The 57,041-nt window shown below is 61.7% G+C and carries 49 protein-coding genes and 3 pseudogenes (1 of these 52 cut by a window edge); 29 read left to right on the top strand and 23 right to left on the bottom strand.

Going from position 1 to position 57,041, the window contains the following annotated elements; translation table 11 throughout:
- The 7 genes from QMO82_RS11835 to QMO82_RS11805 all read left to right on the top strand — a co-directional run.
- On the top strand, positions 1-40 hold the final stretch of the coding sequence (locus QMO82_RS11835; protein WP_183607322.1) for a transporter substrate-binding domain-containing protein. Its footprint begins 992 nt before the window's first position; the window shows 40 of its 1,032 coding nt (coding positions 993-1,032); its start codon lies off the left edge, out of view; its stop codon occupies positions 38-40.
- A gap of 54 nt (positions 41-94) precedes the next feature.
- Positions 95-1,306, top strand: coding sequence for an ABC transporter permease subunit (locus QMO82_RS11830; protein WP_183607323.1), 1,212 nt, complete (start codon positions 95-97; stop codon positions 1,304-1,306).
- Entirely contained in the window at positions 1,303-2,427 is a 1,125-nt protein-coding gene (locus QMO82_RS11825) for an amino acid ABC transporter permease (RefSeq protein WP_183607324.1), read from the top strand. The genes QMO82_RS11830 and QMO82_RS11825 overlap by 4 nt, the downstream gene beginning before the upstream one ends.
- Before the next feature lie 25 nt (positions 2,428-2,452).
- Positions 2,453-3,211, top strand: a complete 759-nt coding sequence (locus QMO82_RS11820) for an amino acid ABC transporter ATP-binding protein (RefSeq protein WP_210305712.1) — start codon at positions 2,453-2,455, stop codon at positions 3,209-3,211.
- A gap of 46 nt (positions 3,212-3,257) precedes the next feature.
- Positions 3,258-4,580, top strand: coding sequence for a D-serine ammonia-lyase (locus QMO82_RS11815; RefSeq protein ID WP_183607325.1), 1,323 nt, complete (start codon positions 3,258-3,260; stop codon positions 4,578-4,580).
- Between the two features lie 277 nt (positions 4,581-4,857).
- On the top strand, positions 4,858-8,103 hold the full coding sequence (locus QMO82_RS11810) for an adenylate/guanylate cyclase domain-containing protein (RefSeq protein ID WP_183607326.1): 3,246 nt from the start codon (positions 4,858-4,860) through the stop codon (positions 8,101-8,103).
- Positions 8,104-8,176: 73 nt separating this feature from the next.
- On the top strand, positions 8,177-8,857 hold the full coding sequence (locus QMO82_RS11805; RefSeq protein ID WP_183607327.1) for a peroxiredoxin-like family protein: 681 nt from the start codon (positions 8,177-8,179) through the stop codon (positions 8,855-8,857).
- Between the two features lie 46 nt (positions 8,858-8,903).
- Here the strand turns inward: QMO82_RS11805 and QMO82_RS11800 are convergent.
- Positions 8,904-9,249 (bottom strand): annotated as a pseudogene (locus QMO82_RS11800) (adenylate cyclase); the annotation flags it as partial.
- 222 nt (positions 9,250-9,471) lie between these two features.
- Between QMO82_RS11800 and plsY the strand changes: the two are divergent.
- Positions 9,472-10,140 (top strand): annotated as a pseudogene (plsY, locus tag QMO82_RS11795) (glycerol-3-phosphate 1-O-acyltransferase PlsY).
- Between the two features lie 27 nt (positions 10,141-10,167).
- On the opposite strand, the gene QMO82_RS11790 reads toward plsY, so the two are convergent.
- The gene (locus QMO82_RS11790; protein ID WP_183607328.1) at positions 10,168-11,079 is read right to left on the bottom strand and encodes an agmatinase; all 912 of its coding nucleotides are present in this window, start codon (positions 11,077-11,079) and stop codon (positions 10,168-10,170) included.
- Between the two features lie 227 nt (positions 11,080-11,306).
- Positions 11,307-14,150 carry a pitrilysin family protein gene (locus QMO82_RS11785; protein WP_183607329.1) on the bottom strand — a complete coding sequence of 948 codons (2,844 nt, stop codon included), beginning with the start codon at positions 14,148-14,150 and terminating at the stop codon, positions 11,307-11,309.
- A gap of 204 nt (positions 14,151-14,354) precedes the next feature.
- Here QMO82_RS11785 and QMO82_RS11780 point away from each other — a divergent pair, with 204 nt between their 5' ends.
- The gene (locus QMO82_RS11780) at positions 14,355-15,323 is read left to right on the top strand and encodes a substrate-binding domain-containing protein (protein WP_183607330.1); all 969 of its coding nucleotides are present in this window, start codon (positions 14,355-14,357) and stop codon (positions 15,321-15,323) included.
- A gap of 71 nt (positions 15,324-15,394) precedes the next feature.
- Here QMO82_RS11780 and QMO82_RS11775 read toward each other — a convergent pair whose 3' ends face one another.
- The 6 genes from QMO82_RS11775 to QMO82_RS11750 form a co-directional block, all read right to left on the bottom strand.
- Positions 15,395-16,660 (bottom strand): ABC transporter substrate-binding protein, encoded by a 1,266-nt coding sequence (locus QMO82_RS11775; protein WP_183607331.1) that lies wholly within the window; start codon positions 16,658-16,660, stop codon positions 15,395-15,397.
- Positions 16,661-16,686: 26 nt separating this feature from the next.
- The gene (locus QMO82_RS11770; protein WP_183607332.1) at positions 16,687-17,520 is read right to left on the bottom strand and encodes a carbohydrate ABC transporter permease; all 834 of its coding nucleotides are present in this window, start codon (positions 17,518-17,520) and stop codon (positions 16,687-16,689) included.
- The gene (locus QMO82_RS11765) at positions 17,517-18,440 is read right to left on the bottom strand and encodes a carbohydrate ABC transporter permease (protein ID WP_183607702.1); all 924 of its coding nucleotides are present in this window, start codon (positions 18,438-18,440) and stop codon (positions 17,517-17,519) included. The genes QMO82_RS11770 and QMO82_RS11765 overlap by 4 nt, the downstream gene beginning before the upstream one ends.
- A complete protein-coding gene (locus tag QMO82_RS11760; protein WP_183607333.1) occupies positions 18,433-19,662 on the bottom strand; it encodes an ABC transporter ATP-binding protein in 1,230 nt (409 codons plus the stop codon). The genes QMO82_RS11765 and QMO82_RS11760 overlap by 8 nt, the downstream gene beginning before the upstream one ends.
- Complete coding sequence (locus QMO82_RS11755) at positions 19,659-20,489, bottom strand: metallophosphoesterase (RefSeq protein WP_183607334.1); 831 nt, start codon at positions 20,487-20,489, stop codon at positions 19,659-19,661. Before QMO82_RS11755 ends, QMO82_RS11760 begins: the two co-directional genes overlap by 4 nt.
- A gap of 218 nt (positions 20,490-20,707) precedes the next feature.
- On the bottom strand, positions 20,708-21,103 hold the full coding sequence (locus QMO82_RS11750; RefSeq protein ID WP_183607335.1) for a hypothetical protein: 396 nt from the start codon (positions 21,101-21,103) through the stop codon (positions 20,708-20,710).
- Between the two features lie 187 nt (positions 21,104-21,290).
- On the opposite strand from QMO82_RS11750, the gene QMO82_RS11745 reads away from it, so the two are divergent.
- Entirely contained in the window at positions 21,291-21,479 is a 189-nt protein-coding gene (locus QMO82_RS11745) for a hypothetical protein (RefSeq protein WP_183607336.1), read from the top strand.
- Positions 21,480-21,495: 16 nt separating this feature from the next.
- On the opposite strand, the pseudogene QMO82_RS33815 reads toward QMO82_RS11745, so the two are convergent.
- Positions 21,496-22,195, bottom strand: a pseudogene (locus QMO82_RS33815) (alpha amylase C-terminal domain-containing protein); the annotation flags it as partial.
- Positions 22,196-22,438: 243 nt separating this feature from the next.
- On the opposite strand from QMO82_RS33815, the gene QMO82_RS11730 reads away from it, so the two are divergent.
- The 5 genes from QMO82_RS11730 (at position 22,439) to QMO82_RS11710 (ending at position 27,314) form a co-directional block, all read left to right on the top strand.
- Positions 22,439-24,559, top strand: coding sequence for a calcium-binding protein (locus QMO82_RS11730; protein WP_183607337.1), 2,121 nt, complete (start codon positions 22,439-22,441; stop codon positions 24,557-24,559).
- A 117-nt stretch (positions 24,560-24,676) separates the two neighbouring features.
- A complete protein-coding gene (locus tag QMO82_RS11725) occupies positions 24,677-24,979 on the top strand; it encodes a hypothetical protein (RefSeq protein WP_183607338.1) in 303 nt (100 codons plus the stop codon).
- A gap of 41 nt (positions 24,980-25,020) precedes the next feature.
- A complete protein-coding gene (locus QMO82_RS11720) occupies positions 25,021-25,527 on the top strand; it encodes a helix-turn-helix domain-containing protein (RefSeq protein WP_183607339.1) in 507 nt (168 codons plus the stop codon).
- A 12-nt stretch (positions 25,528-25,539) separates the two neighbouring features.
- Positions 25,540-26,805 carry a beta-ketoacyl-ACP synthase II gene (gene fabF / locus QMO82_RS11715; RefSeq protein ID WP_183607340.1) on the top strand — a complete coding sequence of 422 codons (1,266 nt, stop codon included), beginning with the start codon at positions 25,540-25,542 and terminating at the stop codon, positions 26,803-26,805.
- Positions 26,806-26,885: 80 nt separating this feature from the next.
- A complete protein-coding gene (locus QMO82_RS11710; protein ID WP_097619750.1) occupies positions 26,886-27,314 on the top strand; it encodes a DUF4864 domain-containing protein in 429 nt (142 codons plus the stop codon).
- Positions 27,315-27,365: 51 nt separating this feature from the next.
- On the opposite strand, the gene tgt is transcribed toward QMO82_RS11710, so the two are convergent.
- From tgt to coaD, 5 genes are all read right to left on the bottom strand, one after another.
- Positions 27,366-28,496: a tRNA guanosine(34) transglycosylase Tgt gene (gene tgt, locus QMO82_RS11705; protein ID WP_183607341.1), complete on the bottom strand. Its 1,131-nt coding sequence runs from the start codon at positions 28,494-28,496 to the stop codon at positions 27,366-27,368.
- Complete coding sequence (gene queA, locus QMO82_RS11700) at positions 28,493-29,578, bottom strand: tRNA preQ1(34) S-adenosylmethionine ribosyltransferase-isomerase QueA (protein ID WP_183607342.1); 1,086 nt, start codon at positions 29,576-29,578, stop codon at positions 28,493-28,495. Before queA ends, tgt begins: the two co-directional genes overlap by 4 nt.
- Before the next feature lie 69 nt (positions 29,579-29,647).
- Positions 29,648-30,157: a peptidylprolyl isomerase gene (locus tag QMO82_RS11695; RefSeq protein ID WP_003573154.1), complete on the bottom strand. Its 510-nt coding sequence runs from the start codon at positions 30,155-30,157 to the stop codon at positions 29,648-29,650.
- Between the two features lie 28 nt (positions 30,158-30,185).
- The gene (locus tag QMO82_RS11690) at positions 30,186-30,758 is read right to left on the bottom strand and encodes a peptidylprolyl isomerase (protein ID WP_183607343.1); all 573 of its coding nucleotides are present in this window, start codon (positions 30,756-30,758) and stop codon (positions 30,186-30,188) included.
- 73 nt (positions 30,759-30,831) lie between these two features.
- The gene (gene coaD / locus QMO82_RS11685) at positions 30,832-31,326 is read right to left on the bottom strand and encodes a pantetheine-phosphate adenylyltransferase (protein WP_183607344.1); all 495 of its coding nucleotides are present in this window, start codon (positions 31,324-31,326) and stop codon (positions 30,832-30,834) included.
- Positions 31,327-31,416: 90 nt separating this feature from the next.
- Between coaD and QMO82_RS11680 the strand changes: the two genes are divergently transcribed.
- The 3 genes from QMO82_RS11680 to QMO82_RS11670 all read left to right on the top strand — a co-directional run bounded on the left by QMO82_RS11680 (position 31,417) and on the right by QMO82_RS11670 (position 32,162).
- Entirely contained in the window at positions 31,417-31,704 is a 288-nt protein-coding gene (locus tag QMO82_RS11680; RefSeq protein ID WP_183607345.1) for a hypothetical protein, read from the top strand.
- A gap of 131 nt (positions 31,705-31,835) precedes the next feature.
- Entirely contained in the window at positions 31,836-31,991 is a 156-nt protein-coding gene (locus QMO82_RS11675; protein ID WP_183607346.1) for a hypothetical protein, read from the top strand.
- A gap of 36 nt (positions 31,992-32,027) precedes the next feature.
- A complete protein-coding gene (locus QMO82_RS11670) occupies positions 32,028-32,162 on the top strand; it encodes a hypothetical protein (RefSeq protein WP_259671381.1) in 135 nt (44 codons plus the stop codon).
- 148 nt (positions 32,163-32,310) lie between these two features.
- Here the strand turns inward: QMO82_RS11670 and gyrA are convergent, their stop codons facing one another.
- A complete protein-coding gene (gyrA, locus tag QMO82_RS11665; protein WP_183607347.1) occupies positions 32,311-35,124 on the bottom strand; it encodes a DNA gyrase subunit A in 2,814 nt (937 codons plus the stop codon).
- 237 nt (positions 35,125-35,361) lie between these two features.
- On the opposite strand from gyrA, the gene QMO82_RS11660 reads away from it, so the two are divergent.
- Entirely contained in the window at positions 35,362-36,009 is a 648-nt protein-coding gene (locus tag QMO82_RS11660) for a MarC family protein (RefSeq protein WP_097619757.1), read from the top strand.
- A gap of 92 nt (positions 36,010-36,101) precedes the next feature.
- Here QMO82_RS11660 and QMO82_RS11655 read toward each other — a convergent pair whose 3' ends face one another.
- Positions 36,102-36,605 carry a single-stranded DNA-binding protein gene (locus tag QMO82_RS11655; protein WP_183607348.1) on the bottom strand — a complete coding sequence of 168 codons (504 nt, stop codon included), beginning with the start codon at positions 36,603-36,605 and terminating at the stop codon, positions 36,102-36,104.
- A gap of 284 nt (positions 36,606-36,889) precedes the next feature.
- Between QMO82_RS11655 and uvrA the strand changes: the two genes are divergently transcribed.
- From uvrA to QMO82_RS11640, 3 genes are read left to right on the top strand one after another with little or no spacing between them, the layout of a single operon-like run.
- Positions 36,890-39,811, top strand: coding sequence for an excinuclease ABC subunit UvrA (gene uvrA, locus QMO82_RS11650; RefSeq protein WP_183607349.1), 2,922 nt, complete (start codon positions 36,890-36,892; stop codon positions 39,809-39,811).
- Positions 39,808-40,269: a GNAT family N-acetyltransferase gene (locus tag QMO82_RS11645; protein ID WP_183607350.1), complete on the top strand. Its 462-nt coding sequence runs from the start codon at positions 39,808-39,810 to the stop codon at positions 40,267-40,269. The genes uvrA and QMO82_RS11645 overlap by 4 nt, the downstream gene beginning before the upstream one ends.
- A gap of 24 nt (positions 40,270-40,293) precedes the next feature.
- On the top strand, positions 40,294-41,100 hold the full coding sequence (locus QMO82_RS11640; RefSeq protein ID WP_183607351.1) for a DUF72 domain-containing protein: 807 nt from the start codon (positions 40,294-40,296) through the stop codon (positions 41,098-41,100).
- Between the two features lie 104 nt (positions 41,101-41,204).
- Here QMO82_RS11640 and QMO82_RS11635 read toward each other — a convergent pair whose 3' ends face one another.
- Positions 41,205-42,677 (bottom strand): NAD(P)H-hydrate dehydratase, encoded by a 1,473-nt coding sequence (locus tag QMO82_RS11635; RefSeq protein ID WP_183607352.1) that lies wholly within the window; start codon positions 42,675-42,677, stop codon positions 41,205-41,207.
- Between the two features lie 344 nt (positions 42,678-43,021).
- Between QMO82_RS11635 and QMO82_RS11630 the strand changes: the two genes are divergently transcribed.
- From QMO82_RS11630 to hspQ, 3 genes are all read left to right on the top strand, one after another.
- Positions 43,022-43,360, top strand: a complete 339-nt coding sequence (locus tag QMO82_RS11630) for a P-II family nitrogen regulator (RefSeq protein WP_003539626.1) — start codon at positions 43,022-43,024, stop codon at positions 43,358-43,360.
- Positions 43,361-43,439: 79 nt separating this feature from the next.
- Positions 43,440-44,849: a type I glutamate--ammonia ligase gene (gene glnA, locus QMO82_RS11625; protein WP_028756888.1), complete on the top strand. Its 1,410-nt coding sequence runs from the start codon at positions 43,440-43,442 to the stop codon at positions 44,847-44,849.
- Between the two features lie 159 nt (positions 44,850-45,008).
- Positions 45,009-45,338, top strand: coding sequence for a heat shock protein HspQ (gene hspQ / locus QMO82_RS11620; RefSeq protein ID WP_003559363.1), 330 nt, complete (start codon positions 45,009-45,011; stop codon positions 45,336-45,338).
- Between the two features lie 316 nt (positions 45,339-45,654).
- Here the strand turns inward: hspQ and QMO82_RS11615 are convergent, their stop codons facing one another.
- A complete protein-coding gene (locus QMO82_RS11615; protein ID WP_183607353.1) occupies positions 45,655-46,317 on the bottom strand; it encodes an invasion associated locus B family protein in 663 nt (220 codons plus the stop codon).
- Between the two features lie 287 nt (positions 46,318-46,604).
- Here QMO82_RS11615 and QMO82_RS11610 point away from each other — a divergent pair, with 287 nt between their 5' ends.
- From QMO82_RS11610 to QMO82_RS11600, 3 genes are all read left to right on the top strand, one after another.
- Positions 46,605-48,407, top strand: a complete 1,803-nt coding sequence (locus tag QMO82_RS11610) for an extracellular solute-binding protein (protein ID WP_183607354.1) — start codon at positions 46,605-46,607, stop codon at positions 48,405-48,407.
- A 64-nt stretch (positions 48,408-48,471) separates the two neighbouring features.
- Positions 48,472-49,143, top strand: a complete 672-nt coding sequence (locus QMO82_RS11605; protein ID WP_183607355.1) for a DsbA family oxidoreductase — start codon at positions 48,472-48,474, stop codon at positions 49,141-49,143.
- An 11-nt stretch (positions 49,144-49,154) separates the two neighbouring features.
- Positions 49,155-49,712, top strand: coding sequence for a GrpB family protein (locus QMO82_RS11600; protein WP_183607356.1), 558 nt, complete (start codon positions 49,155-49,157; stop codon positions 49,710-49,712).
- 13 nt (positions 49,713-49,725) lie between these two features.
- Here the strand turns inward: QMO82_RS11600 and QMO82_RS11595 are convergent, their stop codons facing one another.
- The 3 genes from QMO82_RS11595 to QMO82_RS11585 form a co-directional block, all read right to left on the bottom strand.
- Positions 49,726-50,193 carry an OsmC family protein gene (locus QMO82_RS11595; RefSeq protein ID WP_183607357.1) on the bottom strand — a complete coding sequence of 156 codons (468 nt, stop codon included), beginning with the start codon at positions 50,191-50,193 and terminating at the stop codon, positions 49,726-49,728.
- Positions 50,194-50,257: 64 nt separating this feature from the next.
- Complete coding sequence (gene mfd, locus QMO82_RS11590; protein ID WP_183607358.1) at positions 50,258-53,761, bottom strand: transcription-repair coupling factor; 3,504 nt, start codon at positions 53,759-53,761, stop codon at positions 50,258-50,260.
- Entirely contained in the window at positions 53,758-54,063 is a 306-nt protein-coding gene (locus QMO82_RS11585) for a succinate dehydrogenase assembly factor 2 (protein WP_183607359.1), read from the bottom strand. The genes mfd and QMO82_RS11585 overlap by 4 nt, the downstream gene beginning before the upstream one ends.
- Positions 54,064-54,155: 92 nt before the next feature.
- Here QMO82_RS11585 and recG point away from each other — a divergent pair, with 92 nt between their 5' ends.
- Positions 54,156-56,261: an ATP-dependent DNA helicase RecG gene (gene recG / locus QMO82_RS11580; RefSeq protein WP_183607360.1), complete on the top strand. Its 2,106-nt coding sequence runs from the start codon at positions 54,156-54,158 to the stop codon at positions 56,259-56,261.
- 49 nt (positions 56,262-56,310) lie between these two features.
- On the opposite strand, the gene QMO82_RS11575 is transcribed toward recG, so the two are convergent.
- The gene (locus tag QMO82_RS11575) at positions 56,311-57,018 is read right to left on the bottom strand and encodes a DUF502 domain-containing protein (protein WP_183607361.1); all 708 of its coding nucleotides are present in this window, start codon (positions 57,016-57,018) and stop codon (positions 56,311-56,313) included.
- Positions 57,019-57,041 lie beyond the last annotated feature (23 nt).

The raw sequence follows: 57,041 nt of genomic DNA, 5'->3' as shown, positions 1-57,041 counted from the left end.
GACGCAGGGTGGAGCAATCTACTCTCCGCTCTGGAACTGATGCGCGCCGAGGGTCGGAGCGTAGGCTTCGACCCTCCGGTAGTGGGAGTTGAAAATGACAATCCATGAAGCGAGTGCGGTCCACGGCATGGTAGACCATGATCACCTGAAGTCGCGGCGCTTGCGCAACCGCATACGGCACGAAGCAATCCAGTTCGGGATCATAGCCATCGTCGTCGCGCTCCTCGGACTGTTGGCATATGCGATCCAGTCCGGACTTGCCGAAAAGGGCATTCGGTTCAGCTTTTCTTTCCTTGCGAACACCGCGGGCTTTGATATCAGCGAAGGCTGGACGCTGACATCAGGCGAAGGCTTCCTTCCAAGTTTCACATTATTTTCGCCCGACATGACAGTTGCATCGGCCTTCGTCACGGGCATCTTCAATACTGCGAAGGTCGCTGTTCTGGCGATCATCCTCAGCACCATTCTCGGCACGATGCTGGGCGTCGGCCGCCTGTCGACCAACTGGGTCGTACGCAATCTCTGCTTCTGGATCGTCGAGTTCGTGCGCAACACGCCGCTGCTGATCCAGCTTGTGTTCTGGTACTTTGCGGTGGTGCTGCGCTTTCCGCCGATGGCATCTGCCGCGCATTTCTACGGTCTGATCGTCAGCCAGCAGGGCATCTACGTCCCTGCCCTCTCATGGGCCGGCGGCGATTCAATGCTTCCGATCGTTCTCGCCACGCTGACGTGTGTTGCCATTCTGGGCGCCATTTTCGATCCGATCCGAGGAATGCGGCGCGCCTGCATCGCCGCCGCTGTCGTCGGCATCGTGCTGCTTTTCGCGACGGGCGGCGTCTCGATGAACCTCCCTGTTGCCAACAAATTCAAGGCAAGTGGCGGCACCAGCATCAGTCCCGAGATGGCCGCCCTGCTGGTTGCGATCGTCGTCAACAGCGCTTCGTTTATTGCGGAGACCGTGCGCGGTGCTATCGACGCCCTTCCGAAGTCGCAATGGGAAGCGGCAGCGTCACTCAGTCTGAGCCGCCGCTACACGGTGAACGACATCGTGCTCCCCCAGGTTTTCCGTGTCGTCCTGCCATCGTTCGGCAATCAGTATATCAGCCTGACGAAGAACACCGCTCTCGGCATCGCCGTGGGGTATCCCGACCTGTTCAACATCTACGGGACGATCGCCAACCAGAAGGGTCATAGTCTTGAGGGCATCATCATCGTGATGGCGTCGTACCTGATCCTGAGCTGGGTCATTAGTACGATCGTCTACTGGGCTAACCGCCGACTTAACCCAACGGGAGTTCCGCAATGATCGCCACCTCAATCAAGTGGACGCGCCACAACCTCTTCGGCAAGCCGTTCGACATCGTCCTCTCTCTATTTGTTATCCCGGGCGTGCTGTGGCTAGCCTACTCCACCGCCGACTGGGCATTCCAGTCGGCAAAGTGGGACATCATCGTGCAGAGCCTGCGGGTGCTGATGATCGGTGTGTTTCCTGCAGATCAGGCTTGGCGGGCATGGACCGCCGCGGCGATCATCGGTGCGATCCTCGGAGCCGGGTTCGGCTGCGTGTTCTCGTTCAAGCCGCACCATTGCTTGGTCCTGTTGCTCGTTCCAGTCGCGCTGCTGCTTATAGATGGCGGCTTCGGCAACGCGCTGCCGGCCACGGGAATCGTGGCAGTGGCCACCCTTGCCTGGTCGCTGACCTCCTATGTTCCGCTGTCTAGGAAGGTCCTTCCTGCAGTCGCGTTCACGGGCTTCATCCTCATTGTGGCCGTCATGGCGCCTCCCGGCGTTGGTCTCTGGGGCGGGCTGCTGCTCAGCGTGTTGCTCACGCTGGTGACTTCGGTCCTTTCACTGCCGATTGGCATCCTTTTGGCCTTTGGCCGCCAGAGCCGCCTTTCCAGCCTACGTATCATCTGCACCTGGTACATTGAAGTGATGCGCTCCGTTCCGCTCATCCTCGTCGTCTACTGGATCTGGATCCTGATGCCCGTGCTGGCGCCCCAGTGGGGTTTGGCCGATGTGGCCCGCGGCATGATCGGCTTCACGATCTTCTATTCCGCCTATGTCGCAGAGTATGTTCGAAGCGGCCTGCAGGCTGTACCCCGCGCGCAGACCGAAGCGGCACGGTCGCTTGGGATGAGCGAGTTCGATATCAACCGCTCGATTGTCTTGCCGCAGGCGCTCCGGGTCGTCGTCGCGCCACTGGTCGGCAACGTGCTGGACATCTTCAACTCGGCGCCGCTCGTGTTCATCATTGGGCTCACTGACTTCCTCCGCGCCGGGCAGATGATCCTTGCGAACCCGCAGTATGGCGATCGGACGTTCGAAGTTCTTTCGTTCCTCCTCCTAACCTATTTCCTGATCGGCTCGATGATCACCTACGCCGCACGAAAACTCGAAGACCACATGGCTTTGGGCAGCCGCTGAGCCGATGAACAACGGAGACATCACGATGAACGCCATCGTCGAAATGAAGAGCATGAACAAGTTCTATGGCGCTCACCATGTGCTCAAGGACATTGATCTGGCCGTCACCCGAGGTGAGGTGATGGTCATCCTCGGAGCCAGCGGATCCGGCAAGTCGACCTTGATCCGTTGCGTCAACGGTCTTGAGATGTACCAGCACGGCAGCCTTGTCGTGGACGGGTACGGGATGCCAGCCGAGGCGGATCGAAAACTGGGTGGCGAGCGAGAGCTTGCGGCAATCCGCAAGGGTGTTGGCATGGTCTTCCAACAGTTCGGCCTCTTCCCGCACAAAACGGTGATGGAAAATATCACGATCGCGCCGATGCGGGTGCGCAAGAAATCGCGTGAGGAAGCCGAGGCGACCGCCATGAAGCTTCTCGACCGCGTCGGCCTGAGAGCTCATGCTCACAAGTATCCCGGTCAGCTTTCCGGCGGCCAGCAGCAGCGCGTCGCGATCGCACGTTCACTCGCCATGGAGCCCCACCTCATGCTGTTCGACGAGCCGACGAGCGCGCTGGATCCGGAAATGGTCGGCGAAGTGCTCGATGTCATGCGCGAACTGGCCTCGTCCGGCATGACGATGATGGTCGTGACGCACGAGATGGGGTTCGCGAGAGAAGTCGCGGACCGAGTCGTCTACATCGATCAGGGATACATCCTCGAAATTGGAAAGCCTGATGAATTTTTCGACAACCCGAAAAACGATCGCGCGCGCTCCTTCCTCGCGCGTGTCCTGAAGCACTGAGCGGAGAAAAGCCGCGTCTCTGACCCCACAAGCATCGGAAATTGACATGAACGCGATACTGCCTGCCGAGCCCGCTCGAGACGATGTCCTTGCAGCTCGCCCTACCCTCTGGCTCAACTCCTCTTATCGGAAGAACGCGATCGAGACTTCAGAACTGCCGATCTCGCCAGCCGATGTCCAAAGCGCACGTGTAAACTGGCAGCGTCTCGCACCACTTCTTGCCAAGTGCTTTCCCGAACTCGAGTCGACGAACGGGGAAATCCGCTCCGAGCTGATCGAGCTCAAGGAACTCCGCGAAGCGCTGGGGTATCGGGCCAGGGAGTTCGGGAACGTTTTCATCAAGGCTGACAGCCATCTTCCTGTCGCAGGCTCGATCAAGGCGCGCGGAGGCGTCTACGAAGTGTTCCTGTTTGCCGAAGGCCTCGCTCGCGACAACAGGATCCTTGCCGATGGTGAAGACATCGGCAAGCTGGCCACGGAGGCAGCACGGGCCTTCTTTTCGAAATACACGGTTGCGGTCGGCAGCACGGGCAATCTCGGCCTTAGTGTAGGCATCGCTGCGCGTGCCCTTGGTTTCAAGGCTGTCGTTCACATGTCGTCGGATGCGAAGGCGTGGAAGGTCGAGCGACTGCGGAAACTTGGCGTCGAGGTCATTCAGTATGAAGCGGATTACACCACCGCGGTGGAGCAGGCCCGAGACATCGCCGATGCCGATCCCACAATTTATTTCGTCGACGACGAGCAGTCTAGGCACCTGTTCCTCGGGTACAGCGCTGCCGCCTCAGAATTGGCGGCGCAACTCGATGAACGCGGCATCACGATCGACGTGGATAATCCCCTCTTCCTCTATCTCCCCTGCGGAATCGGTGGCGCGCCTGGTGGCGTTGCCTTCGGCGCGAAGGCGATCTTCGGCGATAACGTGCATGCCTTCTTCGTCGAGCCTGTGCAGTCGCCATGCGCGCTCGTTCATATGATGTCCGGCTCGCGCGAGCTTGTATCGGTCTATGATGTCGGGCTGACCAACAAGACGGAAGCCGACGGCATGGCGGTCGCCCGGATGTCCGCGTTCGTCGCTACCGTTATGCGGGAGATGCTTGCGGGCATCTTCACTGCCGCCGACAACGACCTCTTCAAGCTGCTCCGCATGGCCTGGACGACACAGAGACAGAAACTGGAGCCCTCGGCCACGGCGGCTCTGCTCGGCCCCCAATTCCTTGTGCGCCATCCCGAGGGCCAGCGCTTCCAGGCCGAGCAGGGTATCGAAGGCAAGATGGCGCGGGCAACGCACGTGCTCTGGACGACAGGCGGCTCGTTTGTTCCGGAAGAGCAGTTCCAAAACTTTCTGCGCCAGGCGGAATCGCTGGGTTAGTCTGCGATCAACATCCGTGTTGCCGCACCGTCGACCCAACTACGATGACGAAAATCATCATACTCTCTTGAAGTCCAGCTAACGCGCCCGCACGCGCAATCGGTCACCTCCGGCATGCGTACTCTTGTTCTCAGCGTCCTTCAAACGCCGATCGTCGTTCTGCCGCTTTGTTTAGTGCTTGCAGGCCCCAGGCAGCAGGTTCATGCTGCCCCTGTTAAAGCCCGCTGGTTACGGGATAAATCGCCGTGACGGATCGGGCCTTCGTGGGACGCGTGCGATGGAGTGCGCCGGCTGCGGTTTCGATATTCAGAGCGGTTTTGCTTTCTGTCCGCAATGCGGCACAAGGCAACCTGTCCCCTGCGCTGCCTGCGGCAATCCCTGTCAGCCCGATTTCGCCTTCTGCCCCCGATGCGGCGCATCGATCGAAGGCAAGGTCCAATCCGTATCGAAACTCAGCGTCGAGGCGGTGCCGTCCAAATCGGCGGGCGATGCCGACCGGCGGCCGGTCACGGTGCTCTTTGCCGATCTCTGTGGCTTCACGACGCTGAGCGAGCAGATCGACCCCGAGGTGATGCGGGTGCTGCAGAACGAATTGTTCGAAGAGATGACGCAGGCGGTCGAGGCCTATGGCGGCTTCGTCGACAAGTTCGTCGGCGATGCGCTGCTGGCGCTGTTCGGCGCACCGGTCGCCCATGAGGACGATCCGGTACGGGCGCTCGGTGCCGCACTCGATATGATCCGTCGGGCCGCTGAGGTCGGCGAGCGCTGGCACGCACGCGCCGGCGTGCCGCTGCGTCTGCATATCGGCATCAACAGCGGCCCTGTTGTCACCGGCGGTTTCGGCGCGGTCAGTACAAAATCCTACTCTGTGACCGGCGACACGGTGAACACCGCCCAACGCCTGCAATCCATGGCCGGTGAAAACGATATCCTGGTCGGGCCGCTGACCTATCGCCTCACCCGCCATGCCTTTGCCTTCGACAGTCTCGGTGCGCAGACCTTGCGCGGCAAAAGCGGAAATGTCCTCGTCCATCGGTTGACAGGGCTGCTGGAAGCGCCTCATACGGCGCGCGGGCTGGAAAGTCTCGGCCTTCAGGCGCCGATGATCGGACGGGATACGGAGCTGTCGCGGCTGCTGACATGCCTCGATCTCGCCTGCGGCGGTGCGGCCCAGCTCGTCCGTCTGATCGGGGAAGCCGGTATCGGCAAGTCGCGGCTCGCCAACGAGTTCGTCGCGATCGCCGGCACGGCTGCCCGTTTTCAGGGCCTTGCCATCCGCAAGGCAACCTGCTCCCCGCTCGGAGAACAATCCTATGGCACGCTCGCCGCGGTCGTGCGCAGCGCTTACGGCATCGGCGAGCGGGATGATCTCGACCGGACACGGCAGCTGCTGGCAACGGGGTTCCGTGCGCTCGATCTCACCCAGGAGGACGTCGAGGGACTTTTGCCGCTGTTTCAGCACGTCCTGGGTCTCGGTGATCCCGACGGTGCGTTGCGGCACATCGAGCCGGAGCAACTGCGGCGACAGATCTTCTATGCGGTCCGCACCGTCTTCGAGCGGCGGCTGGCGCAAAGTCCGCTGCTGCTTGTCATCGAGGATCTGCACTGGGCTGACGCCGCCTCGCTTGAGGTGCTTCGCTTCATGATGGATCGGCTGGAGCGCAGCCGGCTGATGCTGCTGGCGATCTACCGGCCGACATCGCAGACCGACCCGCTGGACTCCCATCGCGTCAACGTCACCGTACAACGCCTCGGCCCCCTTGCCGCAGCCGATGGGCAGAGACTGCTTGCCGCCCTTTTCGGTGAGGGTCATGGCAAGTTGCCGGTCGCGATGCGCAAACGCATTCTCGACCGGGCCGGCGGCAATCCGCTTTTCATCGAAGAAATCCTTCGGGCGCTGATCGACATGGGCACATTGCACAATGATGGTCAGCGCTGGCACCTCGCGGCCGAAGACACGGACGTCGATATACCCGTCAACCTGCAAGCACTGCTGCTTGCCCGTGTCGATCGTCTGCCGCAGGAGATCAGACGCTTGGCGCAGGAGGCAGCGGTGGTCGGCCCGAAGTTCGATACCGCCCTGCTCCGCGCCATCACTGCCGACCCGTCCGCCGTCGACGCGGCGCTGGATTATCTCTGCGATGCCAATATCACAGAGGAATTGCGCGGGCCCGATGCCGCGATATCGCCGGGCTACCGCTTCAGCCAGACGCTGATGCACGATGTCGTCTACCACAATCTCCTGCTGCAACGGCGCATGGAGCTTCATCTTCGGATCGGCCGGGTTCTGGAGCGCCAATATGGCCTGACGCCCGAGCGGCCTGAGCATCTGACCCAGCTCGGCCATCATTTCAGCCTGACCGCCGAAAAGGCCAAGGGCGCCAGCTATCTGATGGCGGCGGGCGACCTGGCGCGCAAGACCTACGCCAATGACGATGCCATGCGCCTCTACCGCCAAGCCCTTGCGGTCTTCGCAAACGAGCCGGAGGCGACGGCTGAGCAATTGGCGCTGCTGGAGCGTCTTGCCGATCTCTGCGCTCCTGCCGGCCGCCGCGACGATGCCTTGAACCACTACCAGCAGGCGCTTGCGATCCATCGCGCCAGAGACGACCGGATCGCCGCAGCGAGGATATTGCGCAAGATTGGCCGCTTGCATCTCGATGCAGGGCGCCGTGACCAGGCCGAGACACATTGCGCCGCGGCCGAGGTGATGATCGCGGCGATCGATGCGCCGGTCGAACATGCGCATCTCCTGCAGGAGCGCGGCCATCTGGCCTTCCGCATGGGCGATCAGGCGGCCGCCGCCGATTGGGCGACGCAGGCGCTGCAATGCCTGCAAACCTTGCCGATCGACGGAACGACCGAGGCCGGACGGGAGGCGGCGCGCGCGATGGCGGAGGCACTGAATACCAAGGGTGCAGCTCTTGCACGGCTCGGTCGCCGCCGCGATGCCGTGCTGGAAGTGGAGCACAGCCTCTCGGTTGCCGAAAAGGCCGATCTGCAAAGTGCCGCCTGTCGCGCCTATTCCAATCTCGGCGTTCTCTACACGATCGTCGATCCGGCCCGCGCCATCAAGATCTGCCGGCGCGGGCTGGAGGTTGCGACCCGTATCGGTGATCTCGGCTTTCAGGCGCGCCTTCTCGCCAATCTTGCGGTTTCCTGCTGTACCTTCACCGACCGCTGCGCCGCCGAGGGCGTGCCGGCAGCCGAAAAGGCCGTCGAAATCGACCGGGCGCTCGATCAGCGCGACCATCTCTCCGTACCGCTGATCGTCCTCGGGCAGATTCATCAATGCCACGGACAGCCAAAGCTAGCCCGTAAGTATTACGAGGAAGCTCTTGAGGTCGCAAAGGAAATTGACGAGCCGCAACTGCTGTTTCCGTGTTATGATGGCTTGGCGACACTGAGCCTCGAGCATGACGATATGGACGAGGCGGAACGGTATTTCACGCTGGCACAGGATGTGTGCATGCGCCACAACCTCGATCCAGGCACACTGGTCGTCTTGCCGTTTCTCGACTGAGCGTCCTCGTATCGAGGATTGCCTGATATCGCTTAATCCAATCAATTCAATCGTATAAAGGGAGGAACTAAACATGCAGGAGAACCACTCGGAAAGACCGTTGCAGCCTGGAGATCGCGCGCCGAACGTGGTGCTGGATGCGATCACCCGCCAAGGCAAGATCGCCATCGACGATTTTCGCGGCCAGAAGCCGGTGCTCGTCGGCTTGTTCCGCGGACTGCATTGCCCCTTCTGCCGCAGACAGATCGCCGCCATGGCGGAACTCACCGATGCATTGCAGGAGAAGGGCATCGACAGCCTGACCGTCGTCAACACACCGATCGAGCGCGCCCGCCTCTATTTCCGCTACCATCCGCTTCCCAATCTGCTGGCGGCCTCGGATCCGGAACGGGTATCGCACAGGGCCTTCGGCCTGCCGAATGTCCAGTTCACGGAAGACGAGAATGACTGGCCGCACAAGCTCAGCATGAGCACGGTGACCTCGATGCGCATCGACATGCCGGGTGAACTCCCCGAGCCGATGGACGTGATGGCGGCGGTGGACTATCTCGACAAGGCGGATGGTTATGAATTCACCGAGGATGACACGCAGATGATTGCTACCGGCCACGGCCAGCTTGTCGGCGAATTCCTGCTCGATCGCGATGGTGTCGTGCGCTGGTGCTTCACCGAAGTCGAGGATGGCGGCCGCCATATGTTCGGCGGCCCGGCGCCTCGAGAAGTGATGTCGGCAGCGTCGAATATGGCTGTTTGAAGCGCATGATTGTCGTGATCGTTTCTCGGCTCGATGACATGGCGCGTCAGGGAAGGCCGGCCTTGCGGTAACCCTCGACAAAATGCGCAAGCGTCGCGGTGTCGCGGAAGGGTTCGGTCGTCGCCCAGTGGCGGATTGAAAATGGGGGTTGGCGACGAGGAAGAGTTCGGCCTCCCCGCGCGCCTCGTCGAGCCGGCCGAGTTGGGCAAGGCTTGCTGCCAGGAAACGGCGGGAGCTCGTCCGATTGGTCTCGTCCCGGCGCAATGTCTCGACGGCGGCTCGTACTCGCCGGCGGCATATTGCGCCGGGCCGAGCGCCAGATAATACCAGCTTGCCGGAAACGGGTTTAGCCGGAGGGCCTTGGCAATGTGTTCGAGGCCCTTCCCGACCCTCTCGGGTCGAATTCGATCCCATCCCATCAGCGAAGGAATCCTGCTCGGGATCGTTGCTGATGTTGACGAAGGGCAACACTGATATCAATGGTTTGTCGGGTAGCGGCAAAGCTTTTCGCTTCGCGCCGCCGACTGATTTATGGCGCCTATGAAGCGGTAGCACGGCTGACGACGAGAACGACCATCAATAACTCCCTGAAAAATAGCATCGAGGCGACTTCCATGGTGTTTTGGATAGCGATTTTGGTGGGATTGGCGATCGCTTATCTCCTTGGCTCCATACCGACGGGCTATCTGGCGGGCAAACTGCTCAAGGGCATCGATATTCGGGAGCATGGCTCCAAATCCACCGGAGCGACGAACGTGTTGCGAACGCTCGGCAAATAGCCTGCCTTGGGGGTGCTGCTGGTCGATGTGCTGAAAGGCGTGGGAGCCGTCGTCTTTGCCCGCTGGTTTTATCCCTGGCTTTCGACGGCCTCAGCCACGCCACCGGCGGCACTTGATCTGCAAAGCTTGGTGCCTTGGACTGTTTGCCTGGCGGGGCTTGCCGTAATGCTGGGGCATGGCCGTTCGATCTGGTTGAATTTTACAGGTGGCAAATCCGTTGCGACGGGGCTCGGCGTGTTGCTGGCGATGTCATGGCCAGTAGGTCTAGGCGCTGCGACGGCTTTTGGCCTTGCGCTGGCCATTTCTCGGATTGTTTCCCTAAGTTCGATGCTGGCGGCGTTGACGGCCATCGTTCTCGTCTTTGGCTTGGAGCAGCCGCTGCCCTATCGGCTGCTGGTGATCGCAGGCGGCATTTACGTGATTGTGCGCCATCGCGCCAACATTCGGCGGCTGCTGGCTGGGACGGAGCCACGTCTGGGCAAGGTCGCCTATTTTGGAATTTGAAAAGCCAACTGCAAGAGGAAGCAGGTTTCAATCCTGCCGGACGATGGCGCCGATCGCATTGACGAGAAGGCGCGCGGCGGTCAGAGCCGACAGGCCTTCAATGTCGGCAGGAGGATAGAATTCGACAAGGTCGAATCCCGCAATCCTCGCCCGCCTGCCGAGACCGGCGATCAGGTCGATCACCTCAGTGTAGGTGAGGCCGCCAGGAGTACGCGCCGCCACAGCAGGCAGGATGCCGGGATCGATGCTGTCGCAATCGAGGGTGACAACGACCCGGGCGCCTTCCGGAATATGCCGGAGAGCCGCTTCTGCGCCCTCAGCGTGAACCTCGCGAGCGGTCACGAAGCGGCTGCCATAGTGCTGCGCCGCCTCTATGTCGGCGGCGCGGGCGCTGCCGACGCTGCGTAGGCCGACCTGCACCATGCCGGCGACATGCGGCATCTCGCTCGCCCGGCGCATCGGACTTGAATAGCCGTAGCGTTCGCCATGCAATTCGTCGCGCCAGTCGATATGGGCGTCGATCTGCAGGATCCAGAGCGGCCCTTGATCCGCAAAGCCGGCGAGGAAAGGAATGGTCACGGAACAATCGCCGCCGAGCAGGATCGGTACGGCCGGCAGGGCCAGCACCTCGCGTGTCTTCACCTCGATCCGCGTCCGGTTGCCAGCATTGTCATGCATGGTGGTTTCGATGTTTCCGGCGTCTATGCATGAGACCGGCTTGCCATCGAATAGCGGGCCGCCGAGATCAAAATCCCAGTGTTCGACGAGCCCGGCATTGTCCTGACTGGCAGCGCGGATGGCGTCAGCGGCCAGGGCATAGCCGCTGCTGTCCTTGCCGGGATAGGTGCTGCCGTGAGCGGCTGCAATAATCACCGCACGGGGCAAACGCCCATCGGCGAGGTGACGGGGAAGGCCGAGAAAAGAAGGTGAGGCGGTCATTCCTGATAGTCCTGATGATATCCGGCTGAAATTGCAGTAGCGAGGGCTCGCGACTGGAGCAAAATTCGATGCTGACCTGTTTAGTCCGTTTGGACGTTTTTCAGAACTTTTTGGAAGAGCTTAAGGACGACACTTACGCTCTCCATCGCTGATCGCTCGGAGACGGCAGGCCTGACCAAGGCTTGCCCGGTGTCGCCCTGCCCCCTGTCGCAACACAGTCCTGCCGACTATCGGACCGCCGCCGGCAGAACTTCGAACTTCCAGAATTTTTCCGGGCCGAAATAGGTCGCGGCAAACGCGCGGATATCCCCGGCCGTGACCTTGTCGTAGCCGCTGAGATTGTCGCGTATCCGGTCTAGACGACGCGAATCCGTCTGAGCGCCGCGCAGATATTCAATCCAATATTCGTTGCCCTGCCGCTGATGCTTCAACGTCTCGATGATCGGTCCGCGGGCGCGGGCGAGCTCGTCCGTGGAGACGTCATGCGACCGGAGATCATCTGCGGTCTCGTCGACAAGGGCGTAGAAGCGCGCGATCTTTGCCGGGTTCGTCTCGACGTAGAAATAGGCGTAGCCAAAGCCAGGGAGCTCCCTTGACAGGTTAACATCACCCTCCAGGACGTAGCTTGCTCCTTCTGCAGTACGAAACTGGTCGATCAGCCTGTTTTGGAAAATCTGGACGGCAATATTGGCGGTGAAGGATCGCGGCAGATCGGAGAGCAAATCGCCGACGGGAGCACCGACGATAGCGGCGGCACTATCTGCCCTGCCGCTATGGGTCTGCACTACGGGCTTGTTGTTCGCGGGAAAATGCACATTGCCCTGATCATTGCTCGGCGCCGTCTGCAGGCGCGGCGGCAAAGCGCCGAAGGTTTCGGCTGTCAGTCGGATTGCGTCGTCCACCGTTACGTCGCCGACGATGGTGATATCAATCGGGCCGCTGGAAACCATAGGCCGGAACAGCGCCTCGAAATCTTCCGGCTTGGCGGCGGACAGCTGGGCGCGACCAGGGAAGGTCCAGCGCGGATCGCCCGAATGCACGAGACCTCCGAGATCACGGCTGACAACGCCGCCGGGGGTCGCCTGATACTGATCGATGCCGCTCAGATAGGCCTGCTGCACACGCTTGAACGCCTCGGGGCGGTAGGCGGGATCCGAGGTATAGGCGGTCATCAGCTGCAATTGCGTCGCAAGATCTTCCGTTCGTGTACGACCGTCGAATTTGAAGGAGCCGTCGCCAACCGAGAAGTCGATGCCGACGATGTTGGCCGTCAGCGCCTTCTGTATATCCTGGTAATCCATGGCGTTGACGCCGGACAGTGCGACGGCTGGCGATGCCCAGATCGGGGCCGGACGGTCACGCGGCAAATCCAGCCGACCACGGCCGATATCTTCGCGCACCAGCACTTCGTTGGCGCGCAGCTTGGTCGGCTTGACGGTCAACCGTACACCGTTGGAAAAGCGCACCATGGTCAAGCCGAGATCGTCGACGGCGCGGCGTTCGACCACAGTGCCCGGTTCGCCGAAATGGGTGTAGGGCCATGCGACGTCGGCTGCACTGGATGGTGCCGAAACGGCAATGGCTTTCGAAGCATCATAGACTTGCCGAACCGTCTCGGCTCCGCCCTGCGGCGATTGGGCCGTCTGCAACACGAGCTGCGGACCGTTGCCGGAGAAAGCGTGTTGCAGGGCCTGATTGACCTCGGCCGCAGTGACGCCGTTCGTTATCGTTTCGAACAGCGAGAGGTCTTCGGCAGGCGAAGTGAAAACCTGATTGTCATCGACGCTGCTCGCGAGCATGGAGGCGATGTCGGTGGTCGTGCGCGTCGCGGCTCCGGCCAAGGCCGCCTGCAGGGCCGAGCGATATTCGAGGATTTCGCGATCGATCTCAGCCTGCGAAACGCCGAACTTTTGAATACGTCGCTGTTCCAGGTCAATGGCCGTCAGCGCCGCCCGCCATTTGTCCGGCTCGGAATTCGCCGCGATCAGGATGACATGCGCGGAATCGAGAAGATCCTGGGAACCGACGCCCGCGCTGATGAAAGGCGCATCTGCCTTGCTGGCAAGGGTGCTCACCCGACGTTTGAGCACCATAAGGCCGAGATCTTCGATAAGCTGCGCACGGCGCTTGGCGAACATATCGGGCGCGGCGTCATAGGGACGCGTCCAGGCGATCTGTATGTTGGTCATGCCGCCGGGAACGACGAGGACGTCGGCGCTTTCGCCTTTGGTCTCCAGTGTGCCGAGATCTGGTTGTGCCGGCGCCGGACCCACGGCCCTCCAGTCGCCGAAGCGCTGCCGGATTTCGACTTCCATCGCCGCCGGGTCGATATCGCCCACCACCATCAGCGTTGCCCGATCAGGCCGATAATTGGCCCGGTAATAATCACGGACGAGGTCCACAGGCGCATTGCTGATGATATCGGCCTTGCCGATCGGCGGGCGCATGGCCGCGCGCCGGCCGGCGAGCAGCGAATTCATGATTCCGAGCCCGGCGCGGTACTGCGGCGTATCCCGCAGCCGCTCTTCCGACAGGATGACGCCGCGTTCGCGATCAAGCGCGCCGGCATCAAGCGTCAGCTCGCTCGCCGTCTCGCGCATCAGCATCAGGCCGGTCGAAAGCGTGTCGGCATCGACCTCGGGCAGATCGAGTGCGTAGACAGTCTCGTCATAAGAAGTATGGGCGTTGGTATCAGGTCCGAAGGCCAGGCCCTTGCGCTGCAGGATACGGATCATCTCGCCTTCGGCGACATGTGTCGAACCCTTGAAGGCCATGTGCTCGAGAAAATGCGCCAGACCCTGCTGGTTGTCGTTCTCCTCAAGTGAGCCGGAGCCAATGCGAAAGCGGATCGCTGCCTGTCCGGGCGGCGTGGCATTGCGCATGATCGCAAACCGCATACCGTTGGCCAGCGTGCCGAAATGGACGTTGGAGTCGGCTTTAAGATCGCTTTGCGTCTGCGGCCAGGGCGTGGACAGGGTGTCCGCATAGGCCGGCGAGGCGAAGTTTGCGAGAAGAGAGACCGCAGCGAGAAACCACCAGGTGGCGGAGCATTCCATGTGTATGTGAGGCATTCTTGTCCGGGCGATGCGCATGAGGAGGGTGAATATGTTGATCCGACTATACCACGGGTTGCATTTCGCTTCAACTTCCATGTGTGTGAATGAGGAAGAAGCCGAAAGCCGCCTCCCCAATTGTCGGACTCAGGTGTCAGAACAATGTCATCGAAACCCTCTAAAGCGCGTCGCACCGAATTTGATTCATGCGAGGCGCTTTCGATGGCGACATTGCAGCAGGTCGCGTTCCGGGCCGGATGTTCGCTCGCGACCGCAAGCCGCGTTCTCAACCGCAACGGACCGGCCAGCGACCTGATGGTACGCAAGGTGCGACGCGCCGCCGCCGAACTCGGTTATCACTCCGTCGGTCGGCTCGGACGCAGGCCGGTGGTCGGCGTACTGATCCCGAGCATCACCAATCCGGTCTTTGCCTCCTCGCTGTCGAGCATCCAGAACCGCATGCTGGTGGCCGGTCATGGCGTTTTGATCGCCCAGTCGAATTACGATCCGGCGCGGGAAGCCGATGCCGTCGCGGCCCTCCTGAACGACCGGCCGACCGGGCTGATCCTGACCGTCTGCGATCCCTCGACCAGCGAGGCGCTGCTGGCCAGGCTGCCGCCGACCGTACTGCTCCACAACCTGCCGACGGCACAGTTTCCGGCGGCCGTTACCGCCGACAATCGCGGCGCCGGCCGGGAGATCGCGACCTTTCTGATTGGCCTCGGCCATTGCCGCATTCTGTTTCTCTCCGGCAATTTCGCCGCCTCCGACCGGGCACGGCTTCGCTATCAGGGTTATCTCGACGCGATGACCGAGAACGGGCTGACACCGCTCGATGCCCTGCAGATCCCCTTCGTCGGCGGTTATGACCAGCTCGATCTCAGCGCCGCGATGACAGCGCTTGCGCCGACGGCGATCATCGCCTCCAACGATCTCCTGGCGCTCGGCGTCATCGGCGCGCTGAAGCGCGAGGGGCTTTCGGTGCCAAGCGATGTTTCGGTTGCCGGTTTCGACGGCATCGCCATCGGCCGGCTGATCGATCCGCCGCTGACAACAATCGAAATGCCGGATGCCAGCATGGGGGCGACGGCCGCCTCGCTGCTGCTCGACATGGCGGAGAACGCCGCCCCTGCCCGCCATCTCGATGTCGTCTATACGCTGCGCCGTGGCGGCACAGTGCGCGCTATCTGAAGCCTGCGAAATAGGAGGGGCCGCCACGCGTTCGGCGTGGCGGCCCCTGCCCTATGCCTCGATAAGGCTGATCAGCTGCGCGGCAGCATGCCTTCGACGTCGGCGGCTGCGTCATCGAGCGCTTCCTTCGGCTCGGCTGACTGGTCGACGATGCGCGAGAGGTTGTCGACGATTGTCTGCGTGACCTTGACGCCGTTCGAGCCGGGGAAGGCATACCACGGGATCATCACCGGCATCTGGCTGAGGCCTGCCTGGAACAGCGGGTTCTGCTTGTAGAAGTCGCCGAGATAGTCGGCCGATTTCGCGGCGAGCTCGTTGTTCGGGACATAGCCGGTGCCGGGCACGACGACGGAGGCGCCGTAAGGGCCGGCGGCGAATTTTGCGAACTTCCAGGCAGCATCCTGCTTGGCGGCATCATGCGTCAGGATGACGACGGCGTTGCCGCCGGTCGGCAGATGTCCGTTCACCGGATCGATCAGCGGGATCTTTGCCGTGCGCAGATCGAACTTGTTACCGACATTCTTGATCGTGTTGCGCAGCGCGCCTGTCGTCTGGAACTCGAAACCGACCTTGCCGGCTGCGAAAGCCTGTTCGCCGGCGGGCTTGGTGAAAACAGGCATGCCGCCTTCGCTGACCAGGCGATGCAGGACTTCGACGGCCTTCTGGCCTTCCGGGCCGTTGAAGGCAACCTTGCTTTCGTCATCGCTCAGCATCTTGCCGCCCGCGCCGAAGAGCAGTGCCGAAAACATCCAGTCGTCGCCCTGCCAGCGGAAATCGATACCGTCGACGCCGTTGCCGAGCGCCTTGATCTTGCCGCCCAGCGCAATGACCTCGTCCCAGGTCTTCGGCGGATTTTCAGGATCGCCACCGGCCGCCTTCACGAGATCGGCGTTGTAATACATGATCGGGTTGGAGGTGGCGAAAGCCAGCCCCACTTGCTTGCCCTTGACCTGGGCGAGCTTGAGGATCGTGTCGGAGAAGCCCTGCTCGGCCATGTTGCCGTCTTTCTTGACGAGCGGGCCGAGATCGACGGCAACGTCGCGCTCGTTGAGCATGCGCAGGCGGTTGAGGCCGATGAAGGTGATATCTGGCATTTCGCTGGTGCCGACCTGGCGAAGGATCGTCTGGATGCCTTCTTCATAGGTCGCCGAGGGGCTGGCGAACTGGATCTTGATATCGGGGTTTTCTTCCATGAACTTCTTCGAGATCGTGTCCATCACGTCCTTGAAGAAGCCCGGCATCGGGTAGTGAACCGTCAGCGTCGTCTCGGCATGCGCGGGAAGCGCGATTGCCAAGGATACGGCTGCTGCGGCGAGAAGCTGGGTGATATGTTTCATCGCTCGTTCTCCTGGGTTGAAACCGGTCAGCCTTTGAGACCGGTCATGGTGATGCCCTCGACGAACCGCTTCTGCGCAAGCAGGAAGGCGATGACGAGGGGAAGGGTAATGATGAGGGTTGCCGCCATCAGCGCGCCGTAGTCGTCGCCGGCCTCGGCGGCGCGGAAATACATCAGGCCGAGCGGCGGCGTGGCGTAGTCCTGCTTGCTGATGACGATCAGCGGCCAGTAGAGATCGTTCCAATGCGCGACGACCGAAAAGATGGCAAAGGCGGTGACCGCCGGCCAGGCATTCGGCACGATGACGCGGGCGACGATGCCGAGTTCCGACATGCCATCGAGACGCGCGGCATGGATGAGGTCATCAGGCATGGCGCGGAAGAACTGCAGGAACATGAAGATCGCGAAGACCGAAATGGTGAAGGGCGCGACAAGGGCGGCATAGCTGTTGAGCAGCGTAGCGCGGTCGAAGGCGACATAAAGCGGCAGTGCGGTCGCATGGATCGGCACCAGCAGACCGAGCATGACAAGCACCATCATGGCGCGGGCGGCACCGAAGCGCAGCTTCGCCATGGCGTAGGCACAAGGGATCGCCACCAGCACCTGGAAGAAGAAGATCAACCCGCAGACGACGACGCCATTCCACAAGAGCTGCGCCATCGGCACCCGGCTCAAGGCCTTGGTGAAATTCTCGACATAGGTCAGGTGCGCTGGGATGAGCGACAGCGACGAGGTGAAGATGTCGCTTTGGGCCTTGCCGGCCGTCGAGATCATGAAGACGTAGGGCGACAGGAGGATCATCGCGCCGAGGGAAAGCAAGGTGAGACGGATGATCCTGCCGAGGGAAAAAGCGTTCGTCATGTGTAATGCACCCGGCGATCGAGAACGCGGTACTGCAGGAACATCAGCACCACCAGGATCAGCAGAAAGACCACCGTCATCGCCGAGGCATAACCGACGCGCAGATAGACGAAGCCCTCCTGGTAGATCGTGAAGAGCAGCACTTCCGATGCCTTGTTCGGGCCGCCCTCGGTCAGCGTCTTCACAGTCTCGAAGACCTTGACTGAATTGGTGATGCTGATGGTGATGACGAATAGCGTTGTCGGCCCGAGCATCGGCCAGGTCACCAGCAGGAAGCGGTCGAGAGAGGACCTGGCGCCGTCCACTTCGGCGGCGGCGTAAAGCTCGCGCGGGATCGCGGTCAGTCCGGCGAGGAACAGCACCATGTTGAATCCGGCCGATTGCCAGACGCCGATGATCGACAGGCTGTAAAGCACCGTGCCGGAGCTGCCGAGCCAGTTCGGACCGGGAAGACCGACAAGGGCCAGCAGCGCATTGATCGGGCCGATTGTCGGGTGGAACATATATTGCCAGACTGTCGCCATGGCGACGATCAGCGAGGCGACCGGCAGGAAATAGGCGGTGCGGAAGAAGCTGCGCGCTTTGGTCTCACTTTCGATCAGCATGGCGATGCCAAGGCCGAGAAGAATCGAGATTGGAGCGACGATTGCCGTATAGACCGTCGTATTCCACAGCGACTTGCGGAATGTGCGGTCGGTGATCAGATGCGTGTAATTCTCGAATCCGACGAAACGAAACTTGCCGTAGCCGAGTTCGAAGTCGGTAAAGCCGAGTACGACGACAGCCGCGACCGGCAACAACACGAAAAGAAAAAGCAGGATCATCGCCGGCAGCACCAGCATCCAGGCGATACGGGCTTCGCCGCGGCGATGGGCAATGGCAGAATTGTCCAGGATGGCCATCGAGGTGACGCTAGCCATCATGCGCCCTCTCCCGCTGGGAATCGCCGGTAGCGGGACTGGTACCGGCAGAGCTGAGCACGGCATCAGCAGCGCTGAGCCCGGCATCACCTGTTGCAACGCTGCCCGCCAGCCGGCTGCCGTCCTCGGCAAAGATCAGCGTGCGCCCGGGCGACAAGCGAAGCCCGACGGCATCGCCGGCCGCAAGGCCTGCGGCCTCGGACGGCTGAACCTTGGCGATGATGGTCTCGCCTATCGCCTCGAGCCGGCAATAGAGGATGACTTCGGAGCCCAGGAATTCGACGCGTTCGATCCGGGCGGCAAGGCCGTCATGCCGGTTCTTGGACAGAAAGACGAATTCGGGGCGAATGGCGAGCGTGACCGGCATCTTTCTGTCGGGCGCATTTTCAAGCATCAGCCGCAGGCCGCCGCAGAGGATGACGCCGCCTTCGGCAAAGGCCGGAAGCAGGTTGATACGCGGCTGGCCGATAAAGCGGGCGACCTCGATGTGGGCCGGATCGTCGTAGATGAGCTCAGGACTGGCGATCTGCAGCAATCGTCCGCCCAGCATCACGGCGACGCGGTCGGCCATCGACAGCGCTTCCGCCTGGTCATGGGTGACATAGAGTGTCGGCACGCCGGCGCGGCGATGCAGGTCGACGATTTCGCCGCGGGCGTGGACGCGCAGATTGGCGTCGAGGTTGGAGAGCGGCTCGTCCATCAGGAAGATGCTCGGCTGGCGCACCATGGCGCGGGCAAGCGCCACACGCTGGCGCTGGCCGCCCGACATCTGGCCGGGCTTGCGGTCAAGCAGGTGATCGATCTTCAGCGATGTCGCCATCTCCCTGACGTCGCGGGCGATCGCCGTGCGGATAGCGCGCTGGCCCGGCATCAACGATCCCAAGAAAGGCAGCCGCTGCATCCTCGAAAGCCGGCGCATCGCCAAGGGCACGGCGATATTCTGCGACGCCGTCAGATGCGGATAGAGCGCGTAGGACTGAAAGACCATGGCAATGTTGCGGTCGGCAGCCGCGACACCGGACATGTCCAGCCCACCGATCAGGATTTCGCCTTGGTCGGTGTGGTCGAGGCCGGCAAGGACGCGCAGCAGCGTGCTCTTGCCGCAGCCGGAAGGGCCAACCAGCGCGATGAATTCGCCGGCGGCGACATCCAGGCTGACGCCATCGAGGATCTGGTTGCCGCCGAAGGCCTTGGTGATGCCGCGAAGCGAAAGCGCGCTCATTCGCCAGCCTCGCGCGGCTTGACCGCCTGGGGATAGACCTCGAGCACGACATCATCCAGCACATGTGCGGTCATGCCGGGAACGGCGACGATCTCGCTTTCGACCGATTTATCGAACTCGTGAACGACGGCGCCGATCAGGCGCTCGCCCGGCATCTCGCGCTCCATCTTATCGATGATGAAGGCAGCCGACGGGCCCCAGGTCAGCTGGGTATTGTCGAAACGACCTTGCCAGGCCCAGTGAAGGTGGCCGCTGGCAAAAAGCGCCACGTCATGGGCCGATATCAGATCATAAAGCCGCCGGCGCTGCGCCGGGCGAACGCTCCAATAGCCGGTATCGCCTTCATCGGGCGCATCGACGAACAGAGGCTTATGCGCGAAGAGCGCCACACGCCGCCCCGCCCTGTCTTCGAACGCCTTGGCGAGCCATTCGAACTGGGCCTCTTCCTCGTCATCCTCATGGCCGAGAAGCAGCGAATTCAAGCCGATGAAGCGCCAGCCGGCCGCGTCCTCCAGCCAGCGATCGTCACCGGCAAGGCTGCGCCAGCGGGCCAGCCGTTCGGCGTTGACGGGCTGGTTGGTTTCCCTGAAGTGACCGACATCGTGATTGCCGGGGACGATCAGCATCGGGATCGACACCTGGCGCATCAGATCCATCGAGAAGGTGATATCTTCGTCCTTGTCGGCGCCGTCGACGGTGAGATCACCGGTATGGATGATCAGATCGGCGCCGGTCTCTTCGATCCAGCTCAGAAGCGGCGCCCAGTTGCCGTTGAAATGCGGTTTGTTCGGGCTGAAATGCGTGTCGGTAATCTGAATGATTTTCATGCCTGAATCATTTTCATGGGGTGCGCGTCTCCGAGACCTGGAAGCGCGTCATGGACGCTCCCTTCCCGGGCCCTCTCTAGACGGCTCCCATGTCAATCAGACATCCGCGGTTTTCAGCTGTTTCTCAGTTTTGACATCAATCTGTCATGCAAGAAAAAGCCGCCCGCGGGAACCGGGGCAGCTTTTCGCCTGCATTTGGAATTGAGACTGCGGTGAAATCAATGCCGTGGCGTGTTGGCGGGAATGGACGATACCGTTGCCGAGACAGGGTCGCTTGCCGGAAACGAGTCCTCAAGGCCTTCGTTCAGTTCTTCCTCCAGCGTTTCGCGATCATGGGCCGAACGCGCGCTCGGCTGGCCGATCAAACCCTTGCTGCCTTCGTCGAAATTGCCGTTGCTCAAGGCATCGTAACGGTTGATGCTGCCGTCGGCTTCATGGCCGGAAAAGGCGGTCAGATGGACCATCATGACCTTGGCGTGGTCGACCGCTGTGGAATCGTCGAGTTCGCCATGGGCGTTGTCGATCTTGACGGAAATCGATTCGCCCCCTTCGCCCAGGAATTCGACGGTGAAGATGTCACCGGTCCGTGTCACCCGAGTATCGATCAACTGCATGGGAACCTCCTGTGTTCATGCACATCAACGGCGATCAAGATCCGGAGTTCCATGGGCCAGTCATTTCAACGTCAGGCGATGATCGGTTTTCGCCGGCGATTATGGTTAATTTATTAATAATTCAGGGTTTACAAATGGAACCAAGCGGCCTTTCCGAGTGTTGGTGGTGCGCCGCGGAGGAACCCCTATGCTGCTGAAAATCCTTGCCCCGAAGATCGACGTCGATTGCCATGATACCGGCACTTATCCCGATGGGATGTTTGCCGAAAACCGGATCGACCTTTCCAGCCGCCGCGACGGCCCCCGCCGCTCGCCGCACGAGCGCGATTACGGCGCCGACAGGAAACTGGACAAGCTGCCGCTTGGCTTCGCCTGACCGCACCCGCCTCCCGCTATTGCCTGCGAAAGACCAGCACGCCTGACGCCGGCAGACGACATTGAGCGCTCCTGCCGTGGCTCTGATCTTGTCGCCGCGATTGCCGATGTTCCAGCCGCCATATTTGCGTGCGTCGGTATTGAAGATCTCCTGCCACAGGTCATTTCCCAGGCGTTCGCTGTGCAACCAGTAGCCGTCATCGAAGGGAGCATCGTTCAGTGATCCCACCACGAGGAAATCCTCGCTGTTGTTCCATCGATGAAAGGCGATGACCCGATTTTAGTCATGCACCAAGGGGATGGCGATGTTGCGGGAGCGAATGGCTGCCTCTCCGACGCTGACGGCGATGAGATCGCGATAACAGGTGATCATCCCTGCCCCGTTGCCGTCAGCTTCGCCGAGGATACTCTCCCGGTTCTCCAGGAAATCATTGTAGCGACACGGTTTCTGAGCGCCGATTTCCTTGCCCATGAAAAACATCGGCGTTCCGGCCGACAGCAGCGTCATCGCCGCCGCGAACCTGGATCTTGCATCGGCCTGGCCCTGGTCTCGCCGACAACCGGCGCGAAATTGACCGCGATGACTGACGTTCGCGCCGATCCCTCGCGATTGCCGCAGTCGTCGTGCGATTGATTGTAGACCATCTTGGATCGCGCACTTGTCTGCAAGGCGCCGGCAAGTGACGACATGGTCAGCGCCCGCCCATCCCCGAAACCGCCAGGCCGATCCACCTCGATCCCCCAGCGAAAATTGGCGCCGGGGCATGATCGGCCGGCCGATCGTAAAAATGCAAGCACAGATTTCATAATTAATACGGCCCGAAACAGACCACATTCGGAACAATATATCATGGTTAACGGGGCGCGCTGCACAGCCATCCTCGTGTATTAAATCGAATTGGCTGAACAAATGGGGATCCATTCCCATCGCCATTCCCTCGCAAACCGGGAGAAAAGCTTATGGCTCAAGCCCTTAGAATAAATGATATTATCCGTTCTTTTGGCATTGATACGCACATCGACTACACCGACGGAAAATATTCCAATGTCGGAGAAGTCGTTAAGGCGCTCGATTATCTTGGCCTCGATACGGTTCGCGATCACGCTCCCAACTCTGCTTCCGACCCCAACGGACAAACCCATCTCGGCAATGCAGCCGACGCTGGCGTGCAATTCGTCTTCAGCGCCCAACGGGAGGTCGACCCCGCCACCGTGGCCCAGCGGCTGCATGCTTTCGTCGAAGCCCATCCCGGCTCGGTCGTCGGCATTGAAGGCCCGAACGAAGTCAACAACTGGCCAGTCAGCTATCACGGCCTGAGCGGCCAGGCCGCAGCACTCGCCTATCAGAAGGACCTGTCTGCCGCCGTCAACGCCGATCCCTTGCTGAAGGATATCCCGGTCCTCGGCTTCACAGGATATACGGTCGCTTCCGCTTCCGACTACACGACCATCCATACCTATGCGAAAGATGGCGACCAGCCATATTCATGGCTCTCCCGAGAATCCGGCGTTCAGCGCGCTGCCGATCCGGGCAAGCCGCTTGCGATCACCGAGACCGGTTACCATACCTCGCTCACCGCCGACACCAATGGCGGCTGGGAAGGCGTCAACGAAGCGGCGCAGGCAAAACTCCTGCTCAATACGCTGATGGACGGCGCGGCACTCGGATCGAAACAAACCTTCCTCTACGAGCTGCTCGACGCCTATTCCGATCCGCAAGGCACCAATCAGGAAAAGCATTTCGGTCTTTTTCACCTCGACTATTCGGCCAAGCCGGCGGCAACGGCGATCCACAACCTGACCGAAATCCTTGCGGACGACGGCGCTCAGAAGGCAAGCTTCAGCGCCGGAACCCTCAACTATTCGATCGACGGCTTGCCGTCCTCGGCCCGCAGCCTGCTTACGGAAAAATCGGATGGAAGCTACCAGATCATCATCTGGAACGAGCCCGATATCTGGAACCAGTCCACCGACACGGCGATTCAGGCCGCGACGACAGGCGTCAAAGTCAATCTCGGGACCTCGTTCGGTTCTGTTAAGGTCTTCGATCCCTTGACCGGGTCGACCGCGATCAAAAGCCTCAGCAATGTCTCGTCCCTGACAGTTGAGCTCGTCGACCATCCCGTTATCATCGAGGTCGCAGGCAGCGGCGGCACGCCGCCGGCAACCGGTCATGTCTATGGCGGCGCGGGCAACGACACATTCACCGTAACCAACCCCACGCAAATCGTCGACGAAAGCAAGGGCGGCGGGACGGATACCGTCATGTCATCGATCAGCTTCAGCCTTAAGGACACCGCGCATGCGATCGGAAACATCGAGAACCTGACACTGACCGGCGCCACCAATATCAATGGCACGGGAAATGCGCTGGCCAATGTTCTCGTCGGCAATTCCGGCAATAATATCCTTGATGGCAGCACCGGCGCCGACCGCATGTCGGGGCATGCCGGCAATGATACCTATGTGATCGATAATACGGGCGATTTTGCCGATGAAACGGGGGCATCCGGCAGGGACACTGTCAAGGCTTCGACCTCCTTCAGCCTCGCCGATTTGCAGCGCACAGCCGGAACGATCGAGAATCTGACCTTGACCGGAACGGCCAATCTCAGCGCTACGGGCAACAACACCGCCAACGTTCTCACAGGCAACGACGGAAGCAACACGATCAATGGCGGCAAAGGCGCCGACCAGCTGACCGGCGGGCTCGGCAACGACAAACTGATCGGGAAAGCCGGTGCGGACATTCTGACTGGCGGCGGCGGCGCAGATTCCTTCGTCTTCGACGTGAAGCCCGACAATCTCAGCGTCGACAAGATCCGGGATTTCTCTTCTGCTGCGGGCGACAAGCTGTTGTTCGACCATACGATTTTCGCCGCACTCAGCCTATCCAAATTTTCGGATGAGAATTTCGTTCTGGGAACGAAAGCGCTCGAGGCCGATGATAGGCTGATCTACGATCAGACCGGCGGCACTCTCTCCTTTGACGCGGATGGAAGTGCCGCGGGCAGCGCAGTCCATGTCGCCGACCTCGACAAGTCTCCCGCACTTCACTTCAGCGATTTCCAGCTTCTCTGATCGGGATAGCGGCCGTTCCGGCCGCTTCCACCAGCTGCGTTCCCGCGCCCCTCTTGCCGCCGCAGATATCCGCCACATTCTTCCGTTGATGCCACTCGAGCAGCAGCGGAGAAGCCTTTGCCCTGGATCGCCTATATAGCCCATTTCATCGCCGCAGCCTTTCTGACGAACGGCATCCCGCATTTCGTCAACGGCGTCAGCGGCCGGCCGTTCCGCATCCCTTTTGCGCCGCGGGCAAAGCTCGGCTCGCCGACAGCCAATGTCGTCTGGGGCTGGGTGAATTTCCTCATCGCCTTCCTGCTGTTTGCCAATATCGGGCCGCTCTATATCGGCACGCCGGGTGATACGATCTTCGTCGCCGCCGGCATGTTGGTCACCGGCATGGTCCTTGCTCGGATTTTCGAGGGTGGGTCCCGATAGTAACTTGCATGATGATAGTTACTACTATAGTGACATCAGCCATGCAGCGAACAAGCTTCAGTCAATTCAAATGCCCGGCGGCACGCGCCCTCGACAGCGTCGGCGACTGGTGGAGCATCCTGATTCTGCGCGACGCCTTCCAGGGGCTGTCGCGCTTCGACGACTTCCAGAAGAGCCTCGGCGTGGCGCCGAATATCCTGACGCGGCGGTTGAAACATCTGACGGATGAAGGGCTGTTCGAACGGCGTCTCTACCATCAGCGCCCTGCCCGCTACGAATATGTGCTGACAGACAAGGGCCGCGATTTCTTTCCGGTGCTGATGACGCTGTTTTCCTGGGGAAGCCGGCATATTCCGGAAGAGGACCTCGCCTTCCTCTTGGGCGATGCCGCTTCGGGCAAAGAGCGCGAGACAACGCTTGTGGATGCGCGGACCGGCGAAGAAGTGACACCCGAAAATACCAGCCTGCTGGCAGGCCCTGCAGCCGACGACGAGGTGCACGAGCGGATCGCCCGGATGCGCGCCTGGTATCTCGGCATCGACGCCTAAAAGGAGAATAGAATGGACCGCATTGTTGTCACCGGCATGGGACTTGTCTCGCCACTCGGCACCGGCGTCGAGCCGGCCTGGAAACATCTTCTCGACGGCGCTTCCGGTCTGAGGGTGCTGACTGATGATGTCGTCGGTGAGCTCTCGGCCAAGGTCGGCGGCATCGTTCCAGGCATCGCCGAGGACGCGCAAGCCGGCTTCGATCCCGACCGTTACATCCCGCCCAAGGACCAGAAGAAAATGGACCGTTTCATCCAGTTCGCCATGGCGGCGACGGAAGAAGCGGTCAGGCAGGCCGGCTGGATGCCGACCGACGAGGGCGAGCGCGAGCGCACCGCGACGATCATCGCCTCAGGGGTCGGCGGCTTTCCGGCCATCGCCGAAGCGGTGCGGATCGGCGAAACGCGCGGCGTGCGACGGCTGTCGCCCTTCACCGTGCCCTCCTTCCTCGTCAATCTCGCGGCCGGCCAGGTCAGCATCCGCTACGGCTTCAAGGGGCCGCTCGGAGCGCCGGTAACGGCCTGTGCGGCCAGCGTCCAGGCGATCGGCGATGCGGCGCGGCTGATCCGCTCCGGCGAAGCCGATGTGGCGATCTGCGGCGGCGCCGAGGCCTGCATCGACAAGGTGAGCCTCGGCGGCTTTGCGGCTGCGCGTGCCCTTTCCACCGGTTTCAACGAGACGCCGGAGCTTGCCTCCCGGCCTTTTGACACGGCGCGCGACGGTTTCGTCATGGGCGAAGGCGCCGGCATCCTGGTCATTGAAACACTCGAACACGCGCTTGCCCGTGGCGCCACGCCGCTTGCCGAACTCGTCGGCTACGGCACGGCGGCGGATGCCTATCATATGACCTCGGGCCCCGAAGACGGCGATGGCGCCCGCAGGGCGATGGACGCCGCACTCCGGCAGGCCAAGATCCCCGCCTCCGAGGTCAAACACCTGAACGCCCATGCAACCTCGACACCGGTCGGCGACAGGGGTGAGATCGCGGCGATCGGCACGGTCTTCGGCCGCAATGGCGGCATTGCCGTCAGCGCGACGAAATCGGCGACCGGCCATCTGCTCGGGGCGGCCGGCGGGCTGGAGGCGATCTTCACCATCCTGGCGCTGCGTGACCAGATCGCGCCGCCGACCCGCAATCTGGATGAGGTCGATCCCTTCGCCCAAGGCATCGATATCGTCGGCAAGACGGCGCGGCCGCTCACCATGGACTATGCGATCACCAACGGTTTCGGCTTCGGCGGAGTGAATGCCAGCGCCCTCTTCCGCCGCTGGTCGTAAAGTCTGCTTTTCTTGCGCTGAAATTCGCTTACACTTCCGCTCTATCGGGGCTCGCTCCCGACGGAGCCGGAGATCAATCCATGCGCGCCTTTCTCGCAGTTCTCATTCTGTGTGCCGCGTCCGCCTTCTCTCCTCTCTCGGCCCGTGCCGAAGATCCGATCGACACGACGCGAACGATGATCGAGGAACAGATCAAGGCCTTCCTCAAGGACGACGCCGAGACCGCCTACTCCTTCGCCGCCCCCGGCATCAAGGCGATGTATCCCGACAAGAACCTGTTCTTCGCCATGGTGAAGAAGAGCTACGAACCGGTCTATCATCCCGGCAACTACGCCTTCGGCCGCAGCCGCTCGATCGACAACGGTGCGCTGATCTATCACGAGGTGCTGATCTCGGGCCGCGACGGCAAGGACTGGACGGCGATCTACCAGATCACCCGCCAGCCGGATGGCAGCTACCGGATCAACGGCGTGCAGATCATGCCGGATGCGGACAGCAAGGGCATCTGATCCCGATCTGATCAAACACCTCGCTGGATCGATCAAACCTTGTTTGATTGGTCAAACCGGTTGGAGATCGCCCCTCGCCCATTCCTCCTGCGTTTCCGCCATGAAATCGGCGAAGCGGCCTTCGGCGATCGCCTTGCGGATGCCCTGCATCAGTTCCTGGTAATAGGCGAGATTGTTCCAGGAGAGCAGCATGCCGCCGAGCGCTTCGTTGGAGCGGACGAGATGGTGCAGATAGGCACGCGAATAATCGCGTGAGGCCGGGCAATTCGACTGTTCGTCGAGCGGGCGCATATCCTCGGCATGGCGGGCATTGCGGATGTTGACCTTGCCGCGGCGGGTAAAGGCCAGGCCGTGGCGACCGGAGCGGGTCGGCATGACGCAGTCGAACATGTCGATGCCGCGGGCAACCGATTTCAGGATATCATCCGGCGTGCCGACACCCATGAGGTAACGCGGCTTTTCCAGAGGCAGCACAGGCAGCGTCGTTTCCAGCATCTGCAGCATGACGTCCTGCGGCTCGCCGACGGCAAGCCCGCCGATCGCATAACCCTTTAGGTCGAGCTGGCTCAGCGCCTCGGCCGAACGGATGCGCAGCGCCGGGATGTCGCCGCCCTGGACAATGCCGAACATCGCCTTGCCAGGCTGCTCGCCGAAGGCGACCCTGCAGCGCTCGGCCCAGCGCAGCGACATTTCCATGGCGCGCTCGATCTCCTTCGGCTCAGCCGGCAGCGCCACGCATTCGTCGAGCTGCATCTGGATATCGGAGCCGAGCAGGCCCTGGATTTCGATGGAGCGCTCCGGCGACATATGGTGCAGGCTGCCGTCGACATGCGACTTGAAGGTGACGCCCTGCTCGTCGAGCTTGCGCAGGCCGGAGAGCGACATGACCTGGAAGCCGCCGGAATCCGTCAGGATCGGATGCTCCCAACGGATTAGCTTATGCAGGCCGCCGAGACGGGCGACGCGCTCCGCCGTCGGGCGTAGCATCAGATGATAGGTATTGCCGAGGATGATGTCGGCGCCGGTTTCGCGCACTTGGTCGAGATACATGGCCTTGACAGTGCCGACGGTGCCGACCGGCATGAAGGCCGGGGTGCGAATCTCGCCGCGCGGCATCGAGATTTTGCCGAGGCGAGCGCCGGCATCGGTCTTGTCAAGCGTGAATTGGAAGTTCTCTGTCATTTGTCTTTCCGGAAAAGAAGGCTCGCGTCGCCGTAAGAGTAGAAGCGGTAGCCTGTCGAAATGGCGTGTTTATAGGCCGCCTGCATGGCCTCGAAGCCTGAAAAGGCTGAGACCAGCATGAAGAGCGTCGAGCGCGGCAGGTGGAAATTGGTCATCAGAATGTCGACCGCCTTGAAGCGGTAACCGGGCGTGATGAAGATACCGGTGGCACCGGCCCAAGGCTTGATCTCTCCGCTCTCCTCGGCTGCACTCTCGATCAGCCGCAACGAGGTGGTGCCGACGCAGACGATGCGCCCGCCCTTTGCCTTGACGGCGTTCAGCCGTGCCGCCGTCGCAGCGCTGACGGTGCCGCTTTCCAGATGCATGCGGTGATCGGCGGTATCGTCGGCCTTCACAGGCAGGAAGGTGCCGGCACCGACATGCAGTGTGACGAAATGGCGTTCAATGCCCGCCTTGTCGAGCGCCTCGAACAGCGCAGGCGTAAAATGCAGGCCGGCGGTGGGCGCGGCGACGGCGCCCTCCTCGCGGGCATAGATCGTCTGGTAATCGGCGCGGTCGCGTTCGTCCTCGCGGCGCTTGGCGGCGATATAGGGCGGCAGCGGAATATGGCCGACGGCGGCGATCGCCTCGTCGAGCGCCGGGCCTGAGAGATCAAACATCAGCGTCACCTCGCCGGCCTCGCCCTTTTCCTCGACGGTGGCATCGAGCGAGCCGAGGAAGCAGCTTTCGCCGGAATGGCCGAAGGCGATGCGATCACCCTGCTTGATGCGTTTGCCGGGCTTGGCAAACGCCTTCCAGCGGCTGGGGCCGACGCGCATGTGCAGCGTTGCCGACACTTGCTGGCCGCCGGCGCCGTCGCGATGACGGATGCCCTCGAGCTGGGCCGGGATGACCTTGGTATCATTGAAGACCAGTGCGTCGCCCGCCCGCAGGAAGGACGGCAGGTCGCCGACGCTGTGATCCGAAAGGCTGGTTGCAGCATTGGGATCGACGACGAGCAGGCGCGCACTGTCGCGCGGCTCGGCGGGCCGCAGCGCGATGCGTTCATCGGGCAGATCGAAATCGAAAAGGTCTACGCGCATAAGGGCACTTTCAAAGCGAAACCCGCCCTCGCGCAGTCACGCAAGGGCGGGTTTCAGCAGAAATCACAATCAGACGTCGGCGGCAACCCGCATGGAGACGATCGAGTCCGGATCGGAAACCGGCTCGCCGCGCTTGATCTTGTCGACGTTGTCCATGCCTTCGATGACTTGGCCCCACACGGAATACTGCTTGTTCAGCCAGGGCGCGTCGGTGAAGCAGATGAAGAACTGCGAATTGGCCGAGTTCGGGTTCTGCGAACGGGCCATCGAGCAGGTGCCGCGCGTATGCGTCGTCGCGGAGAATTCGGCCTTCAGATCCGGCTTCGAAGAGCCGCCCATGCCGGCGCGGCCGGGATTGAAGGTTTCCGAACCCTTCTTGCCGAATTCGACATCGCCCGTCTGGGCCATGAAATCCTGGATGACGCGGTGGAAGACGACGCCGTCATAGGCCTTCTCGCGGGCGAGTTCCTTGATGCGGGCGACATGCTCGGGGGCAACCTGCGGCAAAAGCTGAATGACAACCTTGCCCTTGGTGGTTTCCAGAATGATGGTGTTTTCCGGATCCTTGATCTCGGCCATTGTCTTCTCCTCTTGTTTCTCTCGTAACTTACTTCTTGCCCAGGGTGACCTTGATCATCCGGTCGGGACTTTTGACTTCGCCGTTCTGGCCTTCGCCGCGCTTGATTTTGTCGACATTCTCCATGCCGGACACGACCTTGCCGACGACGGTGTACTGGCCGTTCAGGAAGGAGCCGTCGGCGAACATGATGAAGAACTGCGAATTGGCGGAATTCGGATCCTGCGAACGGGCCATGCCGACCGTGCCGCGCACGAACGGGGTCTTGGAGAATTCCGCCGGAATATCAGGAAGATCCGAGGAGCCGGTGCCGGCCAGGCTCGCATCGAAGCCCTTTTCCATGTTGCCGTATTTGACGTCGCCGGTCTGGGCCATGAAGCCGTCAATGACGCGGTGGAAGGCGACGTTGTCGTATTCGCCCTTCTTGGCCAACGCCTCGATCTGGGCGACATGCTTCGGCGCCACCTCAGGCATGAGCTGGACGACGACGGGGCCGTCCTTCAGCTGGATGGTGAGATAATGATCGGCCGACTGGGCGAAGGCATCCCCGGCGAAGGAGGCGAGATACAACACGCCGGCAAATGCGAGATAAAAGAGTTTCATATGGGCTCCATTGCGGCGGGTTCCGCCTGGTCTTTGCGCTTGCTGGTCTTGTGCCTGCAAGTCTTTGTACTTGTTAGTTTTGACGCTTGGATGCGAGGGCTTGCAAGACGGCGGCCGGCACGAAAGCGCTGACATCGCCGCCCATAGCGGCGATCTGGCGGACCAATGTGGCGGTAATGGGCCGAGAGGCCGTGCCCGCCGGCAAAAAGATGGTCTGGAGATCGGGCGCCATCGTCCTGTTCATGCCGGCCATCTGCATTTCATAATCAAGATCGGTGCCGTCGCGAAGACCGCGGATCAACAGCGTGGCGCCATGGGTGCGGGCGGCATCGACGACCAGATTGTCGAAGGCGACGACGGTGATATCGCCGGTTTTGCCGGGCAGTGCTTCAGCCAGCGAACGGCGGATCAGCTCGGCTTTTTCCTCAAAGGAAAACAGCGGCGCCTTGCCGGGATGGATGCCGATCGCGACAATCACCCTTTCGGCGACGTTCAGCGCCTGGACCAGAACATCCACATGCCCGTTGGTAATCGGGTCGAAAGACCCCGGATAAAAAGCTGTCGTCATCTGGCCCGACCGTTGGTTTGACGCCTTTTGTCACGGATGCCGCCTTGCCGCAAGTGATTTGGCCTATCGTCCCGGACGGTTGAATGGCGGATGAATGGCCCGTTCAAGGCGGTTTCAGACAGGATCTGCTTAACTCAAATCATCCACGCAGCCGATGCCATTCCGGCATCCGGCGCTCCCCGAAAGACCACATCCATGCTGATCGTGCTTGTTGCACTTGCCGTCGTTTCCTCCCTCGCCGCCGAGATGGCCTATGGCTATTTCGCCGATCGCTACGAGGTGACCTGGGTGCGGCCGGAGCTTGCCGAGCATGGGGCCATCGTGCGCGCCCAAGGCCGGCTGCGCGAAAACCGAGCTTCGAATCTGAACGCCAGATGAACGAGACATTCAAGGAGGCTTCAGATCGGCGTTGGTAAACACCCCCTCAACATCCGGCGGAACCATTTTAAAACGGATGCGTTCATTCAACCGACCCATAGATGCGATTAGCGCGGCAGGAAGGACTACAAATGCCCGGCAAGATTACGATGATTAACGTGCTCTGGATGGTAATGATCACGGGCATGCTGACCGCAACTGTCGCTCTCTATGATCAGAAGGTCGATACCTCAAAGGTTTATGGTCCCTATGCTTCGGCCCGGACGGCCGTACTGGGCCAGTACTGAGGGGCGAAAACGCAACTCCCCAGGAAAGGAATGCCTATGTTCACGATCTTGACAGTGCTCACGGCCCTTATCAGCGTCATGTTCATCGTGTCTGTGACCTCGACGATTTCAGCGCTCCGGCGCGAAGGTGAAGAGGTGAAGGCACTGAATGAAAAACATAGAGCGTTCTGACATTCCTCTCTTCCCACCCTTGAGCGGCACCCTTCCGTCGCCAGGGTCATTCAAAGCCGGATGCACGAAGCGTCCGGCTTTTTCTTTGGATAGAGCTGTCCTCGGGCGTAAAAAGAAAGGGCGGCTCGAAGCCGCCCCTTTCATTTGATCATTCCTCGGTGGACCCGGCCGGATCGCCATCGGCGACCGGGCCCTCGCCGGTCGCACCTTCGTCGGCGGCTGTGGCGCCTTCGACAGCCTCCTCCGTCTCGTCCTCCTCCGGCTCGCTGATGCGCTCGACCGAGACGACCTTTTCGTCCTTGTGCGTCGAGAAGATGGTGACGCCCTTGGTGGCGCGGCTGGCGATGCGGATGCCGCCGACCGGCACGCGAATCAGCTGGCCGCCATCGGAAACCAGCATGATCTGGTCGCCGTCATCGACGGGGAAGGCCGCGACCAGTTCGCCGATCTCGCCAGTTTTCGACGTGTCGGTGGCGCGGATGCCCTTGCCGCCGCGGCCGGAAATGCGGAAGTCGTAGGACGACGAACGCTTGCCGAAGCCCTTTTCCGAGACTGTCAGCACGAATTGTTCGCGTGCCCTCAACTCTTCGTAGCGCTCGTCGGAGAGCTGCCCCTCCTCGGTGACTTCTTCACCGACCAGCGCGATGTCCTCTTCGTCCACGCCCGTCGCCCGACGTTCGGCGGCGGAGCGCTTGAGGTAGGCGGCGCGCTCCCACGGCTCGGCATCGACATGACCGACGATCGTCATCGAGATGATGCGGTCGCCATCGCCGAGATTGATGCCGCGCACGCCGATCGAGTTGCGGCCGGCAAAGACGCGAACGTCGTCGACGGAGAAGCGGATGCACTGGCCGAGCGCCGTTGTCAAAAGCACGTCGTCATTCTCGGTGCAGGTCTCGACGGAGAGGATTTCGTCGCCCTCCTCCTCGAGCTTCATGGCGATCTTGCCGTTGCGGTTGACCTGGACGAAGTCCGACAGCTTGTTGCGGCGAACCGTGCCGCGCGTGGTCGAGAACATGACGTCGAGATTGTCCCAGCTCGCCTCGTCCTCAGGCAAGGGCAGGATGGTGGTGATGCGCTCGCCGGGTTCGAGCGGCAGCATGTTGATGAGCGCCTTGCCGCGTGAGGTCGGCGTGCCGATCGGCAGGCGCCAGACCTTCTCCTTGTAGACGATGCCGCGCGAGGAGAAGAACAGAACCGGCGTATGGGTATTGACAACGAATAGCCGGCTAACAAAATCCTCGTCGCGGGTGGTCATGCCGGAGCGACCCTTGCCGCCGCGGCGCTGGGCGCGGTAGGTGGTCAGCGGCACGCGCTTGATGTAACCGAGATGCGAGACGGTGACGACCATGTCCTCGCGGGCGATGAGATCCTCGTCGTCCATTTCGAGGCCGCCATCGACAATCTCGGTGCGGCGCGGCGTGCCGAATTCGTCGCGGACGGCGATGAGCTCGTCCTTGACGATGGTCTGGATGCGGACGCGCGAGGAGAGAATATCGAGGTAATCCTTGATCTCTTCGCCGATTTTGTTGAGTTCGTCGCCGATTTCGTCGCGGCCGAGGGCCGTCAGGCGGGCAAGGCGCAGTTCGAGGATAGCGCGGGCCTGCTCTTCGGACAGATTGTAGGTCAGGTCCTCATTGATGCGGTGGCGCGGATCATCGATCAGACGGATCAGGCTCTCGACATCTTCGGCCGGCCAGCGGCGGGTCATCAGCTCTTCGCGGGCCGACTGCGGATCGGGCGCCTGGCGGATGACGCGGATGACTTCGTCGATATTGGCGACGGCAATGGCCAGACCAACCAACACATGGGCACGGTCACGCGCCTTGCGCAGCAGGAATTTCGTTCTCCGGCTAACAACCTCCTCGCGGAAAGAGACGAAAGCACGCAGCATGTCGAGCAGCGCCAGCTGCTCGGGCTTGCCGCCGTTCAGCGCCACCATGTTGCAGCCGAAGGAGGTCTGCAGCGGCGTGTAACGATAGAGCTGGTTGAGAATCACCTCGGCATTGGCGTCGCGCTTCAGCTCGACGACGACGCGATAACCCTGGCGGTCGGATTCGTCGCGCAGGTCGGAGATGCCCTCGATGCGCTTGTCGCGCACCAGCTCGGCCATCTTCTCGATCATCGTCGCCTTGTTCACCTGGTAGGGAATCTCGGTGATGATGATCTGCTCGCGATCACCGCGCATCGGCTCGATGGCGGCGACGCCGCGCATGATGACCGAACCGCGGCCGGTCTCGTAAGCCGAGCGGATGCCGGCACGCCCGAGGATCTTCGCACCCGTCGGGAAATCGGGGCCGGGAATGATCTGCATCAGTTCCGGCAGCTCGATGGCCGGATCGTTAATCAGCGCGATGCAGCCGTCGATGACTTCAGAAAGATTGTGCGGCGGAATGTTGGTCGCCATGCCGACGGCGATGCCGCCGGCGCCGTTGACGAGCAGGTTCGGGAACTTGGCGGGCACCACCACCGGCTCGGAGAGCGTGCCGTCGTAGTTGTCGCGGAAATCGACAGTCTCCTTGTCGAGATCATCGAGCAGCGAATGGGCAGCCTTTTCCAGACGGCATTCGGTGTAACGTTCAGCCGCCGGCGGATCGCCATCGACCGAGCCGAAATTGCCCTGGCCGTCGATCAGCGGCAGCCGCAGCGACCAAGGCTGGGCCATACGGGCGAGCGCATCATAGATCGCGGTATTGCCGTGCGGGTGGTATTTACCCATCACGTCACCGGTGACGCGGGCGCATTTGACGTATTTCTTGTTCCAGTCGATGCCGAGCTCGGACATGCCGTAGAGGATGCGCCGGTGCACGGGCTTCAGGCCGTCGCGCACGTCGGGCAGCGCGCGGCTGACGATGACGCTCATGGCGTAATCGAGATACGACCGCTGCATTTCCTCCATGATGGAGATGGGCTCGATGCCTGGCGGGAGCTTCCCGCCGCCGGGGGGTGTTTGCTCAGTCAAAACAGATCACGATCTCTTCTAGAATCACTTGAAGATTTATAGCGGAAAGCCTGTTCCCACGCCAATTTCTGAGCGCGTTTTGAACAGGCTTTTGCGGCTTAAAGAGGGTAAAACATACAAGCTGGGCGGCCGGACCGGACAAATCTATCGCGGGGCGGCCGCGGGATATTTGCCAAATCGGAATCCCCGCTTCACAATCATAAAAACCACCTGTCCATATGGGGTTTCGGAGAGACGATGGCAAGCGCCGACCAATTGATCAACGCCTTCACGACGCTGCTCGTCACCATCGATCCGCCGGGGCTTGCACCGATCTTCCTGGGGCTGACGGCGGGCATGAGCCGGGCCGAGCGCACGCAGGTGGCGCTACGCGGCTCGACCATCGCCTTTATCATCCTCGCCGTCTTCGCCCTGTTCGGCGCCGGCGTGCTCGGCGTGCTTGGGATCTCGATCGGCGCCTTCCGCATCGCCGGCGGGCTGCTGCTCTTCTGGATCGCCTTCGAGATGGTGTTCGAGAGGCGGCAGGAACGCAAGGAGAAGGCCACCGAGGCGGCTGTCACCAAGGATCATATCGAAAATATCGCCGTCTTTCCCCTCGCATTGCCGCTGATTGCCGGTCCGGGTGCGATCTCGGCGACGATCCTGCTGGCCGGGACGCTGGCGACCTCCGTCGGAAAAGCGCAGCTGATCGCCGTCATCGCCGCCAATCTGTTGCTGACACTGCTGATGCTGCTGATCGCCGACAGGCTCGACCGTTTCCTCGGCGTCACCGGCCGGGCGATCCTGACGCGCCTCCTCGGCGTCATCCTCGCCGCGCTTGCGGTGCAATTCGTCGTCGACGGCGCGAAAGCGGCGCTCAATCTCATCAGCGCGACGCCGCACTGAAAATGGCGGCATCAGCCGCGAGATCAAAAAAAAGCATGATGCCGTCAACGGCATCATGCTCTCAGGTCTTTCAAGCCATGAAACGCGGTCGATCAGAACGGGATGTCGTCGTCGAGATCGCGCGAGAAGTTGCCGCCGCCACCGCCACGGCTTGGCGATGAAGAGGGAGCTGGGGCGCCGTAGTCGTCGCCATAATCATTGTTGCTGCTGCCGCCACGGCCGCCGCTCGCCCCGCCGCCATCGCCGCGGCCGTCGAGCATGGTCAGCGTCGAGCTGAAGCCCTGCAGCACCACTTCCGTCGAATAGCGGTCCTGGCCCTGCTGGTCTTGCCACTTGCGGGTCTGCAGCTGGCCTTCGATATAGAGCTTGGCGCCCTTCTTCACATATTGCTCGACGACCTTGCAGAGGCCCTCGTTGAAGACGACGACAGTGTGCCATTCGGTCTTTTCACGGCGCTCGCCGGAATTTCGGTCGCGCCAGGTCTCCGAGGTCGCGATACGAAGATTGGCGATCGGCCGGCCATCCTGAGTACGGCGGATTTCGGGGTCTGCACCCACGTTTCCAACCAGAATTACCTTGTTCACGCTACCAGCCATGCTTCTCACCCTGCCTGCCGCCCTGCCCGGCGGCGTTTCAATCGATCGGCGCACCTTAAACCATCACGGACCGCCGATGCGCATGGGCGGCATTTAATCCACATGTTTATCCATCAGAAAGCCGCATGCATCCATCAGGAATTTTGTTCTTTCTTTGTTCTAGTTTATCCCTATGATCCTGTCAACAGAATCGAAAACCTTCAGTGTTGCCGACATTCAGCCTCGACTCGCCGGTCGGCATCACTAAATAAGGGCTGTTATCCCAAAGGACCAAAGCTGAGACGATGAGCGAACTGAAGACGATCTCCATCCGCGGCGCGCGCGAGCATAATCTCAAAGGCATCGATCTCGATCTGCCGCGCAACAAGCTGATCGTCATGACCGGGCTTTCGGGTTCCGGCAAATCCTCGCTTGCCTTCGACACCATCTATGCCGAGGGCCAGCGCCGTTATGTCGAGAGCCTGTCGGCCTATGCCCGGCAGTTCCTCGAAATGATGCAGAAGCCCGATGTCGACCAGATCGATGGACTGTCGCCCGCGATCTCGATCGAGCAGAAGACCACCTCGCGCAATCCGCGCTCGACGGTCGGTACCGTCACCGAGATCTACGACTATATGCGCCTGCTCTTTGCCCGCGTCGGCGTTCCCTATTCGCCGGCGACCGGCCTGCCGATCGAGAGCCAGACGGTCAGCCAGATGGTCGACCGCGTCCTCGATTTCGGCGAAGGCACCCGTCTTTATATTCTTGCGCCGCTCGTGCGCGGCCGTAAGGGCGAATACAAGAAGGAACTCGCCGAGCTGATGAAGAAGGGCTTCCAGCGCGTCAAGGTCGACGGTCAGTTCTACGAGATCGCCGAGGCGCCGGTGCTCGACAAGAAATACAAGCACGACATCGACGTGGTGGTCGACCGCATCGTCGTGCGCCCGGATGTCTCGGCCCGCCTGGCGGACAGCCTGGAGACCTGCCTGAAGCTCGCCGACGGGCTGGCGATCGCCGAATTCGCCGACAAGCCGCTGCCGCCCGAAGAGACGTCGGCCGGCGGGTCGGCCAACAAGTCGCTGAACGAGACGCATGAGCGGGTGCTGTTTTCGGAGAAATTCGCCTGCCCGGTTTCCGGCTTCACCATACCCGAGATCGAGCCGCGGCTGTTTTCCTTCAACAATCCCTTCGGCGCCTGCCCGACCTGCGACGGCCTCGGCGCCCAGCAGAAGATCGATCCGGATTTGATCGTGCCCGAGCCCGAGCGGACGCTGCGCGACGGGGCGATCGCGCCCTGGGCGAAGTCGACCTCGCCCTATTACAATCAGACGCTGGAAGCGCTCGGCAAACATTACGGCTTCAAGCTCGGCACCCGCTGGAATGATCTGTCCGACGAGGCCAAGGACGTCATCCTCAACGGCACCGACGACAAGATCGAATTCCATTACGCCGACGGCGCCCGCTCCTATACGACGCAGAAGAATTTCGAGGGCATCATCACCAATCTCGAGCGCCGCTGGAAGGAGACGGATTCCGCCTGGGCGCGTGAGGATATCGAGCGCTTCATGTCGGCCGCTCCCTGCCCTTCCTGCAACGGCTTCCGCCTGAAGCCGGAGGCCTTGGCGGTGAAGATCGACACGCTGCATATCGGTGAAGTCACCGGCATGTCGATCCGCGTCGCCCGCGACTGGTTCGAGACGCTGCCGGCCAGCTTCAACGCCAAGCAGAACGAGATTGCGGTGCGCATCCTCAAGGAGATCCGCGACCGACTGCGCTTCCTCAACGATGTCGGCCTGGAATATCTCAGCCTGTCGCGCAATTCCGGCACGCTGTCGGGCGGCGAAAGCCAGCGCATCCGGCTTGCCTCGCAGATCGGTTCGGGACTGACCGGCGTGCTCTATGTGCTCGACGAACCGTCGATCGGCCTGCATCAGCGCGACAATGCCCGGCTGCTCGACACGCTGAAACACCTGCGCGACATCGGCAACACGGTCATCGTCGTCGAACATGACGAGGACGCGATCATGACGGCCGACGACGTGGTCGATATCGGCCCGGCCGCCGGCATTCACGGCGGCCAGGTCATCGCCCATGGTACGCCGCAGGATATCATGGACAATCCGCAGTCGCTGACCGGCAAATATCTCTCGGGTGAACTCGGCGTGCCGGTTCCCCATGAGCGCCGCAAGCAGAAGAAGGGCCGCGAGATCAAGGTGGTCGGCGCACGCGGCAACAATCTGAAGAATGTCACGGCGTCGATCCCGCTCGGCGTGTTCACGGCGGTGACCGGTGTTTCCGGCGGCGGCAAATCCACTTTCCTGATCGAGACACTCTATAAATCGGCAGCGCGCCGCGTCATGGGCGCGCGTGAAAACCCGGCCGATCACGACCGCATCGACGGCTTCGAGCATATCGACAAGGTGATCGACATCGACCAGTCGCCGATCGGCCGCACACCGCGCTCCAATCCGGCGACCTATACCGGCGCCTTCACGCCGATCCGCGACTGGTTCGCCGGTCTGCCGGAAGCCAAGGCGCGCGGCTACCAGCCGGGCCGCTTCTCCTTCAACGTCAAGGGCGGACGCTGCGAGGCCTGCCAGGGCGACGGCGTCATCAAGATCGAGATGCACTTCCTGCCCGATGTCTACGTCACCTGCGATGTCTGCCACGGCAAGCGCTATAACAGAGAGACGCTCGACGTCACCTTCAAGCAGAAGTCGATCGCCGACGTCCTCGACATGACGGTGGAGGAAGGCGTCGATTTCTTCGCGGCGGTGCCTGCCGTACGCGACAAGCTGCAATCGCTGAAGGATGTCGGCCTCGGTTATATCAAGGTCGGCCAGCAGGCGAATACGCTTTCGGGCGGCGAGGCGCAGCGCGTCAAGCTCGCCAAGGAGCTGTCGAAACGCTCGACGGGACGCACGCTCTATATTCTCGACGAACCGACGACCGGCCTGCATTTCCACGACGTCGCCAAGCTGCTCGAAATGCTGCACGAACTGGTCAACCAGGGCAATTCGGTGGTGGTGATCGAGCACAATCTCGAAGTCATCAAGACGGCTGACTGGGTGCTCGATTTCGGCCCCGAGGGCGGCGACGGCGGCGGCGAGATCGTGGCTGTCGGCACGCCTGAAACAATCGTCAAGGAGAAGCGCTCCTATACCGGCCATTTCCTCAAGGAATTGCTGGAGCGGCGGCCGGCGAAGAAGGCGGTTGCGGCGGAATGACGATGAGGCCAGCGTCGCCCGATGATCTGCAAACGATCGCGACGCTGACAGCAGCCGCCTATCGGCCCTATACCGAACTCCTCGGCGCTCCGCCGATCCCGGTGACGGAGGATTACGCGCCGCGGATCGACCGCGGCGAGATCTGGCTGCGCGAGATCGGCGGCGAAACGGCTGGCCTCGTGGTCATCGAGAAGCATTCCGATCACTTGATGCTCTTCAGCATCGCGGTCTCGCCGGCCTTTCAGGGCGGCGGGCATGGGCTCTCGATGCTGCGCTGGCTGGAAGGCAAGGCGCGGGAATGGGCAGCTCCGGAAATCCGGCTCTATACGAATGCGCTTATGGAACGGAATATCGCGCTCTATCGCGCCTTCGGGTTTCAGGAAACGGGTCGCCGGCCGAACCCTTATCGGCCAGGCTGGACGCTCGTCGACATGGTGAAAGAGATCGACGCGGCCTGAGCGGCTGCCAATGAGGAGGACGACATGACGAAATCCGGCACTATCCGCACCGGCATCGGCGGCTGGACCTTCGAGCCCTGGCGCGGGCATTTCTTTCCCGATGACCTGAAGCAGAAGGACGAGCTGAATTATGCCAGCCGCCAGTTGAAGGTCATCGAGGTCAACGGCACCTATTACAGCACGCAAAAGCCTGCGGTCTTCGCCAAATGGGCGGCCGATGTGCCCGAAGGCTTCATCTTCTCGCTGAAGGCGACGCGTTTCGTCACCAACCGGCGGGTGCTTGCCGAAGCCGGTGAATCGATGGAGCGGTTCCTGTCGTCGGGCATCAGCGAACTCGGCAATCATCTCGGGCCGCTGCTCTGGCAGTTCGCGCCGACGAAGAAGTTCGACCCGGACGATTTCGAGGCCTTCCTGAAGCTGCTGCCGGCAAAACAGGACGGGCTGGCGCTTCGCCACGTGGTCGAGGTGCGCCACGATTCCTTCAAAGTGCCGGAATTCGTGGCGCTGCTGGCGAAATACGGGGTGGCGCCTGTTTGTGCCGAACATTTCGAATATCCGATGATTGCCGACGTCACGGCCGATTTCGTCTATGCCAGGCTGCAGAAGGGCTCGGACGATATTGCGACCTGCTATCCGGATAAGGACCTGAAGGCCTGGGCAAACCGGCTGGAGACCTGGGCCGAGGGCAAGATCCCGGACGACCTGCCGCTGATCGATGCAGATCGCAAAGTGAAGGTTGAACCGCGCGACGTCTTCGCCTTCATGATCCACGAGGGCAAGGTCAATGCGCCGCACGGGGCTATCGCCCTGCAGCAGGCGCTGGCGAAATAGGCCGGGCTGACTTTCGCGGAAGATCAGAATCGGCGGCGCGACGCTAGAGCATCGGCGTAGCCCGAAGCTAAAGCATCAGGCGAGCTAAAGCATCGCGCGCGGGATTAAAGCGGTAAGACGTGGGCGGCGAGGTCTTCCGCCGTCAGGCCTTTGCCGGCGCGATGGCCGGCCTCTCCATGCAGCCAGACGCCGGCGGCGGCGGCCTCGAAGGCCGGCAGGCCCTGGGCGAGCAATCCACCGATAATGCCGGCGAGCACATCCCCGGAACCGGCGGTGGCAAGCCAGACGGGAGCGTTGGTATTGATCAGCGCACGTCCATCAGGCGCGGCAATGACGGTATCGGCGCCTTTATAGACGATCGCTGCATTGGCGCGGCGGGCGGCAGCCACTGCCTTATCGACCTTGCCAAGCGCATCGTCGCCGCCGATATCGGGAAAGAGCCGCGAGAACTCACCTTCGTGCGGCGTCAGCACCAGACGCGGCTTTCCCCGGAAAAGATCAAACAGCTGCTGCGGATCGTCCTTGAACGAGGAGATGCCATCGGCATCAAGCACCAGATGGCGCTCGGCAAGCGCGGTGACGAAGCCGCGCGCCCTGGCGCCGATGCCGAAACCCGGACCGAGGACGAATGTCTGCAGCCGCCGGTCCGAGAGCCAGTCTTCGAGGTCTTCCTCGTCGTCGATCGCATGCAGCATGACGGCTGTGAGATGGGCGGCATTGGCGGCCATTGCCGCATGGGGGGCGGCGATCGTCACCAGGCCGGCGCCGGCCTTCAGGCCCGATATCGCCGACATCCGTGCAGCCCCCGTCTTGTCCGCCGCGCCTGAGAAGACCACCAGATGGCCGCGCTTGTATTTGTGGGTTTCCAGCCGCTCGGCCGGCAGCACGCTCTTCCAGGCATCCGGCCTGTTCTCGGCGATGGCGCCGCTTGCCGCGCCCCTGACGATGCGAGCGGGAATGCCGATATCGAAGACCTCCAGTTCACCGGAAAGCTGCCTGCCCGGCATCAGCAGATGCCCGGGCTTGCGCGTCATGAAGGTAATGGTGTTGCGAGCTCGGAAAGCGGCACCCAGCACCTTGCCGGTGCGGCCATCGAGGCCGGAGGGCAGATCGATTGAAAGCACCGGTATACCGGCCTCGGTGACGCGCCCGATCAACGCGATGACATCGGCCGGCACTTCGCGGGCGAGCCCGGCGCCGAACAGGCCATCGATGACGACGTCGCCGGTTTCGGGCTGGTAGAGGGAGAGCCCCTGTCCCTGGAGCGCGCAGCCGGCGCGGGCGCGGGCGGCATCGCCCTTCAGCCTCGAGGGATCACCGAGATGGAAGAGCGCCACCGTCGCCCCGCCCTGCTGCAAATGCCTTGCCGCGACATAGGCGTCGCCGCCATTGTTGCCCGGACCGCAGAGCAGGACGAAACGCAGGGCATCCGGGTAAAGCCGCAGCGCGGCCGCTGCGGCCGCAGCCCCTGCCCTTTCCATCAGGCCGAAGGAATCGATACCGGATGCGGCAGCGGCCGCATCGACGGCGGCCATTTCGGCAGGCGTCAGAAGAAGGTCGGACAGATGTTGGCTCATTGCCCTATTCAATTCAATAAACGCCTAAAAAACAACCGCCTGGGATGACAAAGAAAATGGCATTGTTTGTGCATTTGCACATATTTTAATCCCACCACAACATGTATCCGCGGTTACTGATATTCAAAATTTTTTCGGTTTTGGACGCGTTTTTGGTCTGGGGGCAATGTTTTTTCACTTCTCGGTCACCAAAACGACATGGAATTCCCCGCAAACGCGCCGGTTTTGACAGAATTCACGTCTTTTTTCGATAAGACGGATTTCAAACTGGCACGATATCTGCATCATATCCGGCGAGCGGGAACATTCCTGCCGTAACGGGAGAAGCGGAGAGACATTTTCTCATGAAAAAGATCGAAGCGATCATTAAGCCTTTCAAGCTGGACGAAGTGAAGGAAGCCCTTCAGGAAGTCGGCCTGCAAGGTATCACGGTCACGGAAGCCAAGGGCTTCGGCCGTCAGAAGGGCCACACGGAACTCTACCGCGGCGCCGAATACGTCGTCGATTTCCTGCCGAAGGTAAAGGTCGAGGTTGTGCTCGCCGACGAGAACGCGGAGGCCGTCATCGATGCGATCCGCAAGGCGGCGCAGACCGGCCGCATTGGCGACGGAAAGATCTTCGTCTCCAACGTCGAAGAGGTTATCCGCATCCGCACCGGCGAGACCGGCATAGACGCCATCTGACCCACTTTGCCAACCACGCAAAGTTCGATACGGTCAGCGCAGCCACCTATTGTCATCGCAAATCGGAGGAAGGTATTTAATGGCGACCGCAAGCGAAATTCTGAAGCAGATCAAAGAGAACGATGTGAAGTTCGTCGATCTGCGCTTCACCGACCCGAAGGGCAAGTTGCAGCATGTGACGATGGACGTCGTCTGCGTCGACGAAGACATGTTCGCTGACGGCGTGATGTTCGACGGCTCCTCGATCGGCGGCTGGAAGGCCATCAACGAGTCCGACATGGTGCTGATGCCCGATACCGAGACGGTGCATATGGACCCGTTCTTCGCTCAGTCGACCATGGTCATCATGTGCGATATTCTCGATCCGGTTTCCGGCGAAGCCTATAACCGCGATCCGCGCGGCACCGCCAAGAAGGCTGAAGCCTATCTCAAGGCATCCGGCATCGGCGACACGATCTTCGTCGGTCCGGAAGCCGAATTCTTCGTCTTCGACGACGTCAAGTACAAGGCCGATCCCTATAATACCGGCTTCAAGCTCGATTCGACGGAACTGCCGTCGAACGATGACACCGACTACGAAACCGGCAACCTCGGCCATCGCCCGCGCGTCAAGGGCGGCTATTTCCCGGTTCCGCCGGTTGATAGCGCCCAGGACATGCGTTCGGAAATGCTGACGGTGCTCTCCGAAATGGGCGTCGTGGTCGAAAAACATCACCACGAAGTCGCCGCCGCCCAGCACGAACTCGGCATCAAGTTCGACACGCTGGTGCGCAACGCCGACAAGATGCAGATCTACAAATACGTCGTGCACCAGGTGGCCAATGCCTACGGCAAGACGGCGACCTTCATGCCGAAGCCGATCTTCGGCGACAACGGCTCGGGCATGCACGTGCACCAGTCGATCTGGAAGGGCGGCAAGCCCACCTTTGCCGGCGACGAATATGCAGGCCTTTCCGAGAGCTGCCTGTTCTACATCGGCGGCATCATCAAGCATGCCAAGGCGATCAACGCCTTCACCAACCCGTCGACGAACTCCTACAAGCGTCTGGTCCCGGGTTATGAAGCACCGGTGCTGCTCGCCTATTCTGCCCGCAACCGTTCTGCCTCCTGCCGCATTCCGTTCGGCTCCAACCCGAAGGCTAAGCGCGTCGAAGTCCGTTTCCCGGATCCGACCGCCAACCCCTACCTCGCCTTCGCCGCCATGCTGATGGCCGGCCTCGACGGCATCAAGAACAAGATCCATCCCGGCAAGGCCATGGACAAGGACCTCTACGACCTGCCGCCGAAGGAATTGAAGAAGATCCCGACGGTCTGTGGCTCACTGCGCGAGGCGCTCGAAAGCCTCGACAAGGACCGCAAGTTCCTGACGGCCGGCGGCGTCTTCGACGACGACCAGATCGATGCCTTCATCGAACTGAAGATGGCTGAGGTGATGCGTTTCGAAATGACGCCGCATCCGGTCGAATACGACATGTATTATTCGGCCTGATCGGCCGCGAAGACCGAAAGCCCCGGCTCGCCGGGGCTTTCACCTCCCCCGGTCATGGACGCCAGCAGGAGGATGTGACGTTCATGTGACGAACACGCGCAAAAATCTTGATTTGCGCGGCACCAATCACCAAATTTGGTGATGAAAGGAAGTCGTACCATGAAAGAAAGAATAGCAAAGTTCAGTATCGGCGAAGTGGTTCGGCACAAGGTATTTCCGTTTCGCGGCGTCATCTTCGACGTTGATCCTGAGTTCGCGAATACGGAGGAATGGTGGAATTCCATTCCGGCCGAGGTGCGCCCGAGCAGGGACCAGCCCTTCTATCACCTGCTCGCCGAAAATGACGAAAGCGAATATGTCGCTTATGTCTCCGAGCAGAACCTGATGAACGATGAAAGCGGCACGCCGCTTCGCAACCCGCAGATCTACCAGATTTTCGATCAGGCCCCGTCAGGGCAGTTCAAACCCAAGATGAGCTTCGCCCACTAAATCAGGCTGACCGACCGCATGAAAAAAGGCCTCGCAATCCCGGCGAGGCCTTTTTCTCTTGGCACCGAACCCGGCGGAATGCCCCTCATCCGGCTGCCGCCATCTCTGCCTGGGTCGAGCCACGTGTCTCCCCGCGCGCGGGGCGAAGGGACATGCAGCACACCTCTCGGTTCCCACCAACAGGGCACGTCCCCTCGCCCCGTTTACGGGGAGAGGGCCAGGGTGACGGGCAGCCATTAGCGCGCCGCTAGAGTGCAAAGTCCACCAACAAAAAACCCGGCGCGCAGCCGGGTTTCTGTTCAATATGGCGGCAGGATTACTGCGCCTTGGCTGCCTTCTGGGCGTCTTCCAGCTTCTTGCGGGCTTCTTCGGCCTTCTTCTGCATGCCTTCCTGCAGGCTGCGCTGGCTTTCGGCAAGTTTGGATTCAGAAACCGGTTCGCCGTCATAAGCGCCGGTGAAGCCTTCGAGCGAAATCTTGATCGGGTTCGGGGCGCGGCGGAAGTTGATCGACGTGAAGATCACATCGCTGCCCTTCTTGAGGCTGGCGATCATCGCATCGGTCAGCGGAATTTCAGCCGTGCACTTGTCCGGCAGGCAGACGGCGTAGTCGAGCTTCTGGCCCTTGCCGCCATCGATCTGCATGCTGATGCCCGGAGGAATCAGGCGTGCCGTGGGAACCGATACCTGCAGGAGCTTGCGGTTGATCTTGCCGGAAACCGAGATCAGGCCGACGGCCGTGACCAGCTGGCCGCCATTGGCGAGGATCAGGTTCTGGACAACACAGATGTCGTTGTCTTCCTGCTTGCTGCAGGTCTTGTACCAGCCGAGCTTCGGCGCTCCTGCGGCCTGTGCCGGGGCATCGGCCGGAGCCTGCGCCGCCGCATCCTGTGCGAAGGAGGAGACCGGAGCCGAGGCACCGAACATCACTGCCAGAACGGACAGTGCTGCCCGCATTTTCTTTTCAGACTTGAACATCATAACGAATTCCGTCTCCTGATATCCGTTCAGGGCAGCGTCTTTGCCGCCCCAACCATCGGGTCGTTCGGCACTCCACCTCTTAAAAGAATAAGGCAAATGCATGACCCCGAAACTTCGGGTTCACCTGTTACATCGCAGCGTTCAAGATATCCAGCTTTTCTTTGGCAATTTGAGCGGCAATTTCGAAGCCGGGCCAAAGAAAACGCCGCAGCGTGTTGGAATCACTCGACCCCATGATAATCTCCGCGGTGAATCATGCCCCGTTTTCACGGATCAAGGATTGCCGAATGCTCCGGATCATCGTCCCTCTCGTCCTCTCGCTGCTCTGCGGAGCTGTTGCCGCCGAGCCGCTGCACGGCATCGCGATGCATGGCGAGCCGGCTTTGCCGCCGGATTACAAGCACTTCCCTTACGTCAAACCCGACGTGAAGAAGGGCGGCAAGATCACCTACGGCGTCGTCGGCACCTTCGACAGCCTCAACCCGTTCATCCTGAAAAGCATGCGGACGACGGCGCGCGGCATGTGGGATCCGGAATATGGCAATCTCGTCTACGAATCGCTGATGCAGCGTTCCAGAGACGAGCCCTTCACGCTATACGGCCTGCTTGCCGAGACGGTGGAATGGGACGATGACAGGAGCTTCATCCAGTTCAATCTCAATCCGAGGGCGAAATGGGCCGATGGCCAGCCGGTGACGCCCGAAGACGTGATGTTCACCTTCGAGCTGATGCGCGACAAGGGCCGCGTGCCTTTCGCCAACCGCCTCAATGTCGTCGCCAAGATGGAAAAGGTCGGCGAGCACGGCGTGCGCTTCACCTTCAACGACAAGGCCGACCGGGAGACGCCTTTGATCTTCGGCCTTTTCCCGGTGCTGCCGAAACATGCGATCGATCCCGAGACCTTCGACCGCACTTCGCTGACGCCGCCGGTCGGCTCCGGTCCCTATAAGGTGAAGACGGTGAAGCCCGGCGAGAGCATCACCTATGAGCGCGATCCGAACTACTGGGGCAAGGACATTCCCGCCAAAGTCGGCACCGACAATTACGACCAGATCACCGTGCAATATTTCCTGCAGGACACGTCGCTGTTCGAGGCCTTCAAGAAGGGCGATATCGACATCTATCCCGACGGCAATCCCGGCCATTGGGCCAATGCCTATAATTTCCCCGCCGTCACCTCGGGGGCCGTCGTCAAGGACATGTATACGCCGAAACTGCCGAGCGGCATGCTCGGCTTCGTGTTCAACACGCGTCGGCCGATCTTTGCCGATCTCAAGGTGCGCGAAGGCCTGTCGCTGGTGTTCGATTTCGAATGGGCGAACAAGAACCTCTATTCCGGCGCCTATAAACGCACCCAGAGCTTCTGGCAGAATTCCGAGCTTTCAAGCTTCGGCGTCCCCGCCAATGATCGGGAAGTTGCCCTGCTCGGGCCGATAAAGGACAAAATTGCGCCGGAGATTCTCGACGGCAGCTACAAGCTGCCGGTGACCGACGGCTCTGGCCGCGACCGCAATGTGTTGAAGCAGGCGGTCGAATTGCTGAAACAGGGCGGCTATACGATCCAGGGCGGTAAGATGCTGGATGCCTCCGGCCGCCAGCTCGCCTTCGAGATCATGACGCAGAATGCCGACCAGGAGAAGCTCGCCGTTGCCTACCAGCGTTCGCTGCAGACGATCGGCATCGCCGCTACGATCCGCACCGTCGACGACTCGCAATATCAGAGCCGGACGAACAGCTTCGACTATGACATGATCCTCAAGTCCTATACCTCATCGCTGTCGCCCGGAAACGAGCAACTCGGCCGCTGGTCTTCCGCTGCGCGCACACGCGAAGGTACGGACAGCTTTGCCGGCGCCAACGACCCCGATATCGATACCCTGATCGACCATCTGCTCAGGGCGCGTTCGGCAGAGGATTTCACCGCGGCGGTGCGCTCCTACGACCGGCTGCTGCTTTCCGGCCACTACGTGCTGCCGCTCTACCACATCGACCAGCAATGGGTGGCGCGCAGCAAGCGCATCGGCCATCCCGACAGCGTGCCGCTCAACGGCTATCAGCTGCCGGTGTGGTGGGATGCGAGCGTGCAGTAGACGCAGCCGAACCGCCGCCGCCCAATGTCTCTCTGCGGAGACGAATAAAATAAGGAAAATCATTATGGAACGTATCACCATCGACGTCGTCTCGGATGTCGTCTGCCCCTGGTGCTATCTCGGCAAGGCGCGGCTGGATCTCGCCATCGCCGAGGTGCAGGACAAAATCGGCGTCGACATCAACTGGCGACCGTACCGGCTCAATCCCGACTATCCCAAGGAAGGCGTCGACCAGAAGAAGGCGCTGGCTGAGAAGCTCGGCGGCGAAGAGCGCGTGGCGCAGGCACACAAGATGCTGACCGATTACGGCCGCGAGGTCGGCATCGCCTTCGATTTCGAGGCGATCAAGATGGGCCCGAACACGCTCGACGCCCATCGGCTGATTCACTGGGCGATGATCGAAGGCCGCGAGAAGCAGGACAAGGTCGTTGCCGCGCTGTTCAAAGCGAATTTCGAGGAAGGCCGCAATGTCGGCGACCATGCCGTGCTGCTCGATATCGCCGAAAAGGCCGGTCTCGATCACTCGGTCATCGCCTCGCTGCTTGCCTCCGATGCCGATAGCGATCTGATCGTCGCCGAGATCAAGGCGGCGCAGGAGATGGGTGTCAACGGCGTGCCGTTCTTCATCTTCGATCAGCAATATGCCGTCAGCGGCGCCCAGACGCCCGACGTGCTGGCGAATGCGCTGCGCGATATCGCCAAGGCGAAGGCCGAGGCGCGGTCGGGCCTCAACTGAGGCCGCCGGCCATGCGGATCGAGATCGAGCAGCCGCGACAGAGTTGGGTCGAGGATTTCGCGGCCTTCAAGCGCGCCATCATGGGCGCGGCGCCGGCCGGAGCCTATCTGCATCATATCGGTTCGACAGCCATTCCCGGCCTTGCCGCAAAGGATATCATCGATATCCAGCTCACCGTCAACGCGCTGGCCGATGTCGATGCCGACGCATTCGAGCAGGCGGGTTTCGAGCGCAGGCCAATCACCATCGATCACTGCCCTCCCGGACTTGAACTGGCGGAAGGCGAATTGCGCAAGGCCTTCTATCGCAGCAAGGGGCGTCCTGCCAATCTACATATCCGGCAAAGAGGCCGTTTCAATCAGCGTTACTCCCTTCTTTGCCGCGACTTCCTGCGCACTCATCCGACAGCGGCAAACGCCTACGCCTCGATCAAGCAGCGGCTCGCCCAGCGTTTTCCCGACGACGTCGATTTCTACTACGACATCAAGGACCCGGTGTTCGACATCATCATGGACGGCGCCAATGAATGGGCAAAGCTGATCGGCTGGTCTGAGCCGCCGGGCGACTAACCGGCTTTGGCCCTCAGCCTAGAACCGGAACGCAGCGCACCTCGGTCTTCACCGAATTGGCGATGAAGCATTCGTCATGGGCGCGATGATGCAGGGCTTCGAGTTGGCTGAGTGAGGGCTGTTTTTCGCCGCTGAAGACGACATGCGGACGAAGGGTCACCACGGTCATGGCAAGGCGGCCCTCGGCATTCTTCTCCATGGTGCCGTCGGCGGCATCGGTGTAGCTGTCGACGCAAAATCGCTGTTTGGCGGCGAGCGACAGGAACCAGAGCATGTGGCAGCTGGAGAGCGAGGCGACGAAAGCCTCTTCCGGATCAACGGCATCCTCGGCTGAATAGGGCAGTGGGACGACATGCGCGGAAGAGGACGCCCTCACCTCGATGCCGCCGTCGAATGTCCAGCGGTGAACGCGGCTGTAGCGGTTGTCGGTGAAAGCCTCGCCGTTTCGCTGCCAGGCGATCGTTGCGCCGTATTTTGCCATCACCCTCTCCTCTTTTTACGCAATTCCGGACGCAAAACCGCGGCACAATCTTGCTGGAATTGCTCTATTTCGCGAGCTCCGCCAGTTGCGTCATAATAATGGCGGCGCCCTGCAGGCGTTTTTCCGGCGTCGGCAGATCGCGGGTCAGGAATAGGCTGTGATCGGGGCGGATCTTCGCCATCGTGCCCTGCTTGCCGATATAACCGACGAGGTTTGCCGGGTTGGGGAATTCCTTGTTGCGGAACTGCACGACGACGCCCTTCGGACCGGCATCGAGCTTTTCGACATTGGCGGTGCGGCAAAGCGACTTGATGTAGACGATCTTCAGCAGGTGCTGGACTTCGATCGGCATCGGGCCGAAGCGGTCGATCATCTCGGCGCCGAAGCCGTCGATCTCCTTGAGTTCGGTGATTTCGCCGAGACGCCGGTAGAGCGCCATGCGCAGATGCAAGTCAGGCACGTAGCCTTCCGGGATCATCACCGTCGTGCCGACCGAGATCTGCGGCGACCAGCCGGTATCGTGGATCTCGTCGACACCCTTGACCTCGGCAACCGCCTCTTCCAGCATCTGCTGGTAGAGCTCGAAGCCAACCTCCTTGATGTGGCCGGACTGCTCCTCGCCGAGCAGATTGCCGGCGCCGCGAATATCGAGGTCGTGGCTTGCCAGCTGGAAGCCGGCGCCAAGCGTATCCAGCGACTGCAGCACCTTGAGGCGGCGCTCGGCCGTTGCCGTCAGCACCTTGTTGACAGGCAGGGTGAAGAGCGCAAAGGCGCGCACCTTCGAGCGGCCGACGCGGCCGCGCAGCTGGTAGAGCTGGGCCAGGCCGAACATATCGGCGCGGTGGACGATCAGCGTGTTGGCTGTCGGCACATCGAGACCGGATTCGACGATGGTTGTGGACAGCAGCACATCGTAGCGGCCTTCGTAAAAGGCATTCATGATGTCTTCCAGTTCGCCGGCCGGCATCTGGCCATGGGCGACGGCAACCTTCAGCTCCGGTACGTCCGACTGCAGGAAGGCATGGATATCGGCGAGATCGGCAAGCCGCGGGCAGACATAGAAGCTCTGGCCGCCACGATAATGCTCGCGCATCAGCGTCTCGCGGATCACCAGGCTGTCGAAGGGCGAGATGAAGGTGCGCACCGCCATGCGGTCGACCGGAGGCGTGGTGATCAGCGACAGTTCGCGCACACCGGTCATGGCAAGCTGCAGCGTGCGCGGGATCGGCGTTGCCGACAGCGTCAGCACATGCACGTCGCTCTTCAGCTCCTTCAGCCGCTCCTTGTGCTTGACGCCGAAATGCTGCTCCTCGTCGATGACGAGCAAGCCGAGATTGGCGAATTTGATGCCGGCGCCGAGCAGCGCATGGGTGCCGACGACGATATCGGTCTTGCCGTCCGCCACTTCCTTCTTGGTCAGCGCCAGTTCCTTGGCGCCGACGAGGCGCGAGGCCTGCTGGATGCGCACCGGCAAACCGCGGAAACGCTCGGAAAAGGTCTTGAAATGCTGGCGGGCAAGCAGCGTCGTCGGCACGACGACAGCAACCTGGGCGCCGTTCATCGCCGCGACGAAGGCGGCGCGCAGCGCCACTTCGGTCTTGCCGAAACCAACGTCGCCGCAGACGAGGCGGTCCATCGGCCGGCCGGCAGCGAGATCGGAGCGGACTGCCTCGATGGCGTTGTCCTGATCCTCGGTCTCATCATAGGGGAAGCGGGCGGCAAATTCATCGTAGAGGCCTTCCGGCGTCGTCAGCATCGGCGCATAGCGCGTGAGGCGTTCGGCGGCGATGCGGATCAGCGCATCGGCCATGTCGAGCAGCCGCTTCTTGAGCTTGGCCTTGCGCATCTGCCAGGCGCCGCCGCCGAGCTTGTCGAGTTGGGCCTCGGTACCCTCGCCGCCGTAGCGCGAGAGCAGATCGATGTTTTCGACCGGCAGGAAGAGCTTGGCCTCGTCGGCATATTGCAGTTCCAGGCAGGCGTGCGGCGCACCGGCCGCCTCGATGGTCCGCAGCCCGATGAAGCGGCCGATACCGTGTTCGGCGTGGACGACGATCGAGCCCTCGTCGAGGCCCGCGACCTCGGCGATGAAATCGGCGGCGCGTTTGCGGCGCTTGGAGCGGCGCACCATACGGTCGCCCAATATATCCTGCTCGCCGATGACGACGAGATCGCCGGCCTCGAAACCGGCTTCGAGACTGAGCACGGCAGCGGCCGCCTCGCCTCTGGCCAGCGCGCCGACATCCTTCAGCGCCTCGATCGGCTTGACCTTTTCCAGGCCGTGCTCGTTCAGCACCTGCAGCAGGCGTTCCAGCGAACCTTCGGTCCAGGCGGTGACCAGCACTTTCGCGCCGGCGGCACGCCGGTCGGCAATATGCTTGACGACGACGTCGAAGATATTGATGCGTTCGGCATCACCGCCACCCTCGGCATTCGAGCGGGCCCAGCGCTGGCCCTGGCGGGCATCAACATTGACGACCCGCCGCGCCTCGCCCTCATGCTCGTTGAAGGGGCTGATGCGGATCGCGCCGAGCGCGTCGAGGGTTTTGGCGAAGAGCTTGCTGTCGAGATAGAGCTGGCCCGGTGTCACCGGCTTGTAGGGCGTGCCCTGCGACATCTGGCTCTTTGCCGGCTGGCCGGAATTGAGGCGGGCGTCGTAATAATCGAAAACCAGCTTGGAACGCTCCTCGGCCGCCTCCCGCACCGTATGGTCGGTAACGACTCGGAAGCCGCTGAGATAATCGAAGACGGTATCGAGCTTCTCGTAGAAGAGCGGCAGCCAGTGCTCCATTCCGGGATAACGGCGGCCTTCGGAGACGGCGAGATAGAGCGCATCGTCGCGCGTCGTGGCGCCGAAAGCCGAGAGGTAATTCTTGCGGAAGCGGCTGATCGTATCCGGGGTCAGCGTCACCTCGCTCATCGGATTGAGATCAAGGGAGCGCACCTGGCCCGTCGTGCGCTGGCTGGCCGGATCGAAGCTGCGAATCGATTCCAGCGTATCGCCGAAGAAATCGAGACGGACCGGCTCTTCGGAACCCGGCACGAAGACGTCGAGAATGCCGCCGCGCACGGCATATTCGCCGACTTCGCGAACGGTCGCGACGCGGTCGAAACCGTTGCGCTCCAGGCGCCCGGCGAGATCGTCCATGCGCAGCTGGTTGTCGGGGCGGGCCGAAAAGCTCAAGCTTTCGATCACATCCTGCGGCGCCACCTTCTGCAGCATGGCGTTGGCGGTTACGAGCACGATTGCGGCATGCGGCTTCTTGCGATGGGCAATCAGGCCGCCGAGTGCCGCCAGCCGGCGGGCCGAGGTGTCGGCGCTCGGCGAGACGCGGTCATAGGGCAGACAGTCCCAGGCCGGCAGAGTGAGAACCGGAATGTCGGGAGCGACAAAACCGAGCATCTGTTCGAGGTCAGCCATGCGGTGGCCGTCCGACATGACATAGGCGACCGGCTCTCCCGTGCGGGCGAGTTCGGCGAGCAGCAGCGTTTCAAGACCGGCAGGCACATTGCCGATCGTCAGCGGCTCGGCAATGGCCGCAAGTTTCTTCGCATCAAAACCAGGGATCATTCCGGCGTCCTGAGGGGCTTGTCGAAATCGGGCGTGTAGGCGGCCAGGCGGGCAAACATCGGTGTCTGGAAACGCTCGGGCACCGGCCAGGTTCCCATGATCCAGCGGACGAGATCATTGTCCTCTTCGGCCATGATCGTCTCGAACTCGTCGAGCTCGGTATCCGACAGCGTTGCGAGCTCGGCTTCGGCAAACTGGCCGAAGACCAGATCCATCTCGCGAATGCCGCGATGCCAGCAACGGAAAAGGATCCGGCGGCGGCGCGGGTCGAGTCCGGCACTCGTGAGCGTGACACCTGTCATGGCATTACCTTCCTGTTGATGCGCCTCTATAGACCCTGGAAAGCGGCTTGTCAGCCTTGCCAAGGCCGCATTGTTCATCGCATTTTGGCCGCATGCGCCCCGCCATTCTCGATCCTCTGTTTTCCCCCATTTCCGGCCTTCCGGGCGTCGGCCCGAAGATCGCCGAGCTGCTGGTCAAGCTGCTCGGGCGCGACACGGCGGAGGATTGCCGGGTCATCGATCTGCTCTTCCACGCGCCCTTTTCGCTGATCGACCGGCGCAACCAGCCGGGGATAGCACGGGCACCGCAAGGCGCGATCGTGACGATCACGGCGCGCGTCGACCGGCACCAGGTACCGGCGCGCGGCAAAAGCAATATTCCTTACCGCGTGTTCCTGCATGACGAGACCGGCGAGCTGACGCTGGTCTTCTTCCGCGGCCAGGCGGCGTGGCTGGAAAAGCAGCTGCCGATCGATGCGGAGGTGACGGTCAGCGGCAAGATCGACTGGTTCAACGGCCGCGCCTCGATGGTGCATCCCGACTATATCGTCCGGGCGGATGAGGCGGAGAGCCTGCCGCTGGTCGAGCCGATCTATCCGCTGACGGCAGGACTTTCACCGAAGACGCTGCGCAAGATCATCGACGCTGGCCTGCCGCGCTTCCCCGAGCTGCCGGAATGGATCGACCTCTCGCTGACGCAAAAGCAGGGCCTGCCGTCAATCCGCGACAGTTTCCACATGCTGCACGAGCCGCGCGACCCCGGAGATATCGACTCGCAGGCCCCTGCCCGACGGCGGCTTGCCTATGACGAGTTCCTCGCCGGCCAGCTGTCGCTGAGCCTGGTGCGGCAGAGGCTGCGCAAGGTGGCGGGCCAGCCGGTGCATGCGACGGGTGCGATCAGCAGCAAGATCCTGAAATCCTTGCCCTTCTCGCCCACAACAAGCCAGAACGAGGCGATCGCCGAGGTTTTGAGGGACATGGCCGCAACCGAGCGCATGCTGCGGCTGCTGCAGGGCGATGTCGGCTCCGGCAAGACGCTGGTGGCGTTGATGGCGATGGCGGCGGTGATCGAGAGCGGCGGCCAGGCCGTGCTAATGGCGCCGACCGAAATCCTGGCGCGGCAGCACCATGCGACGATCGCGAAATTCGCCGCCTCCGCCGGGCTTAACATCGAGGTGTTGACCGGGCGCACCAAGGGACGCGAAAGGGAGGAGATCCAGGAGCGCATCGCCTCGGGTGCCGCCCAGATCATTATCGGCACGCATGCGCTGTTCCAGGACAGCGTCGCCTATGCCAATCTGATGCTTGCCGTCGTCGACGAGCAGCATCGTTTCGGCGTGCATCAGCGGCTGCGGCTGACCGCCAAGGGTATCTCGCCGCATATGCTGGTCATGACGGCGACGCCGATCCCGCGCACTTTGGTGCTTGCCGCCTTCGGCGATATGGACGTCTCCAAGCTCACCGAGAAACCGGTCGGCCGCAAGCCGATCCAGACGATCACCGTGCCGATGGAACGAACCGGCGAAATCGTTGGGCGGCTGCAGAGCGCGATCGCCGAGGGCAAAAAGGCCTATTGGATCTGCCCGCTGGTCGAGGAATCCGAAGAGCTCGACCTGATGTCGGCCGAGGAACGGCATGCGACGCTCACCGCCGCACTCGGTCCCGATATCGGCCTGATCCACGGCCGCATGAGCGGACCGGAGAAGGACGCGGCGATGCTGGCGTTCAAGAACGGCGAGACCCGGCTTCTCGTCGCCACAACCGTCGTTGAAGTCGGCGTCGACGTGCCGGATGCGACGATCATGGTGATCGAACATGCCGAACGCTTCGGCCTGGCGCAATTGCATCAGCTGCGCGGCCGCGTCGGGCGCGGCGACGAGGCCTCGACCTGCATCCTGCTCTACAAGGGGCCGCTCGGCGAAACCGGCCATGCCAGGCTCTCGATCATGCGCGAGACGGAGGACGGTTTCCGCATCGCCGAGGAGGACCTGAAGCTGCGCGGTGAAGGCGAATTGCTCGGCACCAGGCAATCCGGCACGCCGGGGTTCCGCATCGCCAGCCTCGAGGCGCATGCCGACCTGCTGGAGATTGCCCGCAAGGACGCGGCCTATCTGATTGACCGTGATCCCGAACTGACGAGTGAAAGAGGAGAGGCGATCCGCACCCTGCTCTATCTCTTCCGCCGCGATGAGGCGATCCGGTTTTTGAGAGCAGGTTAAAGCGCGCCGCGGCGCCCCAAAACCGGGGAACTGTTTTGGGCAATAAGCATCAATCCGCCTTGGACACCGCCACCGGCTTTGGCCGCGGCAAATGCTTCTGCTTGGCATCGGCCGGCTTGTGTTCGGGCGCCACAAGCCCGCCTGAAATCAGGAACTTGGCGGCATCTTCCGGCGACATGTCGAGCAACACGATTTTTTCGCGCGGCACGAAGACGAGAAAACCAGCCGTCGGCACCGGTGTCGGCGGCAGGAAGACGGCGACCATATCCTGGCCCATGGCGTTGAACTTCGACGCGATCTCGCCCTTGGCGTCGGTGGCGATGAAAACCAGCGCCCAGAGGCCGGGACCCGGATATTCGATGAGGCCGACCTTCTTGAAGGAGTTCGCCTGCTCCTTCAGCACGGTTTCGAAAATCTGCTTCACGCTTCGGTAGACGGTGCGCACCAGCGGCATGCGCTGGACGATCGATTCGCCGAAGCGGACAATGCTCTGGCCGATCAGGTTCTTGCCGAGAAAGCCGACGACGGTGATCAGGATAACGGCGGTCAGCAGGCCGAAACCGGGAATGGCGAAATTGAGATAGCTTTCCGGATTCCAGCGCGCCGGAATATAGGGCCTGACCCAGCTGTCCGACCAGTGGATGAAGGTCCACGTCAGCCAGATGGTGATCGCGATCGGGGCGCAGATGATCAGGCCCGCGAGAAAATTATTCCTCAGCCGGGTCGCGACCGGCATTCTGGGGGTGTTGTCGGTCATCGTTTCCTGATGAACTCCATCTC

It is taken from the genome of Rhizobium sp. BT04, from assembly GCF_030053135.1.
GTDB lineage: Bacteria > Pseudomonadota > Alphaproteobacteria > Rhizobiales > Rhizobiaceae > Rhizobium > Rhizobium binxianense.
Note: the sequence above shows the minus strand (reverse complement) of the source record. Positions and strands in the feature narration are given on the sequence as shown.

Excerpts from the sequence above, each read along its gene's own strand:
- QMO82_RS11670 (WP_259671381.1), top strand. The coding sequence starts at position 32,028 with ATGTTCACGATCTTGACAGTGCTCACGGCCCTTATCAGCGTCATGTTC.
- QMO82_RS11830 (WP_183607323.1), top strand. The coding sequence starts at position 95 with ATGACAATCCATGAAGCGAGTGCGGTCCACGGCATGGTAGACCATGAT.
- QMO82_RS11635 (WP_183607352.1), bottom strand. The coding sequence starts at position 42,677 with ATGAGCCAACATCTGTCCGACCTTCTTCTGACGCCTGCCGAAATGGCC.
- QMO82_RS11615 (WP_183607353.1), bottom strand. The coding sequence starts at position 46,317 with ATGATGTTCAAGTCTGAAAAGAAAATGCGGGCAGCACTGTCCGTTCTG.
- uvrA (WP_183607349.1), top strand. The coding sequence starts at position 36,890 with ATGAGCGAACTGAAGACGATCTCCATCCGCGGCGCGCGCGAGCATAAT.
- QMO82_RS11815 (WP_183607325.1), top strand. The coding sequence starts at position 3,258 with ATGAACGCGATACTGCCTGCCGAGCCCGCTCGAGACGATGTCCTTGCA.
- QMO82_RS11765 (WP_183607702.1), bottom strand. The coding sequence starts at position 18,440 with ATGGCTAGCGTCACCTCGATGGCCATCCTGGACAATTCTGCCATTGCC.
- fabF (WP_183607340.1), top strand. The coding sequence starts at position 25,540 with ATGGACCGCATTGTTGTCACCGGCATGGGACTTGTCTCGCCACTCGGC.
- QMO82_RS11730 (WP_183607337.1), top strand. The coding sequence starts at position 22,439 with ATGGCTCAAGCCCTTAGAATAAATGATATTATCCGTTCTTTTGGCATT.
- QMO82_RS11660 (WP_097619757.1), top strand. The coding sequence starts at position 35,362 with ATGGCAAGCGCCGACCAATTGATCAACGCCTTCACGACGCTGCTCGTC.
- hspQ (WP_003559363.1), top strand. The coding sequence starts at position 45,009 with ATGAAAGAAAGAATAGCAAAGTTCAGTATCGGCGAAGTGGTTCGGCAC.
- QMO82_RS11760 (WP_183607333.1), bottom strand. The coding sequence starts at position 19,662 with ATGAGCGCGCTTTCGCTTCGCGGCATCACCAAGGCCTTCGGCGGCAAC.
- QMO82_RS11595 (WP_183607357.1), bottom strand. The coding sequence starts at position 50,193 with ATGGCAAAATACGGCGCAACGATCGCCTGGCAGCGAAACGGCGAGGCT.
- QMO82_RS11600 (WP_183607356.1), top strand. The coding sequence starts at position 49,155 with ATGCGGATCGAGATCGAGCAGCCGCGACAGAGTTGGGTCGAGGATTTC.
- QMO82_RS11610 (WP_183607354.1), top strand. The coding sequence starts at position 46,605 with ATGCTCCGGATCATCGTCCCTCTCGTCCTCTCGCTGCTCTGCGGAGCT.
- QMO82_RS11755 (WP_183607334.1), bottom strand. The coding sequence starts at position 20,489 with ATGAAAATCATTCAGATTACCGACACGCATTTCAGCCCGAACAAACCG.
- QMO82_RS11695 (WP_003573154.1), bottom strand. The coding sequence starts at position 30,157 with ATGGCCGAGATCAAGGATCCGGAAAACACCATCATTCTGGAAACCACC.
- QMO82_RS11710 (WP_097619750.1), top strand. The coding sequence starts at position 26,886 with ATGCGCGCCTTTCTCGCAGTTCTCATTCTGTGTGCCGCGTCCGCCTTC.
- glnA (WP_028756888.1), top strand. The coding sequence starts at position 43,440 with ATGGCGACCGCAAGCGAAATTCTGAAGCAGATCAAAGAGAACGATGTG.
- QMO82_RS11785 (WP_183607329.1), bottom strand. The coding sequence starts at position 14,150 with ATGCCTCACATACACATGGAATGCTCCGCCACCTGGTGGTTTCTCGCT.
- QMO82_RS11790 (WP_183607328.1), bottom strand. The coding sequence starts at position 11,079 with ATGACCGCCTCACCTTCTTTTCTCGGCCTTCCCCGTCACCTCGCCGAT.
- QMO82_RS11810 (WP_183607326.1), top strand. The coding sequence starts at position 4,858 with ATGGAGTGCGCCGGCTGCGGTTTCGATATTCAGAGCGGTTTTGCTTTC.
- QMO82_RS11645 (WP_183607350.1), top strand. The coding sequence starts at position 39,808 with ATGACGATGAGGCCAGCGTCGCCCGATGATCTGCAAACGATCGCGACG.
- QMO82_RS11720 (WP_183607339.1), top strand. The coding sequence starts at position 25,021 with ATGCAGCGAACAAGCTTCAGTCAATTCAAATGCCCGGCGGCACGCGCC.
- QMO82_RS11675 (WP_183607346.1), top strand. The coding sequence starts at position 31,836 with ATGCCCGGCAAGATTACGATGATTAACGTGCTCTGGATGGTAATGATC.
- QMO82_RS11655 (WP_183607348.1), bottom strand. The coding sequence starts at position 36,605 with ATGGCTGGTAGCGTGAACAAGGTAATTCTGGTTGGAAACGTGGGTGCA.
- QMO82_RS11630 (WP_003539626.1), top strand. The coding sequence starts at position 43,022 with ATGAAAAAGATCGAAGCGATCATTAAGCCTTTCAAGCTGGACGAAGTG.
- mfd (WP_183607358.1), bottom strand. The coding sequence starts at position 53,761 with ATGATCCCTGGTTTTGATGCGAAGAAACTTGCGGCCATTGCCGAGCCG.
- QMO82_RS11680 (WP_183607345.1), top strand. The coding sequence starts at position 31,417 with ATGAATGGCCCGTTCAAGGCGGTTTCAGACAGGATCTGCTTAACTCAA.
- QMO82_RS11770 (WP_183607332.1), bottom strand. The coding sequence starts at position 17,520 with ATGACGAACGCTTTTTCCCTCGGCAGGATCATCCGTCTCACCTTGCTT.
- coaD (WP_183607344.1), bottom strand. The coding sequence starts at position 31,326 with ATGACGACAGCTTTTTATCCGGGGTCTTTCGACCCGATTACCAACGGG.
- QMO82_RS11605 (WP_183607355.1), top strand. The coding sequence starts at position 48,472 with ATGGAACGTATCACCATCGACGTCGTCTCGGATGTCGTCTGCCCCTGG.
- QMO82_RS11805 (WP_183607327.1), top strand. The coding sequence starts at position 8,177 with ATGCAGGAGAACCACTCGGAAAGACCGTTGCAGCCTGGAGATCGCGCG.
- QMO82_RS11825 (WP_183607324.1), top strand. The coding sequence starts at position 1,303 with ATGATCGCCACCTCAATCAAGTGGACGCGCCACAACCTCTTCGGCAAG.
- QMO82_RS11745 (WP_183607336.1), top strand. The coding sequence starts at position 21,291 with ATGCTGCTGAAAATCCTTGCCCCGAAGATCGACGTCGATTGCCATGAT.
- recG (WP_183607360.1), top strand. The coding sequence starts at position 54,156 with ATGCGCCCCGCCATTCTCGATCCTCTGTTTTCCCCCATTTCCGGCCTT.
- QMO82_RS11640 (WP_183607351.1), top strand. The coding sequence starts at position 40,294 with ATGACGAAATCCGGCACTATCCGCACCGGCATCGGCGGCTGGACCTTC.
- tgt (WP_183607341.1), bottom strand. The coding sequence starts at position 28,496 with ATGACAGAGAACTTCCAATTCACGCTTGACAAGACCGATGCCGGCGCT.
- queA (WP_183607342.1), bottom strand. The coding sequence starts at position 29,578 with ATGCGCGTAGACCTTTTCGATTTCGATCTGCCCGATGAACGCATCGCG.
- QMO82_RS11775 (WP_183607331.1), bottom strand. The coding sequence starts at position 16,660 with ATGAAACATATCACCCAGCTTCTCGCCGCAGCAGCCGTATCCTTGGCA.
- QMO82_RS11780 (WP_183607330.1), top strand. The coding sequence starts at position 14,355 with ATGGCGACATTGCAGCAGGTCGCGTTCCGGGCCGGATGTTCGCTCGCG.
- QMO82_RS11585 (WP_183607359.1), bottom strand. The coding sequence starts at position 54,063 with ATGACAGGTGTCACGCTCACGAGTGCCGGACTCGACCCGCGCCGCCGC.
- QMO82_RS11690 (WP_183607343.1), bottom strand. The coding sequence starts at position 30,758 with ATGAAACTCTTTTATCTCGCATTTGCCGGCGTGTTGTATCTCGCCTCC.
- QMO82_RS11820 (WP_210305712.1), top strand. The coding sequence starts at position 2,453 with ATGAACGCCATCGTCGAAATGAAGAGCATGAACAAGTTCTATGGCGCT.
- QMO82_RS11575 (WP_183607361.1), bottom strand. The coding sequence starts at position 57,018 with ATGACCGACAACACCCCCAGAATGCCGGTCGCGACCCGGCTGAGGAAT.
- QMO82_RS11750 (WP_183607335.1), bottom strand. The coding sequence starts at position 21,103 with ATGCAGTTGATCGATACTCGGGTGACACGGACCGGTGACATCTTCACC.